Genomic DNA, 56,412 nt, shown 5'->3' on the forward strand with positions numbered 1-56,412 from the left:
CCCCCGCGGGCCCCCCCCCCCCCGGGGGGGGGGGGGGGGGGGGGGGGGGGCGCCCCCCCCCCCCCCCCCCCCCCCCCCCCCGGCGTGACATCCATCGAGAGACGTGAACGACATGACCGACGACATCCTGCGGATGCGTGGAATCACCAAGACGTTCCCCGGGGTCAAGGCGCTCCAGAACGTGAACCTGTCCGTACGCCGGGGCGAGATCCACGCCATCTGCGGCGAGAACGGCGCGGGCAAGTCGACCCTGATGAAGGTGCTGTCGGGCGTGTACCCCCACGGCTCCTACGACGGCGAGATCTTCTTCGACGGCGATCCGTGCCACTTCTCCGACATCCGGGACAGTGAGCAGCGCGGGATCGTCATCATCCACCAGGAGCTGGCGCTCTGCGCGCACCTGTCGATCGCCGAGAACATCTTCCTCGGCAACGAGCGGGCCGCCCGCGGCATGATCGACTGGAACCGCACCAACCACGAGGCCTCCGCGCTCCTGGCCCGCGTGGGGCTGCGGGAGAATCCGGTGACCCCGGTCGCCGACATCGGCGTGGGCAAGCAGCAGCTCGTGGAGATCGCCAAGGCGTTGTCCAAGGAGGTGCGGCTGCTCATCCTGGACGAGCCGACGGCCGCGCTCAACGACGAGGACTCCGCCCACCTGCTGGACCTGCTGCGCGGCCTGCGCGACCAGGGCATCACCTGCGTGATCATCTCGCACAAGCTTAACGAGATCGCGGCCATCGCCGACTCCATCAGCATCGTGCGCGACGGCCGCATGATCGAGACGCTGGACATGAAGTCCGGCGAGGTGACCGAGGACCGCATCATCGCGGGCATGGTCGGCCGCGACCTGGAGCACCGTTTCCCGCCGCACGAGCCGAACATCGGCGAGGAGGCGCTGCGCATCGAGGACTGGACCGTGCACAGCCCGACCCAGCGCGGCCGGGTGGTGGTCTCGGGGGCCAACCTTTCGGTGCGCCGCGGCGAGATCGTCGGGCTCGCCGGCCTGATGGGCGCCGGGCGCACGGAGCTGGCCATGAGCGTCTTCGGCCGCGCCTACGGCACCGGCATCAGCGGGCGCGTGTACCGGGACGGCCGCCAGGTCGAGATCCGCACGGTGGGCGACGCCATCAAGCACGGCATCGCCTACGCCACCGAGGACCGCAAGCGCTACGGCCTGAACCTGATCGAGGACATCAAGCGCAACGTCTCGGCCGCCAACCTCTTCAAGCTCGCCCGCCGCGGCTGGGTCAACGAGAACGAGGAGTACCGGGTCGCCGAGGATTTCCGGAAGAGCATGAACATCAAGGCCCCCAGCGTGCTGAGCGTCACGGGTAAGCTCAGCGGCGGCAACCAGCAGAAGGTCGTCCTGTCCAAGTGGATCTTCTCGGACGCCGACGTGCTCATCCTGGACGAGCCGACCCGCGGCATCGACGTGGGTGCCAAATACGAGATCTACACGATCATCAACCGGTTGGCCGACGAGGGTAAGGCGGTCCTGGTCATCTCCTCGGAGCTGCCCGAGCTGCTCGGCCTGTGCGACCGGATCTACGCCCTGTCCGCCGGTCGCGTCACGGGTGAGGTCCGCCGCGAGGACGCCACCCAGGAACGGTTGATGCAGTACATGACGAAGGTGCAGGAGTAGACCCGATGAGCAGTATCTCCCCGGCCAACGCCGACGTCGTCCCGGGCGGGCAGGACACGGGCCCCGCCCAGCCTCCCGGCCGCGCCTCGCTGCTCGGCATCTCCCTCAACCTGCGGCAGAGCGGCATCTACATCGCCTTCGCGCTGATCGTCGTGCTGTTCTCGGTGCTGACCGACGGTGCTCTGCTGCAGCCGCAGAACATCTCCAACGTCATCGTCCAGAACTCCTACATCCTGATCCTGTCCATCGGCATGATCCTGATCATCATCGCCGGGCACATCGACCTGTCGGTGGGCTCGGTGCTCGCGGCCACCGGCGCCATCGCCGCCGTGCTGATGGTGAACTACCACATGCCCTGGCCCCTCGCGCTGCTGCTCACGCTGATCGCGGGCGGCCTCATCGGCGCCTGGCAGGGATTCTGGATCGCCTACTTCGGCATCCCGGCGTTCATCGTCACCCTGGCCGGCATGCTGCTGTTCCGCGCGCTCACCCTCACCGTGCTGGGCAACCAGGGCATCGGCCCGTTCCCCGACGCGGTGCGCACGCTGTCCAACGGCTTCACCGACGGCTACCTGGGCAACATCGGCCTCGGCCCGCTCGGCGGCGCCGACCTGTTCAGCATCCTGCTGGGCGTCGTGGCGGTCGCCGGCATGGCCACGGCCCAGTGGCGCACCCGCGCCGCCCGGGTGCGCTACAACCAGAGCGTCGACCCGCTGGCGCTGTTCCTGCTCAAGATCGTCGTCGCCGCCGCCGTGGTCATGGCCATCGTGGTGCAGCTCGCGCGGTTCAAGAACCTCCCCTGGGTGCTGGTGCTGCTGGCCGTGCTGGTGCTCGCGTACTCCGTGATCACCACCCGTGCGGTGTTCGGCCGGCGGATCTACGCCATCGGCGGCAACCTGCAGGCGGCGGTCCTGTCCGGCGTCAAGGTCAAGTCGGTCATCTTCTGGATCTTCGTCAACATGGGGGTGCTGTCGGCCCTGGCGGGTGTCATCTTCGCGGGACGGCTCAACCAGGCCGGTCCCACGGCGGGCGGCTCGTTCGAGCTCGACGCGATCGCCGCGGCGTTCATCGGCGGCGCGGCCGTCCAGGGCGGCGTCGGCAAGGTGGTCGGCGCGATCACCGGCGGCCTCATCATGGGTGTGATCAACAACGGCATGTCCCTGATCGGGGCGCCCAGCGAGCGGGTCATGCTGGTCAAGGGCATCGTCCTGCTGGCCGCCGTCGCCTTCGACGTGTGGACCAAGCGGCGCGCCGGCAGCGCGAGCCAGTAGCGCGGCCGGGGGTCACCCCCGCGCCCGTCCGCGCGACCCCTGCGCCCGTCCGCGCGACCCCTGCGCCCGTTCGCGTGACCCCGGGGGCGTCCCGGGGTCACCACGGTAACGAGGCCGGGCGCCAGGGGGGTCCCGCATCCGACGTAGGCTGGCGGTTCGACCGGGTATGCCGTGTACGCAACCAACCAGGGGGCCCTCGTGCTCGTTGACTCCTTCGGGCGGGTGGCGACCGACCTGAGGGTCTCGCTGACCGACAAATGCAACCTCCGCTGCACCTACTGCATGCCGCCGGAGGGGCTCGACTGGCTCCCCAAGCCCGACCTGCTCACGGCCGGGGAGATCGCCCGCCTGGTGGCGATCGGCGTGGAGCGTCTGGGCGTCACCGAGGTCCGCTTCACCGGCGGCGAGCCCCTCCTGCGCCGGGAGATCGTCGAGATCGTCGCCGGCGCCGCGGCGCTGCGGCCCCGGCCCCAGGTGTCGATCACCTCCAACGGCATCGGCCTGGCCCGGGTGGCCGGGCCGCTGGCCGACGCTGGCCTGGACCGGGTCAACATCTCCCTCGACACCCTCGACCGCGAGATCTTCCTGCGCCTGGCCCACCGCGACCGGCTCCCCGACGTCCTGGCCGGCCTCGCCGCCGCCGAGGAGGCGGGGCTGCGCCCGGTGAAGGTCAACGCGGTGCTCATGCGGGGCGTCAACGACCACGAGGCCGGGCGCCTGCTGCGCTACTGCCTGGAGCACGGCTACGAGCTGCGGTTCATCGAGCAGATGCCGCTGGACGCCCAGCACGGCTGGCGCCGGGAGGACATGGTCACCGCCGACGAGATCCTCGGCCTGCTCGCCCCCGAGTTCACGCTCACCCCCGACGACCCGGGTGAGCGGGGCAGCGCCCCCGCCGAGATCTTCCTGGTGGACGGCGGCCCGGCCAGGGTCGGGGTCATCGGCTCGGTGACCCGCCCGTTCTGCGGCGCCTGCGACCGGGTGCGGCTGACCGCCGACGGCCAGGTGCGCAACTGCCTGTTCGCGACCGAGGAGTCCGACCTGCGCGGCGCCATGCGCGCGGGGGCCACCGACGACGACCTCGCCGCGCGCTGGGTCGCCGCCGTGCGCGGCAAGCGCGCCGGGCACGGCATCGACGACCCGAGCTTCCTGCAACCGGTCCGCCCCATGTCGGCCATCGGCGGCTGAGGTGCCGCCCGGAGGTCCTCCTCCCTCCCCGCGGGGCCGCCAGGCCGCCACGGGGCCGCACAGCGCCGCGCAGACCCCACCCGCCGAACGGCCCGTCGTCTTCGACGCGGTGCTGCTGGCGGGGGGCGGCGCGCGCAGGCTCGGCGGGCGGGACAAGCCCGGGGTGAGCGTGGGCGGGCTGACCCTGGTCGAGCGGGTGGCGGCGGCGGTGCCGGACGCGGTGCGCCTGGTGGTGGTCGGCCCGGCGCGCCCCGGCCTGCCCCGCGCCACGTTCGCGCGCGAGGACCCCCCGGGCGGCGGCCCGGTCCCCGCGCTTCGCGCTGGGCTTTCGCGCGTCGCCTCGCCGTGGGTGGCGCTGCTGGCCGCCGACCTGCCGTTCCTGCTCCCCGGGCACGTCACGGCGCTGTTCGGGGCCGCGGGGCCGCGCGCGGGCGCGGTGCTGGTCGACGACGGCGGGCGCGAGCAGTGGCTCACCGGCGTCTGGCGCACGGCCGCGCTGGCCGGCGCGCTCGCCGCGTACCAGGGGCGGTCCCTGCACGGGCTGCTGGCGCCGCTCGACCCGGTGCGGCTCGGCCTGCCGGTGGGCGACGACGGCCGGGTTCCGTGGTTCGATTGCGACACGATCGAGGACGTGCGGGACGCCAGGAGCCGGGTCCCGGGCGCGTCCGGCGACCGCTGACATCAGCGGGCGAGCGGTGACCCGGCCTTCCCGCTCGCCGACGACGCAGGACGAGAGGGACGCGATGAACGTGCTGGCGGAGTGGACGGCGCTGGTCTGCAAGGAACTGGGCATCGACCCCGGGCGGGTCGACCGCGACGCGGTGCTCGATCTGACCAGGGACGTCGCCCACGGGGTGGCCCGGCCGGCGGCGCCGCTGACCGCCTACCTGCTCGGGCTGGCGCAGGGCGCCGGCACCGCGCCGCCCGAGGCGCTGGACCGGCTGTCGACGCTGGCGCGCAACTGGGGTGAAGCCACGGCGGAGACGCTGGGGGACCGCTGATCCACCCGGAGCATGCGAGCCGTCCGGAGCGTGGATTCGGGGAAGACCGGCATCACGCGGATCCGGGGAAAAGGTTTTGAGATGGGCGACGCCGGGTGGTTACGGGGGCAAACCACCCGGCGTCGCTTCATCGGCGTTCCGACGGGGGCCCGGAACGCCGGCACGAGCGCTCCGACGGGGGACCAGAGCGCTTGTCTAAAGCGTACACCTACAACCCATGGGGTGCGTCAAGACTTTGTCACGACCCGATCTCGCGTCGGTGCCTTGGTATCCCGGTTTGGTTAGGTCGTTCCTCGTCGGAGGGCGGGCTCACGTCACGATTGGGCTGGTTGGCCCCAAGTACGGCAACGTACGGCAAAAAGATCGCACCGGCGACGAAGAGCGCCCTGACGGGCCACGGAACGGTGGCCACCACGGCGAGCACCAGGCACAGGGTGCGGATGCCCATCTGGATGAAGTAGCGCTTCTCCCGGCGTCCGATGTCGGCCGTCAGGGAGGGTCGCGCGTCCGTGACCTGATGTACGACCTTGCGGCCGTGCCATACCTTCACAAGTTCCACGTTAGACCCCCTATTCCAAGGTCCCGACAGCGGCCACGGAGCGCGGATCGACATACGATCAAGGCCGACGTTAGGAGAGTGGGATGAGTGATCGCACGTACCGCGTGACCGAGATCGTCGGCACGTCGTCCGAGAGCCTCGACGCGGCCGTCCGCAACGGGGTGCGCCGCGCTTCGGAGACCCTGCGCCACCTCGACTGGTTCGAGATCACCGAGGTCAGGGGTCACATCCAGGACGGCGAGGTCGGGCACTACCAGGTGGGGATGAAGGTCGGCTTCCGCCTGGAGGACTCCTGAGGCGCCCGGCGTCCCGCAGGGGCCCCTGAGGGACCGGACGCCGCCGGGGTCACTTGACACCGGGGAGTCATGAGGGACGGGCGTGACGGGCCGCCGCCGGCGCCGGGGAGGCCCCCGGCGCCGGCGGCGGGCTCAGCTCGCCTGGCTGACCGTCGACATGTTGAAGTCGGGCACCCGCAGGGCCGGCATGATCGTGCGGGTGAAGTAGTCGTTCCACTCGCGGGGGAGCGTCTGCCCCTCCCGGCCGATCTCGGTGAACCGGCCCAGCAGGTCGACCGGGCTCTCGTTGAAGCGGAAGTTGTTCACCTCCCCGACCACCTCGCCGTTCTCGACCAGGTAGACCCCGTCACGGGTCAGGCCGGTCAGCAGCAGCGACTGGGGGTCGACCTCCCGGATGTACCACAGGCAGGTGAGCAGCAGGCCGCGCTCGGTCGAGGCGACCATGTCCTCCAGCGACCGCCCGCCCTCGGGACCCGACATGATCAGGTTGTCGATCACCGGGGTCGCCGGGAGGCCGGTCAGCTCGGCGGAGTACCGGGTCTGCAGCAGGGCCGACAGCGACCCGTCGCGGACCCAGTCGGTCGGCGGCAGCGGCAGCCCGTTGTCGAACACCGACCGCTCGCGCCCGCTCGCGTGGGAGATGACGAACGGCGCGCACTCGATGCCCGCCGCCCCCGGGTCGCTGCGCAGCCGCACCGGGGAGGTGGTGAGCGACTCGCCGACGCGGGTGCCGCCGCCCGGCTTGGAGAACACCGTGCGGCCGTCGGCGGCGTCCCTGGCGCCCGCCGACCAGTAGAGGTAGATCATCAGGTCGGCCACCGCGGAGGGCGGGATCAGCGTCTCGTACCGGCCCGCGGGCAGGGCGACGCGGCGCTTGGCCCAGTCGAGGCGGCGCGAAAGAGTGGCGTTCAGCGCCGACACGTCGACGTCGGTGAAGTCCTTGGTGGCCACGCCGGTCCAGGCCGAGCGGCTCATGTCGGGCGACTTGGCGTTCAGCTCCAGGCGGCCGGTCGGCTGGTCGTGCCGCAGCCGCAGGCCGGTGGAGGACCCGACGAACGTCGAGGTGACGATGTGCTCGGCGAACCCGTACAGCTTGCGGTTGGCCGTCTCGGCCACCGCGAACGCCTCGCCGAGCGCGGGCGCGAACTCGCCGAACACCCCGATCGAGGTGGACTCGGGCGGCAGGTCCCAGCCGGGCGACTGCGCGGCGGCGACCAGCGGGCGGGCGTCCTCCGACGGCGGCGCGGTGTGCGAGGCCAGGTCGGCGGCGGTGACCACGTCGGCGAGCTGGTCGGGGCGCACCGCCGAGCGCGACACCACCCCGACGCCGCGGCCGGTCACCGAGATGACGGTGAGCTGGGACGAGCGCGCGACGCCGTTGGTGGTGAGCGTGTTGCCGGCGAAACGGAGGTTCGCGGTGGACCCCTCGTCGACGATCACGACGCAGTCGTCGGCCTTGCTGAGCGCAAGGGCACGCTCGACGGTCTCCTGAGGAGTCACTTTCCACCTTCCTGGACGGTGTTGAGGATCTTGACCCCGCGGAACAGCGCCGACGGGCACCCGTGGCTGACCGGGGCCACCTGGCCCGGCTGGCCCTTGCCGCAGTTGAACGCGCCGCCCAGGACGTAGGTGCCCGGCCCGCCGACCGCCTCCATCGACCGCCAGAACTCGGTCGTGGTGGCCTGGTAGGCGACGTCGCGCACCTGGCCGGTGAGCCGGCCGTCCTGGATGCGGTAGAACCGCTGGCCGGTGAACTGGAAGTTGTACCGCTGCATGTCGATGGACCAGCTCTTGTCGCCCATGACGTACAGGCCGCGCTCGACGCGGGAGATCAGCTCGTCGGTCGAGGGGCCGTCGATCGCGGGCTGGAGCGAGACGTTGGCCATCCGCTGGATCGCGACGTGCCCCGGCGAGTCGGCGTACCCGCACCCGTTGGAGGGCCCGAGGCCCTTGAGCAGCGCCATGCGCCGGTCGAGCTGGTAGCCCACCAGCGTGCCCTGGCGGATGATGTCGAACTGGCGCGTCGCCACGCCCTCGTCGTCGTAGCCGATCGAGGCCAGGCCGTGCTCGGCCGTGCGGTCGCCGGTGACGTTCATGATCGGGGACCCGTACGCGAGGGTGCCGAGCTTGTCGAACGTGGCGAAGCTCGTGCCGGCGTAGGCGGCCTCGTAGCCGAGCGCCCGGTCGAGCTCGGTGGCGTGCCCGATCGACTCGTGGATGGTCAGCCACAGGTTGGAGGGGTGGACCACCAGGTCGTAGGCGCCGGCCTCGACCGAGGGGGCCTTGAGCTTCTCCTCCAGCAGCTCGGGCAGGGTGGCCAGCTCGGCGGGGAAGTCCCAGCCGGTGCCGGAGAGGTACTCGTAGCCGCGGCCGGACGGCGGGGCCAGCGTGCGCATGTCGTCGAAGCGCCCGTCGGCCGCCCGCATCACCGTCAGGACGGGATGGGTCCTGACCCGCTGCTGGGTGGCGTCGGTGCCGGCGGTGTCGGCGTAGAACTTCTGCTCCTTGACCTGCATGAGCGAGGCCGAGACGTGGTCGACCCTCGGGTCCTTCAGCAGGCCGGCCGACCAGTCGCCCATGAGGTCGACCTTGTCCTTGAGCGCGACGGTGAAGGGGTCGACGTCGTAGGGCGACACCCACGTGACGCCCGCGTGGACCGGCTCGGGGGCCAGCTCGACCGGCTCGCGGTTCACCGCGGCGGCGACCTTGGCCACCTCGACGGCCTGCTCGGCGACGGCGGCCGCGGCCTCGGGGGTCAGCTCGATGCCCGCCGCGAAACCCCAGGTGCCGTCGCGGATGACCCGCACGGCGTACCCGAGGTCGTCGGCGTCGGAGGCGCCCTCGAGGCGGGCGTCGAACAGGCTCAGGGTCTCGCCGCGCACCCGTTCCAGGCGGAAGTCGGCGTGCTCGGCGCCCAGGTCACGGGCTCGTTGCAGGGCCGCGTCCGCCAGCCGCCGCAGTGGCAGGGCGAGAAAGTCGGGATCGATCTGGCGCATGTCCACGATCCTAGCCGTGTGATCTTGTACGGGGCGGATAAGGGTTTACCCCTGAGTAGGCGATAGCGTCGTGCGCATGGCTCGCTCAGTACTCGTAACCGGTGGAAACCGCGGGATCGGCCTGTCGATAGCCCGCGAGCTGGCCGCCTCAGGGGACGCCGTCGCCGTGACCTACCGCTCCGGAGAGCCCCCCGAAGGGCTGTTCGGCGTGAAGTGCGACGTGACCAGCTCCGAGGAGGTGGACCTCGCCTTCTCCAAGGCCGAGGCCGAGCACGGGCCCGTCGAGGTCGTGGTGGCCAACGCCGGCATCACCAGGGACACGCTGCTGCCGCTGATGAAGGAGGAGACCTTCACCGACGTCATCGACGCGAACCTGACGGGCTCCTACCGCGTCGCCAAGCGCGCGTGCCGCGGCATGCTGCGCATGCGCAGGGGCCGCATCATCCTGGTCTCCTCCGTGGTCGCCATGCTCGGCTCGGCCGGGCAGTCCAACTACGCCGCCTCCAAGGCGGGCATGATCGGCTTCGCCAGGTCGCTGGCCCGCGAGCTCGGGTCGCGGGGCATCACCGTCAACGTGGTCGCGCCGGGCTTCGTCGCGACCGACATGACCGCCGCGCTGGACGCGGGCCAGCAGGAGGCCATACTCAAGAACATCCCGCTGGGCCGTGCCGCGACCGCGGCCGACGTCGCGCGGGCTGTCAAGTTCCTGGCGAGCGACGACGCCGCCTACATCACCGGGGCGGTCGTCCCGGTCGACGGCGGCCTGGGAATGGGGCACTGACATGGGAATTCTCGACGGCAAACGGCTACTGGTCAGCGGCGTGCTGACCGACGCCTCGATCGCCTTCTCGGTGGCCAGGCTGGCCCAGCAGGAGGGCGCCCAGATCGTGCTCACCGGCTTCGGCCGGCTCAGCCTGGTCGAGCGCATCGCCAAGCGGCTCCCCGAGCCGCCGCCGGTGGTCGAGCTCGACGTGCAGAACACCGAGCACCTCGACACCCTCGCCGACCGCGTCGGCGAGCACATCGGCGGCCTCGACGGCGTGGTCCACTCGATCGGCTTCGCGCCGCAGACCGCGCTCGGCGGCAACTTCCTCAACACCAGCTGGGAGGACGTGGCGACGGCCGTGCACGTCTCCACGTTCTCGTTCAAGTCGCTGGCGGTCGCCTGCCTGCCGCTGATGAAGGACGGCGGCGCCGTCGTCGGCCTCGACTTCGACGCCACCAAGGCCTGGCCCGTGTACGACTGGATGGGCGTGGCCAAGGCCGGCCTGGAGTCCTGCTCGCGCTACCTCGCCCGCGACCTCGGCAAGCACGGCATCCGGGTGAACCTCGTGGCGGCGGGCCCACTGCGCACCATGGCCGCCAGGAGCATCCCCGGGTTCACCGACTTCGAGGAGAGCTGGCCGGCCAAGGCCCCCCTCGGGTGGAACCTCGCCGACCCGCTGCCCGCCGCCAAGGCGTGCGTGGCGCTGCTGTCGGACTGGTTCCCCGCCACGACGGGCGAGATCGTGCACGTCGACGGCGGCGTCCACGCCATGGGCACCTGACGCCGGAACCTCCCGGGCGTCCCGCACGGGGACGCCCGGCGCGCGCACGCGGGTACGCGACCGCGGACGGGTAGGCGGGCACGCGGCCGGGTACGCGGGCCGGGTGCCTCAGGCCAGCCGGTGGCGGCCGGTGTCGGGGCGGCGCAGGCCGTCGAAGGGCATCGACTGGGGCCCGCTGTCGTCGCGGCGCGCCTGCACGATGCGGGTCACCAGGATGGCCGAGGCCAGCAGCACCGCCGTCAGCGCGGTGCCCACGACGTCGTAGGGCCGCGTCGGCACCACCTTGTGCGCGTCGAGGCGGCCCGCCAGCACCGGAAGGGGCTGCCCCGGCCACAGCGGGATCAGCGGCGGCGCCTCCACGTCGGCCGAGGGCCGCCTCACCGGCGGGGACGAAGGCGCGGCGCGCCCTCCCGCGTCACGACCGGAGCCGCCCGCGGCCGTGCCGGTCCTCGGCGTCGGGCGGGCCTCACCCGACGGCCGCGAGGGCGCCGTCTCCCGGGCGGGGGGCGAGGCGGGCTCGGTGGCCGTCCTGGAACGGTCCCGGGGGGCCGGGGCCTGCGGGGACGGCGAGGGCCGGGCGTCCTGCGCGCAGTCGGGAGGCGTGACCACCGGCAGGCACGCGGTGTCGACGGGCACGCCGAGCACGCTCGCCCCCGCGGCCTCGCTCGGCTCCGGCGACGGGGTCGCCGAGGCCGACGGCGAAGGCGCGGGCGTCGGCTCGCCGGTGACCTGCGGTGTCTGCTCCTCCACGGTGTCGGCGAGCGGCGACGGCGCCTCCTCGGGCGGCTCGGTGGCTTCGGTGGAATCGGTGACCGGCGAGGAACCGTCGCCGGCGAGCTCGGGGACGGTGTCGGCGACCTGGCCCGCCAGATCGCACACCTCCCCGGCCAGGCTGGACACGGGGTTCCCGCCCCTGTCGCAGTCGGTCACCCGCTGCGACGCCGCCAGGACGGGGCTCGCCGCCATCAGCACCGTGCCCCCGCTCAGCGCCAACGCCAGCGCTCCCGCCGAAATGGCGGTCGTGCCCTTACGCATGGTTCCCCTCCATCGTCTTCCACACGCGCAACGGAGGCGCGGGCTCCCCTCCCGCCACCTCCAAGACCATCGTGTTGCACCACGCCGGTCTTTCCCCGAAAAGATGCGATTCGGTATCGAGTAGTGATACGCGAACGCGATTCCCGTTCCGCGGCTCGCGAGGCCGCGCCCCGGGCCGCGCGCACACCGCCTCAGTCGACGGCCGACACGTCGTCCAGCGCCTCGCGGATCTCCATCGGCAACGTCAGCTCCTCCGCTTGCAGCACGCCCTTGAGCTGGGCGTGGGTGCGCGCCCCGACGATGGCCGCGGCCACCCCCGGCTGGTCGCGCACCCAGGACAGGGCCACCGCCAGCGGGGACACCCCGAGCCCCTCGGCGGCGGTGGTGACCGACTCCACGACGCGGCGGCACCGCTCGTCCAGATAGGGCTGGACGAAGTCGGCGAAGTGCGGCGTCGCCGCCCGCGAGTCGGCGGGGATGCCCACGCGGTACTTGCCGGTCAGCACGCCCCGCCCGAGCGGCGACCAGGCCAGCACCCCGGCCCCGACGTGCTCGGCGGCGGCCAGGACCTCGCGCTCGGCGTCCCTGGCGAGCAGGGAGTACTCCACCTGGGCGGACACGATCGGCGCGCGCCCGGCCGCGGTGCGCTGCCACACCCCCGCCGCGGCGAGCTGCCACCCCGCGTAGTTGCACACCCCGGCGTACATCGTGCGCCCCGAGGAGACGGCGGTGTCCACGGCCGCCAGGGTCTCCTCCAGGGGCACCTCGGGGTCGAAGGCGTGGAGCTGCCACAGGTCGACCTCGTCGACCCCGAGCCGGCCGAGGGAGGCGTCCAGCGCCGAGATGAGGCCCCTGCGGGAGGCGTCCCTGGACCGTGGGCCCCGCGGCGTCAGGACGGACTTGGTCGCGACGACCATCTCCGAGCGCGGCACCGAGTCGCGCAGCAGGCGGCCGAGCAGCAGCTCGGCGTCACCGCCGGCGTAGACGTCGGCGGTGTCGACGAGGGTTCCGCCGGCCTCGGCGAAGGCGACGAGCTGCGCGGCGGCCTCCTCGGCGCCGGTGTCACGTCCCCAGGTCATGGTGCCCAGCCCCACCCGTGACACCGTCAGACCGCTACGACCGACCAATCGCTGATCCATGATCCGGCCAGGCTACCGCGTCGGACGTCTCACTTCCCTCGATGGCCCGGGGACGCGCCCTGGGCGCCCCACCTGCCCTAGGCTGGCCCGCACTATGGACGCACTGCAAGCGATCGTGCTCGGGATCGTTCAGGGGCTGACCGAGTTCCTGCCGATCTCCAGCTCCGCCCATCTGCTCATCGTTCCCCGGCTCTTCGGCTGGGCCGACCCGGGCGCCGCGTTCACCGCGGTGATCCAGCTCGGCACCATGCTGGCCGTCGTCATCTACTTCTGGCGCGACATCGTGCGCATCGTGTGGACCTGGCTGCGCAGCCTGTGGACCCCCGAGCTGCGCGGCGAGCTGGACGCGCGCATGGGCTGGTACATCGGCCTAGGGACGGTGCCGCTAGGCGTGCTCGGGCTGGTGTTCAAGCACCAGATCGAGGGGCCGGCGCGCAACCTGTGGCTCAACGCGAGCATCCTGATCGTCTTCGGCCTGCTCCTGCTGCTGGCCGAGCAGGTGGGGCGGCGGCGCCTGCCCATCGAGTCCCTGACCCTGAAGGACGGCCTCATCATCGGCGGGTTCCAGGCGCTCGCCCTGGTGCCGGGCGCCTCGCGGTCGGGGTCGACCATCACCGGCGGGCTGTTCCTCGGCTTCACCCGCGAGGCCGCCGCCCGCTACTCCTTCCTGCTGTCCATCCCGGCCGTGGTGCTGTCGGGGCTGTTCGAGCTGAAGGACGTCGGCGCGGGCGCCGGGCCCGACCTCGTGCCGACCCTGATCGCCACCGCCGTGTCGTTCGTCGTCGGGTACGCCTCGATCGCCTGGCTGCTCCGCTACATCACCAAGCATTCCATGATGGTTTTTGTCACCTATCGGGTCTTCATCGGCGCCTTCTTGTTGACACTGTTGTCTCTAGGGGTGATCACAGCCCAATAGGCTTTGCTTTGTGACCACTTTGCTTCTGGTGCGACACGGGCTCACGGACCTGACCGGGCCGGTGCTCGCCGGGTGGACCCCCGGGGTCCACCTGAGCGAGCGCGGGCGGGCCCAGGCCGCCGCACTCGCGGCCCGGCTGACCCCGCTGAGCCTCGACGCGATCGTGTCCAGCCCTCTCGAACGCTGCCAGGAGACGGCCCTGGCCGTCCTGCACGGGCGCGAGGGCCTCAAGCTCGAAAGCGACGACCGCTTCGGCGAGTGCGGGTACGGCGAGTGGACCGGCCGCCCGCTGAAGGAGCTGGCCGAGGACCCGCTGTGGCGGGTCGTGCAGCAGCACCCGAGCGCGGTGGTCTTCCCCGGCGGGGAGTCGCTGGCGGGCGTGCAGCGCCGCGCCGTCGCCGGGGTGCGGCACTGGAACGCCAAGCTCGGCGAGAACGCGACCTACATGGTGTGCAGCCACGGCGACGTCATCAAGGCGATCGTGGCGGACGCCATGGGGCTGCATCTGGACCAGTTCCAGCGCATCACCGCCGATCCCGCGTCGCTCACGGTGATCCGGTACACCGCGCTGCGGCCTTTCATCCTCAGAGTCAACGACATAGGCGGCGGGGTGGAGAACATCCTCCCCCCGGCTCCCCCGCCTGAGGGTTCGGAGCACCAAGACGGGGGAGAAAAATTCACCGAGAGCGACGCCGCTGTCGGCGGCGGAGCCGGGACCACGTAAGGTCGGGCTATGCCGGTCTTCGACTACGATCCGCCAGACAGGTTCGTGGCCGGTGCCGTTGGGCAACCGGGATCACGCGCCTTCTTTTTGCAAGCCCGCGGCCAGGGGCGTGTGACGACGGTGGGCTTGGAGAAGTTCCAGGTCGCGGTACTGGCCGATCGGCTCGACGAGCTGCTCGACGAGGTGCTGCGCCGGAGCGGGGGCACCGCCCCGGTGCCCGCGATGGCACCGGTGGAGCTCGCCGACCAGGCTCCGCTCGACCTGCCCCTGGACGAGGACTTCCGGGTGGGCACCATGGCGCTGGCATGGGACCCCGACACCTCGCAGGTCGTGATCGAGGCGCAGGAGGCCGGGGAGGACGACGAGGAGCCCCCGGAGGTGGATCCCGACCGGCCGGAATCGGCCGTCCTGCGGGTCCACATCAGCGCCGCCGCCGCCCGCGCGTTCACCCAGCGGGCTCTGGAGATCGTCGCGGCCGGACGGCCGCCGTGCCCGCTGTGCGGGCAGCCACTCGACGCGGAGGGACACATCTGCGTTCGCCTGAACGGCCACCGGGGGGACAGTACGTGAGTGCAGAGAGCGACCCCCGGCTCAGTAGCATCCCCGGATCGTCCGGGCTCGACGACGTCTCCGCCCTGCGCCTGCTGCGCGAGGGCACCATCGAGGTGGCCGGGCGCCTGGTCGAGGCGACCAACATGACGCTCTACTGCTCCATACGCCTGGACGGCCTCATCGCCGAGTGCGTGTACAAACCGGTCAGGGGCGAGCGGCCCCTGTGGGACTTCCCCGACGGCACCCTGGCCGCGCGCGAGGTCGCCGCCTTCGAGGTCTCGGCGGCCACCGGCTGGCGCATCGTGCCGCCGAGCGTCTACCGCGACGGCCCGTTCGGCCCGGGAATGTGCCAGCTGTGGATCGACACCGACCCCGACGCCGACCTGATGGCCCTGATCCGCAGCCGCGACCCCGTGCTGCGCCGCATGGCGATCTTCGACGCGGTGGTCAACAACGCCGACCGCAAGGGCGGCCACCTCCTGCCCCTGCCCGACGGGCACATCTACGGCGTGGACCACGGGGTCTGCTTCTCCTCGGAGGACAAGCTGCGCACCGTGCTGTGGCAGTGGCGCGGCAAGCCGCTTCCCCGCGAGGCGGTGAACGTCCTGGCCCGGCTGGAGCGCGAGATCGAGCGCGGCAGGCTCGGGCGGCGGCTGCGCGAGCTGCTGACGCTCGCGGAGGTGGAGGCGACGTGGGAACGCGTCCGCCGCCTGCTCAGCACCGGCATCCACCCCTTCCCCTCCGAGGACTGGCCCGCGATCCCCTGGCCGCCCATCTGACCGTCCGCCCCTCCGGCCCCCGTCCGTCCTCTTTCGGCCGCTGATCCTCTCCGGCCGCTGATCCCGGTCGTCCGCGCGTGCCCCGCGGCCCTCGGGGGCGTAGGGTTTCGGGGGAGTCCATCTCTACCCACCCCGGAGGGAACGGACATGTGCACGGTGATCGTCGGCTTCGAGCCCGGCGCGCGTACCCCCCTGGTGATCGCCGGTGTGCGCGACGAGATCCTGTCGCGGCCCTGGGAGCCTCCCGCGGCGCACTGGCCCGGGTTCCCCGGCCTGGTCGGCGGGCGCGACCTGTCGGGCGGCGGCACCTGGCTGGCCGTCGACCCCGGCGCCCCGAGGGTCGCGGCGCTGCTGAACGGGCGCGGGCGCGAGGCACCTGAGGACGTCCGCAGGTCCAGGGGCGACCTGCCGCTGCGCGCGGTGACGGCCGGCGAGCTCCCCGAGGGCGACCTGTCGTGCTACGACCCCTTCCATCTCATCGTCGCCGACCCCGGCGGGGTGCGGCTGTGGAGCTGGGACGGGGAGCGGGTGAGCGACGGCAAGCTCCCCGCCGGCGTGCACGTCGTGGTCAACAGCGGGTGGGAGCGCGGCAGGGACGATCCCCGGGTGGCCTGGTTCCGGCCGCGCTTCGCCTCGGCCGCGTGGCCCTCCGCCCGCGACGGCGAGAGCGCGTGGGCGCCGTGGCGGGAGCTGGCGTCCGGAGCGGGCCTGGACACCTCCGACCCGAGGGCGCTGGTGGTCCGCAGCGAGCTGCCGGACGGGAGCGTGTGGGGCACGTCCTCGATCACGCTGGTCGCCCTCGGCGAGGACGCGCTGCGCTACGACTTCTGCCCCGACCCGGCCGACCCGTCGTCGTGGTACGGCGTCCTGCGGTCGGAGGTCCCCGGGTAGCGTCCCGGCGCCGCCCCGCGTGGTCAGCACAGCACCCCGCCCCACATGATGGTCACGGTCCTGTCGCCCCCGTTGGAGCGGATCCGGACCTTGGAGGTGCTGCAGAAGGTCGTCCCGTACGCGGTGATGGTCGTGGCGCCCCCGGCGGCGATCCGGCCCTTGGTCGAGCTCAGCACGCTGCCCTCGGTGATGGACGCGCGCCACTTCACGGCCGCGCCCTTCGCCCGGAGCTTGATGTTCACGTAGAAGATGTAGTCGGAGCGGACCCGCACCTTGACGGGGCTGACCGACAGCACCGGCTTGTAGATCCGGGTGGTCGAGGACTCCCAGTTCGGCGCCACGTCCTTGGTCGCCTTGGGCGTGCTCTCGGCGGGGGAGGGCACCGGCGTCGGCTCGGGGTCGGCGCTCGGGGAGGCCGACGGCAGCGCGGTGATCCGGCCGCCGGAACCCAGCGGGGGCGCCAGGGCGGCGCCGGGTATCGTCCTGCCGGACGGGCCGCCGGGCGCGGCCACGACCGCGATCGCGATGACGGCGACCACCAGGGCCCCGGCGGCGGCGATGACGCGGTTGCGCCGCCGCAGGCGCCTGAGCCGCGCCAGGGCCTGCCGGTCCGGCGCGGCCTCCGCCGGGCCCTCCGGGTACCGGGACGGCCCCTCAGGGCCGGGTCGCGGCCCCGGATCGGGCACGGCGTCGCGGGGGGCGCCCTGCGGGGGCCTCGGCCACAGCGGCATCGAGCTCAGCGGGATCGGCCCGGCGTACGGGGGAGGCGGTCCCTGCGGGCCCTGCGGCCCCGACGGCAGGGGAGCGGCCGAGGACGGCCGCGGCGGCGGCAGGGGAGAGCCCGAGGACGGCGGCCGAGGGGGCGGTGGCAGGGGCCTCGCCGGAGGCGGCGGCAGGGCCGGTTGGGGCGGTGCCATGGCCGGCGGCACGGGCGGCGGAGGCGGGGACGCGGGCATGGTCCACGCCGGGCGCCGTGGCGCCGGGGAGGGGGAGGGGCCCGGGGCGCCGTACGGCAGGCCGGCCAGCACCTCGCGGGCGGAGGGCCGGCCGGCGGGGTTGGTGTCCAGGCAGGCGGCGACGGCGGCGAGCAGCGGGCCCGCGAGCGCCGAGAGCTCGGGCACGCCCTTCAGGACGCGGTCGGCCACGGCGGGGACCGGGTCCTGGCCGAACGGCGCGCGCCCGGTCGCGGCGTGGACCAGCGTGCCGGCCCACGCGAACATGTCGCTCTCGGGGCCGGCGGCCGTCCCCGTCAGGCGTTCGGGCGCGATGTACGGCGAGGTGCTCGCGGGGCCGGCGCCCGGGCGGGAGCCCTCCAGCGCGCGGCCGACGCCGAAGTCGATCACCCGGGGACCGTCCGGGCCCAGCAGCACGCATCCGGGCTGGAAGTCGCCGTGGGTCACGCCCGCCTCGTGGATGGCCACCAGGGCCGCCAGGGTGGAGACGGCCAGCCCGGCGAGCTCGCTGCCCGGGTAGGGGCCGTGCTTGACCACCGCGTCCGCCAGCGAGGGGCCCTCGATGTACTCGCTCGCGTAGTACAGGCGGCTGTCGTGGATGCCGTAGGCCAGGACGCGGGCGGCGTAGGGGCCGGTCACCCGCTGCGCCTGCCGCAGCTCGGTGCCGAACGACCGCCGCACGCGGGCGTCGTCGGAGAACCGGCGGTGCAGCAGTTTCACCGCCACCGGCTCACCCGACTCGGTCTCCGCGGCGTAGACGACCCCCTGGCCGCCCTCGCCGATCCGTCCTGTCACCCGGTAGGAGGCGATCTGGGTGGGATCAGCGGGTCCTAGGGGCTTGAAAGCCGGCAAATGTGCTCCCTTGGCATGAAGTGCTCCGTGCCGATCCCCCATAGCAGCGGCGGCAAGATTCTGCCACGTAGGACATCACTTAAGTATGGTTTTATGTCATTAGCCACGAGGGTCACTCATGTATCAAAACGGACACCCCGGGGTGATCGCACCACCCGGACACCTGGATAGGCTCTTGGGCATGCGATCGTGGTCCGCTCCGAACATCTCCCCTCTGCCCGGCGCCGGCCTTCCTCTCCGGCTGCACGACACCTCGGCCCGGGAGATCAGGGAGACCTCCCCGGGGCCCGCGGCGCGGATGTACGTGTGCGGCATCACCCCCTACGACGCCACCCACCTCGGGCACGCCAGCACCTACCTGGCGTTCGACCTGGTGAACCGGATGTGGCGGGACGCCGGGCACACCGTCCACTTCACGCAGAACGCCACCGACGTCGACGACCCCCTGCTGGAGCGCGCCGAGCAGACCGGCGTGCGCTGGCAGGACCTGGCCGAGAGGGAGATCGAGCTCTTCCGCACCGACATGGAGGCGCTGCGCGTCCTGCCGCCGGACGAGTACGTCGGCGTCACCGAGGTCGTCGGCCGGGTCGCCGCGCTGATCGAGCGGCTGAAGGACAAGGGCGCCACCTACGAGGTCGACGGCGACGTCTACTTCTCGGTCGCCGCCGCCCCGAAGTTCGGCGCCGTGTCGGGGTTCTCCGAGCAGCGAATGCTGGAGCTGTTCGCCGAGCGCGGCGGCGACCCCGCGCGCGAGGGCAAGCGCCACCCGCTCGACTGGCTGCTGTGGCGCGCCGAGCGCCCCGGCGAGCCGTCCTGGCCCTCGGCCTTCGGCCCTGGCCGGCCCGGCTGGCACATCGAGTGCACGACGATCGCCCTGGACTGCCTGGGCAGCGGGTTCGACGTCTCGGGCGGCGGCTCCGACCTGATCTTCCCGCACCACGAGATGGGCGCCAGCGAGGGGCACGTCGCCACGGGGGAGTGGCCGTTCGCCAAGGCGTACGTGCACTCCGGCATGGTCGGGCTCGACGGCGAGAAGATGTCGAAGTCCCGGGGGAACCTCGTGTTCGTCTCCCGCCTGCGGGCCGAGCACGACCCGATGGCGGTACGGCTGGCGCTGCTCGCCCACCACTACCGCTCCGACTGGGAGTGGACCGGCGACCAGATCGGCACCGCGGCCGAGCGGCTGGCACGCTGGCGCACGGCCACCGGCCTGCCCGCCGGGCCCGACGGGCGCGCGGTGCTCCAGGAGGTCAGGGAGCACATGGCCGGCGACCTGGACGCGCCCGCCGCCCTCGCGGCCATCGACACCTGGGCGGCCCGCGCCCTCGCCGGCGAGGCCACCGACACCGAGGCCCCCGCCCTGATCCACGCCACCGCCGACACCCTCCTCGGCATCGCCCTGTAGCCCACCCCGGCAGGTCAAGGGCGGGCGGTCAGTGCCCTGGCGGGTCGGGGGCGGGCGGTCAGTGCCCCGGCAGGTCGAGGGTGGGCGGTCGGCGGGTCGAGGGCGGGGGCGGTGCCCTGGCGGGTCGAGGGTGGGTGGTCAGTCGCCTGGCAGGAGGGTGCCGAGGGGGCCGAGGTCGAGGTTCAGGTCGGCGGGGGTCAGGTCGAAGCGCTCGCACAGCTCCGTCATCGCCTCCTCCAGCCGCATCAGCGTCAGCCCGAGCGTCTCGACCTGGGCGTCGGACAGGTCGCCCTGGTCCATCCGGTGGACGCACTGGCGCTCCACGAGCTGGCGTACCAGCTCCACCAGCGTGAGGACCAGCCGGGTCAGGTCGCGCTCGACCGTCTCGGGATCGGTCTCCAGATGCCACCGCCCCGACCGCGACTCCAGACCCCCCTCGCTCGCCCGTGGACGCCCTTCCGCGCGGTCGCCCGCTCGCGAGCGTCCTTCCGCACGGTCGCCTGTCCGTGGACGCCTCTCCGCGCGGTCGCCTGCTCGCGAACGCCCTTCCTCGCGGCCGTTCGCCCGTGGGCGTCCTTCCCCGCGATCGGTTGTCCGTGGGCGCCCTTCGGCGCGATCGCTTGTCCGTGGGCGCCCTTCGGCGCGGTCGCCGATGTGGGGGCGGTGCGGGGTGGGGTCAGAGGGGGGTGCCGCCATGGCGGACTCCCGTCTCCAGCGGCTCCGACGCCCGGACCGACATGATCAGCGCCCGCAGGGAGATGCGCACCAGGTCGATGTCGGCGATGGACAGCACCAGGTCACCGGTGATCACGACGCCGCCGGCCAGCAGCCGGTCGAGCAGGTCCACCAGCGCGACGCGCTCGGCGGGCAGCCGCCCCTCGGCCGCCAGCCCCGCCCCCCTCGGCGCGACCTCACGCCCCATCGCGACCCTCCCGGCCCTGACGGTCCTCGGGACCCCGGTGGTCCTCCTGGTCCTGGTGGGTCTCCCGGCCCTGACGATCGTCCGGACCCCGGTGGTCCTCCTGGTCCTGGTGGGTCTCCCGGCTCCGGCGGTCGTCCGGGCCCCGGTGGTCCTCCTGGTCAGGGTGGTCCTCCTCGTCAGGGTGGGTCTCCCGGCTCTGGGGGGCCTCGCGGGGGCGGCCGTCGGGTTCCAGGTCGGTGAAGGAGTACGGTGCCCAGGGGCCGGTCAGTTCGATCTCGATGCCGGGCTCGCGTAGCAGGTCGAGCAGGGCGGCGAACTCGTCGCGGCGGTCCTCCTCGACCAGGTAGGCGCCGTTCAGCAGCATCTGGTCGTCGCGGCCGGACAGTTGCGGGTCCTGCGGCCGGTGACGCCTGGTCGCGACCGAGACGTCCGCCAGGGTGCCGTGGACGCGCTCGGCGTGCTCGGCCGACCGCCGCCAGGCGTCGTCCCGGTCGCGCAGGCTCGCCTTGCGGCGCTTGAGGTAGTCGGTGCCCGGGCTGGCGCTCGCCGCAGGTTGGGGGGCGGCGGCGGGCCCGGCGGGCGGCGCGGCGGGGCGCTCGGCGTAGGCCTTGACGCCCCACTCCTGGCAGCCGGTCACCCGGGCCAGGACGGCGGCGAAGTCGTCGTGCCGCCGGTCGAGCATCTCGCGGACCTGGGCCTCGCCGCTGTACACCGTCACCAGCCGCACCGGGGCGGTCGGGGCGGTCCCGGCGACGGTCTCCACGACGTGGTGGTGGGCGCGGGCCGTCTCGCCGACCCAGTCCAGGTCCTCGAGCGACCGGCGCAGCGGTCCTTCCCCGAACTCGCCCAGGGGCACGGTGCTCACGTAGGCGAGCAGCCCGGCGTGCTCCACGGCGTGGACCGGGGCGCCCGCCACACCCGCCAGGCCGTCCAGCCCCGGCCCGGGGCCCGCGCGGGTGACCGCGTACAGGTAGGTGCCGGTGTCAGCCACCACGGTCCTCCCGACCGCCGGCACGGTACACGCCGCCCCGCCCACGCGCCCCGTTACCGCGCGCCTCGTCATCGCGGCCCCTGTCGAGCGCCTCGTCATCCCGGGCTCCGGTGCCTCCCGCCTCGTCCTCGCGGGACCTGCGGCGTGTCTCGTCCTCGCGGAACCTGCCGCGCGCCCCGTCATCGCGGGACCCGCGGCGCGTTTCGTCGCGGGCTCTGACGCGGGTTTCGTCGTCGTGGCCTCTGGCGTACGCGCCGTTGGCGCGGGCGGCCTCGATGGAGCGGGAGTCGCCGGACGTCAGGGCCTCAGGGCCCTCCTCCACGGCGGCGAGGCGGTGGCGCAGGCGCCGGTTCTCCTCGACCAGGTCGCGGTCCTTGGAGCTGAGCCACGGGTCGTGCTCCCACCAGTCGATGCCGAGCTCGCGCGCGGTGTCGACCGAGGCGATCAGCAGCCGCAGCTTGATGGTGAGCAGCTCGATGTCCAGGAGGTTCACCCGGATGTCGCCGACGATCACCACACCCCTGTCGAGGACCCGCTCCAGGATGTCGCCGAGGTTGCCCCCCGAGTCGCGCGCGGCGGGCGCACGCGACCCGTAGGACTGCGAGATGTTGGCCGGGCGCGTCGGGTCGGACATGTCAGTACGCTCCGCCCGAGTCGCCCTTGGCGCGCTTGAAGCACCGCACCCTGCGGTACGACACCAGGTCGCCGCCGGCGTCCAGGTCCACCGCGTAGATCGCCAGGGTGTCACCCGAGGACGGGACGCGGTGGTCCTCGACCACCTCGACCTCGACGGTCCAGCCGCCGTCCCCCGGCCGCACCATCGTGACCCCCTCGATGTCCTTGCCGGTCAGCTCGCCCATGTACCGCAGCCCCGACCGGCCGGCGGTGGCCGCCGTCAGGCGCGGAGGCGCCTCCCTGCGCGCCACCCGGCGCATCCTCGGCCGCTCCGGCTCCTCGCCGGCGAGCTCCTCGTCCGGCTCCTCGTCCAGCGACTCCCCGTCAGGAGACTCCTCGTCCAGGAGTTCGTCCCCGGGTTCCCCGTCGTCGAAGGGCTCCTCGTCCACGCCGTCGTCGTACTGGACGGAGTCGCCGGGGACGTATCCGCCGGCGCCCCGCTCACCGTGGGTTCTGCGACTCGCGGGCACGACATCACTTCCTTCCGCCGCCTCCCGGCTCCGGGCGGCGGCGCGCGGCTAGGAGATCATCCGCTGGAGGATCTCCTCCATGGCGGTGGCCGCCTCCTCCTCGGAGATGCGGCCGGCGGCCAGGGCCTCCTCCACCTCGTCGAGCTGCCGCCGCACGGCCGCCGGGTCGTGAAGCTGCTGGTCCACCTGTTCCTGTATCAGCTCACCGAGCCGGATCAGCACCTGGACGGGCGCGAGCGGCCAGCCGAAGAGCACACCGAACAACCCCATGACCTGGAACGACCTCCTACATTCGCGTCGAGACGAAGTCGTAGGGCGCCTGGGGGCCGAGCAGCCGCAACGTGACACGCCCCGCCCACCTGCGGCCGAACTCGTCCAGGGCCTTCTCGAACTCCTCCTGCCCGGCGGTCTCGACCAGGGCGGCCAGATGCGCCGCGTCCTCCTCGTGGGTCGGCTCGCGGATCACGATCGACACGGCGTGCGGGGCCAGCCCCTCGGCCAGCGCCTGGGTGTCGGCGTCGCGCTTGGCCTCGATCGCCTCGTTGATGATCTCCCCGAGCCGGATCCGCGCGTCCCACGTCGCGTCCTCGGGCATGCCGCGGACGCGGTCGCGCAGCTCGGCGGCCTCCGGGCTCTCCTGGAGCACCTCCCTGAGCACCGTCCCCTCCTCGTAGCGCGCCTTGACCACGTACTGGGCCCGGCCCTCCAGGCTTTCCAGCGCGGCGCGGAACTCGTCGTGGTGCGGCACCAGGAACTCCCTGACGATCGCCTCCGGGCTCTCCATGACCGCCCCGAAGCGCAGCGGGAGCACCGGCACCTCGGCGGCCACGTCGTCCAGCAGGTGCTGGTGGGCCATCAGGTCCTGGGGCTTGCCGAGCGGGCGGTTCAGGTGGAGGTCGCTGACCAGCGCCGCGATGTCCTGGTGGCGCACCAGCCTGATCTCCCCTGGCGGGTCCCCGACGCCGCGCGCCTCCGGCGTCAGCTCGATGTCCCCGGGCAGCACGCCGTAGATGTACGAGGCGACCGCCAGCCCGTCCCCGGACGCGCCCTCGGCCTCGCCGGTCCTGCGCGCGGCGCCGTCGCGCCGGGCCTCGCCGTTCGCGGGGGCCCGCTCCGGGGGCCGGGCCTTGCGGCCGTTCCCGCCGGGAACCCTCTCCCCGGCCTGACCGGTCTCGGGTGCGGACGGATCCCGCTTCGGCCGGCCGGTGCCGGGAACGGACGGGTCCTGCCCCGGCCGGCCGGTCTCCGGGACGGACGGGTCCTGTCGCGGACGGCCGGTGCCGGGGGCGGACGGGCCGCGCCTCGGTTCGGCGGTCTCGCGGGTGGCGGCGCCCTGGCGGGACCTCTCCGCCGAGGGCCCTGGGGTGGAGCGGGTCATCTCAGTCCTCCTCTCGCCTGCGCCTGCGGCGCGGCGCGGGTTCCTCGGCGGGCTCCATGAAGTCGCGGAGCTTGTCGCCCGCCGCCTCCAGGGCGCCCTGCGCGATGCCCTTGGTCTTGGACGAGGCGACGCCCTGCGTCATGTCCTGCATCACCTCGGGAAGGCCCTTCGACCCCTCCGCGAGGTCCAGCCGGTTCACCGCCTGGGCGAACCGCAGGTAGGTGTCGACGCTGGCCACCACGATGCGGGCGTTGATGGTCAGCAGCTCGATGCCCACCAGGGCCACGCTGACGTACACGTCGATGACCAGGCCCTTGTCCAGGATCGTGTCGATGACGTCGGCCAGCCCGCTGCCGCCGCCCGACGGCTTGCCCGCCGCCCCGCCCCCTGAGGGCTGCACGATGGTCATCGGCCCCACTCCTCGCTGTCGATCCGCGCGATGCCTCGGTGACCCGCTGTGCCGGCCATCTCAGCGTTCCTCGTCCTCGCCCCGCGCACGGCGGCGCGGCGGCGGGGTCTCCCCGGTCTCGGCGCGGCGGCGCCGGCGCGGGGGGGTCTCCTCGTCCCGGGCCTTGGCCCGCCGGCGCGGCGGCGGCGCGTCGTCCTCGTCGGAGGGCTCGGGCCTGCGGCGCGGTCGCTCGGCGGCGCCGTTCCCCGGCGCCTCCGCCTTGCCGTTGCCCGAGTGGCCCGCCGAGCCGTTGCCGGAGTGCCCCTTCGCGCCGTTCCCGGACGAGCCGTTCCCCGCCGAGCCGTTCCCGGCCGGCCGGTCCCCGCCCTCGCCGCCCCCTGCGGTGGCCCCGGCCTTCTCCTCGGACCCGCGCGACCGGCCGCGCCTGGCCCAGGGACGGCGCCGGCGCTTCTCGCCGGTGTCCGCCGCGGCCTCCTCCTCGTCCTTAGGTTCGCCCTCTTCGCCCTCTTCGCCCTCTTCGTCTCCGGGCTCGCCCTCGTCCTCCTCCTCGCCGCCGGTGGCCTCGTCCTCCTCGCCCTCGGGGGCCTGGTCCTCGGCGCCGCCCTCTTCTTCCCGCTCGCTCTCCTCGCGCTCGCGCTCCTCTTCCTCCTCGCGGACGGCGGTCTCGTGGTCCTTGACGACCTCGCCCTCGTGGATCACGCCGCGCCAGCCCTCGACCTCGTCGGGGTTCAGCAGCGATTGGGTCATCACGTACCGCCGGAAGTGCTTGAACTCCAGGCGGGCACGGCGGCCCTGCACGCGCCAGATGAGGCCGATGTGCTCCATCAGCCCCTTGGGGTGGTATTCGAGCACCATCAGGATCCGGGTCAGGTCCGGGGTGACGGAATGGAAGGTCAGCGCCCCGTCGACGTACCCCTTGGCCCCGCTGGACCGCCAGATGATCTTGTCGTCGGGCACCTGCTCGGAGATGGTGGACTGCCAGGTCCGCCGCGACCAGATGATCTTCGCCTGCCAGGTGAGCTTCTGGTCCTCGTCCTGGACGACCTTCTCGACCTTCTTCATGAAGCTCGGGAAGTCCTGGAACTGGGTCCACTGGTCGTAGACGATCCGGATCGGGGCGCCGACGTCCATCGTCTCGACGATGTTGAGGAACTTGAACTGCTTGCCCTTGGCGCCCCGCCCGCCGAACCCGAGCTTCTTCTTCAGGCCGCCCCACGCCATCTTGGCGAAGCCCTTGATCTTTCCCGTGCCGCCCTCGGACCCGGCGAGCTGGCCCAGCGTGTGGACCCCGTCGCCCTCGGCGATGCCGGTCAGCCGGTGGGTGGTCTGCTCGACCCGGCGCTTGACCGCCGACATCGCCAGCTTGCCCGCCATCCCGGCCAGGCCCCTGAGCTGCTGCTTGATCGGGTTCACCACCGAGGTGGCGCCGCCCTTGCCCTCGTCGGCCATCGGTCAGCCCCGTGTCCTGCGCACCGGCCGGGAGCGCGGCGTCGCCTGGTCGCGGACCACCCGGCCGCGCGGGGCGGGCTCGTCGTCCTCGTCATCGGGCTCGTCGTCGTCCTCGTCCTCCTCCACCGGGGCGCGCTTGGACGAGGCCCGGCCCCTGGCCGCGGGCGCGCGGCGCGCGGGCGGCTCCTCCTCTTCCTCCTCCTCCTCCTCTTCGTACTCGTCGTACGGCTCTTCCTCGTCTTCGTCTTCGTCCTCGTCCTCGGCGGGACGGATCCGGGACTTGGCGCCCCGCACCCCGCCGGCCGCCTTGTCCCGCACGCCCTTCACGCCGCCTCGCGCCGTCTTCGTCACGCCCTCGGCCGCGTCCTCGACGGCGTCCTCCAGGCCCGCGGCGACGTCGGCCGCGTGCTGCAGGGCCTCGGCCCGCGCCTGGAGCTTGTCGCTCAGCGAGCTGACCTGCCTGGTCGCGGCGGCCTTCGCGGCGGCCTTGCCGGCCTGGAACAGCTCGCCCCGGACGCTGGTCACGATCTTCTCAAGCTCGGGGGAGGAGCTGATCAGCTTCATCCCCTGTCCCAGCAGGTGCCCGCCGGCCCCGCCGAGGCGGCCGGTCGCCCCGGCCGTGGCCAGCGCGATGGCGAGCTTGAACTTCCGGTGCCGGCCGAGGAGGTAGCCCAGGGCAACGGCTACGGCCACTTTCAGTCCGCCTGTCACGACTGCCTCCTTCATCGGCCATCCCAATCGTTGGTGGCCCTACCCCCCCCATCTGTGCATACAACGCTCGTTGCCGGAAAAAGGAGACATAGCACGCACAGAACGTAAGGTTCGGTGCGAATGCCGGAAAACGCCGTCCACGCGGACGGAGACGAAGGGCCTACGCCATCGCGGCGAAGAAGCGCTCCCGCTCCTCGGCGGGGAGCCGGTCGCTGAACAGGACGCCGTCGAGGTGGTCCACCTCGTGCTGGAGCACCCTGGCCAGCATCCCGAGCGCCCGTACGGTCACCGGCTTGCCGTGCATGTCGCGGCCCCGGGCCACCACCGAGTAGGAACGCTCCAGCGGCCACCACATGTCCGGGGCCGACAGGCACGCCTCGTCGGCCACGATGGCGCGCTCGGACAGTTCGAGCCGGGGGTTCACCAGGTGCCCCGACCTGCCGTCCAGCTCGAAGACCAGCACGCGGAGCGACACGCCGAGCTGGGGGGCCGCGAGTCCCGCCCGGCCCGAGCCCGCGCGGGTGGTGGCCAGCAGCGACTTGACCAGCTCCCGGAGGGGACGGTCGAAGGCCGTCACCGGGGCGGCCACGGCCCGGAGCACGGGGTCGGAGAAGAGCCTGATCGGCTGGACGCTGGTCATGCCCGCTCCCAGGGGTGACGTCGACCGGTGGAAGGTTCCCCAGGGGAATTCCCGGTCTGGCCCGAGCGCAATCTCTGTTAAAAGCGTGTTGCCTCCGTGATGCCTGTGGATCACATGTTTCAGCGGTGCGTCAGAAGTAACCCCGATATCCGACGGCCGTCGCGAGGGGGTGTGATCTCCCGAAATACCGTCTGAAATGCCCGTTCCCTAGCCATGCAGGAGGAACAGTGACGGTGACGGAGGCGGCGCGTAAGGCGCCCGCGAGAGGCCGCTGGATAGCCGACTGGCACCCCGACGACCCCGGATTCTGGGCGAGCCGGGGCAAAAGCGTGGCCCGCAGGAACCTCGTGTTCTCGATCCTCGCCGAGCACCTCGGCTTCACGCTGTGGACCGTATGGAGCATCGTCGCCGTGAAACTCGGCGCCTACCGGTTCTCCACCGACCAGCTCTTCTGGCTGGTGTCGCTGCCCAACCTGGTCGGGTCGGCCCTGCGGCTGCCCTACACGTTCGCCCCCGCCCGGTTCGGCGGCCGGAACTGGACCGTGGTCAGCGCCCTGCTGCTGCTCGTGCCCGCCGTCCTGCTGGCCGTCGCGGTGAACGACCCGGGCACGCCGTACTGGGCGTTCCTGCTCATCGCCGCCACCGCCGGCCTCGGCGGCGGCAACTTCGCCTCCAGCATGGCCAACATCACCTACTTCTACCCCGAGCGGGAGCAGGGCTGGGCGCTCGGCCTGAACGCCGCAGGAGGCAACATCGGCGTCAGCTCCGTCCAGCTCCTCATGCCGCTGGTGATCGCCGGGTTCGGGCTGGCGGCGGCCGGGCTGTTCTGGGTGCCGTTCATCGCGGTCGCCGCGGCCGGCGCGTTCTTCTTCATGGACAACCTCACCTCCGCTAAGGCGAGCGCGCGGGAACAGCTCAAGATTGCCGGTCGGGCGCAGACCTGGATCATGTCCCTGCTGTACATCGGCACCTTCGGCTCGTTCATCGGCTACACCACCGCCTTCCCGCTGCTCATCAAGAGCCAGTTCCCCGAGCACCCCTCCGCGGTCACCTGGGCCTTCCTCGGGGCGCTGGTCGGCTCGCTGGTCAGGCCGCTCGGCGGCAGGCTGTCGGACCGGCTCGGCGGCTCGCGGGTCACCCTCGGGAACTTCGCCGCCATGGGGGTGGCGATCGCCCTGGTCGGGACCGGCCTGAGCACCCACGGCTTCGCCCTGTTCTTCGGCGCCTACCTGCTGCTGGTGGCGCTGACCGGCGTCGGCAACGGCTCCACCTACCGGATGATCCCCGCGATCTTCCGTGCCAAGGCGCTCGAAGGCGTCCCCGCGGGCGACGAGGCGGCGCGCGCGGCGGCCCTGGTGACCGGCAGGCGGAACAGCTCGGCGGCCATCGGGATCATCTCGGCCGTCGGCGCCTTCGGCGGGTTCTTCATCAACCGGGGCTTCGGCACCTCGATCGCGGCCACCGGGGGTGCCGGGGCCGCCCTGGTGGCGTTCGCCTGCTTCTACGCCGTCTGTGCCGCGCTCACCTGGTTCTGCTACGTGCGCACGGCCGGCTCGCGGCTCGCGCCCGGCCTGGCCGCCGCCCGCGTCTGACCCTCCGCACGTGGCGTCCGGGGCGATGTGCGCACATCGGGCCAGCCCCGGATGTGAACACGGTTGGCGGCTTGTAGCACAGAGGTAACAGGAGAGACCCAACGGTGAAACGGCCTGAAAGCACCATCGGATCCATGTCGGTCTCACTTTCCCCTCCCGCGCCTGTGATGGCGCCGGTCCATCAGGGGGAGGCGACCCACTGCCCGTACTGCGCCCTGCAGTGCGGAATGTACGTGAGCGAGGACGCGGGCGGCGCGATCACCATCACCCCCAGGCACGACGTCCCGGCCAACGACGGGGCGCTCTGCCAGAAGGGGTGGACGGCGGCCGCCCTGCTGACCGGCGGCGCCCGCCTCACCACGCCGCTCGCACGCGCGAGCCGCGCCGGCCCGCTCGTCCCGGTGAGCTGGGACGACGCCCTGGACCGCGTCGCGGCGGGACTGCGGGCCGTCCAGGACGAGCACGGGCCCGACGCCGCGGCGGTGTTCGGCGGCGGGGGGCTCACCAACGAGAAGGCGTACCTGCTCGGCAAGTTCGCCCGCGTGGCGCTGCGGACCGGCCAGATCGACTACAACGGCCGGTTCTGCATGTCCTCGGCCGCCGCCGCCGCCAATCGCGCGTTCGGGATGGACCGTGGCCTGCCGTTCCCGATCACCGACATCGCCGGAGCGGACACGGTCATGATGGCCGGCGGCAACGTCGCCGAGACCATGCCGCCGTTCCTGCGCCACCTGCGCGGCGCCCTGGTCGTCATCGACCCGAGGCGGACCCGCACCGCCGGCCGCGCCACCCTGCACCTGCAGCCCGCCCCCGGCACCGACCTGGCGCTGGCCCTCGGCATGCTGCACATCGCCGTCACCGAGGGGTACGCCGACCAGGACTACATCGCCGCGCGCACCAGCGGGTTCGCCGAGGCGCGCGCGTCGGTGGCGACGTGGTGGCCCGAACGCGCCGAACGCGTCACCGGCGTGCCGGTGGCCCGGATGCGCGAGGCCGTCCACCTGCTCGGCGACGCGGGCAAGGCCATGATCATCACCGGCCGGGGCGCCGAGCAGCACGCCAAGGGCGCCGACACGGTGACCGCGTACATCAACCTGGCGCTCGCGCTCGGCCTGCCGGGGCGGCCGGGCTCGGGCTACGGCTGCCTGACCGGCCAGGGCAACGGCCAGGGCGGCCGCGAGCACGGCCAGAAGGCCGACCAGCTCCCCGGCTACCGCCGCATCGACGACCCCGCGGCGCGCGCGCACGTCGCCGCCGTCTGGGGGGTCGACCCCGCCGACCTGCCCGGTCCCGGCCGCTCGGCCTACGAGCTGCTGGACGCCCTCGGCACCGAAGGCGGGCCGAAGGCGCTGCTGGTGTTCGGCTCCAACCCGGCGGTGTCGGCGCCCCGCGCCGGCCACGTCGCCGGGCGGCTCGCCGCGCTGGACCTGCTGGTGGTCTGCGACTTCGTGCTCTCGGAGACCGCCGCGATGGCCGACGTCGTGCTGCCCACCACCCAGTGGGCCGAGGAGCACGGCACGATGACCAACCTGGAAGGCAGGGTCCTGCTGCGCCGCCAGGCCGTCGCTCCGCCCTCGGGGGTGCGGAGCGACCTGGCGGTCATCAACGGCCTGGCCGCGCGCCTCGGCCACGCCGACGGCTTCTCCGCCGACCCCGGGACGGTGTTCGACGAGCTGCGCCGGGCCAGCGCAGGAGGGGTGGCCGACTACTCGGGCATCACCTACGAGCGGATCGCCGCCGGCCCCGGCCTGTTCTGGCCCGTCCCCGCCGAGGACCACCCCGGCACGCCGCGCCCGTTCCTCGACCGGTTCCCCACCCCCGACGGGCGCGCCCGGTTCGTCCCCGTCGACCACCGGCCGCCCGCCGAGGACGTCGACGAGGACTACCCGTACTACCTGACCACCGGCCGCGTCCTCGCGCACTACCAGAGCGGCGCGCAGACCCGCAGGATCGCCGCGCTGAACGAGGCGTCCCCGGGCCCCTACGTCGAGCTCCACCCCGACCTGGCCGAACGCCTGGAGGTCGTCTCCGGCGACCTGGTCAGGGTGTCCAGCCGCCGGGGGACCACCGAGGCCCCCGCCAGGGTCGGCCCCGCGATCCGCCGCGACACGGTGTTCATGCCCTTCCACTGGGCGGGCGCCAACCTGCTCACCAACCCGGCGCTGGACCCGCTGTCGCGGATGCCGGAGTTCAAGGTCTGCGCCGTGCGCGTCGAGCGCGCCGTCCCGGACGCCGCGCGCGCGGCGGACGCGCGGGCCGATCGGGGGCGGGCGTGAGGATCGTCATCGTCGGCAACGGCATGGCCGGCTCCCGGCTGGCCGCCGAGATACGCGCGCGGGACAAGGACGCCAGGGTCACGGTGTTCGGCGCCGAGACCCGCGCCCCCTACAACAGGGTGCTGCTGTCCAACGTGCTCGCCGGCACCGCGGGCCCCGAACAGGTGTGCCTGCCCACCCCGGCCGAGGGCGTCGACACCCGGCTCGGCGTCACGGTCACCGAAATCGACAGGGCCGCGCGCACGGTCCGCACCGCCGACGGCGGCGGCGAACCGTACGACGTCCTGGTGCTGGCCACCGGCAGCGAACCGGTCGTGCCCCCGATCCCCGGCGCCACCCGGGCCATCGCCTTCCGCACCATGGACGACTGCGACCGCATCCTCGGCGCGGCGGCGACCGCCACCACGGCGGTCGTGATCGGCGGCGGCCTGCTCGGCGTCGAGGCGGCCCGTGGCCTTTCCGGGCGCGGCATGCCGGTCACCCTGCTGCACGTGGCCGGGCACCTGATGGACCGCCAGCTCGACGCCGAGGCCGGCCTGGTGCTCGGCGAGGCGCTCGCCGGGCTCGGCGTGACCGTCAGGACCGGCGCGCGCGCCGCCGCCGTCCACCCCCACGGGGTGGAGCTGAGCACCGGCGAGGTGCTCGCCTCGGAACTGGTGGTGCTCGCCTGCGGGGTGCGCCCGGTGACCGGCCTGGCCAGGGACGCCGGCCTCCCGGTCGGCCGCGGGATCATCGTGGACGACCGGCTGCGCACCGCCGACCCGGCGATCTACGCCATCGGCGAGTGCGCCCAGCACGACGGCACCGTCTACGGCCTGGTGGCGCCCGCGTGGGAGCAGGCCGCCGTGGTGGCCGACCTGGTCACCGGCGCCGGCCCCGCCGCCAGATACCGGGGCTCGCGCCTGGTCACCCGGCTCAAGGCCAGGAGCGTCGAGCTGGCCGCGATGGGGGAGACCCACCTGACCGAGGAGTCCGCGGGCACCGTCGAGGTCGTCCGCTTCACCCACCGGGCCCGTGGCATCTACCGCAAGCTCGTGATCAGGGACGACCGCCTGGTCGGCGCGATCCTGCTCGGCGAGACCCCGGCGGTGGGGACGCTCACCCACCTCTACGACCGGGGCGGCCCGCTCCCCGTCGACCCGGCCGGGCTGCTGTTCCCCGGCCAGGACGCCGCGCCGCGCGCCGACAGCCCCGTCCGCATGCCGGACGCCGCCCGGGTGTGCGAGTGCAACAACGTGACCAAAGGAAGGATCCGCGCCTGCTGGGAGGCGGGCGCCCGCGACACCGAGGCCGTCGTCGCGGCCACCAGGGCCACGACCGGCTGCGGAAGCTGCCGCGACGCGGTCGAAGGGATCATCGGCTGGCTGTGCCGGCAGGAGGAGGTCCGCGCGTGAGGATCGTCGTGGCAGGATACGGGCCGGCGGCCCACCGGTTCGCCGAGACGCTGGCCGCGCGGGGGTTCACCGGCGGGCTCACCCTCATCGGGGAGGAACCGAGGAGCGCCTACGACCGGGTGGCCCTGACCTCCTATCTGTCCGGGCGGCCGGGCACCGGCGCCGAGGACCTCACCTACCCCGTCCCGCCCGCGGTGACCGCCGTGCGGCTGGCCGACCGGGTGACCGCGATCGACAGGGCCCGCCGCGCGGTGACCACCGCGAGCGGGCACGAGGAGCCGTACGACGTCCTGGTCCTCGCCACCGGGTCGGCGCCGTTCGTCCCCCCGGTGCCCGGCGCGGAGCGGGCCTTCGTCTACCGCACCATCGAGGACCTGCGGGCCATCCGCGCCGCCTCCGAGCACGCCACGACGGGCGTGGTCGTCGGCGGCGGGCTGCTCGGCCTGGAGGCCGCCGACGCGCTGCGCGGGCTCGGCCTGGCGACGCACGTCGTCGAGATGGGCGGCTGGCTCATGCCCCGCCAGGTCGACGAGGGCGGCGGCGCGGTGCTCCGGGGGCACATCGAGCGGCTCGGCCTCACGGTGCACACCGGCACCGGCCTGGACCGGATCGAACCCGGCCGGGTGGTGCTCGCCGACGGCACCGTCATCGACGCCGGCGTCGTGGTGCTGTCGGCCGGCGTCCGGCCGAGGGACGAGCTGGCCCGCGCGGCCGGCCTCGACGTCGGCCCGCGCGGCGGCGTCGTCGTGGACGAGGGGATGCGCACCTCCGACCCGGCCGTCTACGCCGTGGGGGAGTGCGCCCTGGCGGGCGGCATGGTCTACGGGCTCGTCGGGCCCTGCAACACCATGGCCGAGGTGGCCGCCGACCGCGTGCTCGGCGGCGCCGCCGCGTTCACCGGCGCCGACCTGTCGGCCAAGCTCAAACTGCTCGGCGTGGACGTGGCCAGCTTCGGGCAACTGTCCGGCGCGCTGGACGTGACCTACATGGACCCGGTGGCCGGCGTCTACAAGAAGCTGTTCATCAGCGACGACGCCCGCACCCTGCTGGGCGGCGTCTGCGTCGGCGACGCCGCGCCGTACGCGCTGCTGCGCCCGATGGTCGGCAGCGAGCTGACCGCCCAGCCGAGCGACCTGCTGTTCGCCGGGGCACAGGGCGCCGGCCCCGACGGCGCGGGCTACCCCGACGACGCGCAGGTGTGCTCCTGCAACAACGTCACCAAGGGAGAGATCCGCTCGGCCATCGCCGAGCAGGGGCTGACCGACGTCGCGGGCGTGAAGAAGTGCACCCGCGCGGGCGCGAGCTGCGGCAGCTGCGTGCCCGCCCTGGTGTCGATCCTCGCCGCCGAGGGGGTGGCCACCGGCAAGGCGCTGTGCGAGCACTTCCCCTACAGCAGGCCGGAGCTGTTCGAGATCGTGCGGGTGCGCGGCATCGGGACGTTCTCCCAGCTCATCGCCGAGCACGGCCAGGGGCGCGGGTGCGAGGTGTGCAAGCCCGCCGTGGCCTCGATCCTGGCCTCGCTGAACGGCGGGCACGTCCTTGAGGGCGAGCGGGCGGCGCTGCAGGACACCAACGACCACTTCCTCGCCAACATCCAGAAGAACGGCACCTACTCGGTGGTGCCGCGCATCCCCGGCGGCGAGATCACCCCCGAGAAGCTCATCGTGATCGGGGAGGTCGCCCGCGACTTCGGCCTCTACACCAAGATCACCGGCGGCCAGCGGATCGACCTGTTCGGGGCGCGGGTCGAGGAGCTACCGAAGATCTGGAAGCGGCTGGTCGACGCCGGGTTCGAGTCCGGGCACGCCTACGGCAAGGCGCTGCGCACGGTGAAGTCCTGCGTGGGCTCCACCTGGTGCCGCTACGGCGTCCAGGACTCGGTCGGCATGGCCATCGCCCTGGAACTGCGGTACCGGGGCCTGCGCTCCCCCCACAAGATCAAGTCCGCGGTGTCGGGGTGCGCCCGCGAGTGCGCCGAGGCCCGCAGCAAGGACTTCGGCATCATCGCCACCGAGAACGGCTGGAACCTGTACGTCGGCGGCAACGGCGGGTTCAAGCCGCGCCACGCCGACCTGCTGGCCCAGGACCTGTCCGACGACGAGCTGATCCGCGTCATCGACCGGTTCCTGATGTTCTACATCCGCACCGCCGACCGGCTCCAGCGCACCGCCGCCTGGATCGAGGCCATCGGCCTCGGCCACCTCCGCGAAGTGATCATCGAGGACTCCCTCGGCATCTGCGCCGACCTCGACGCGGGAATGGAACGACACGTCAACGACTACTTCGACGAGTGGAGCGCCACAATCGCCGACCCCGAGAAACTGCGCCGGTTCGTCAGCTTCGTCAACGCGCCGGGCACCCCCGACCCCTCGATCGTCTTCGAGACCGAACGCGACCAGATCAAACCCGTCCTGCTGGAGGTGACCCGCCGATGACCACGGTACAGAGCGTTGAGGCGCCCACCGGAGCCGCGCGGAACTGGATCCCGATCTGCGCCCACGCGGACCTGATCCCCGAGCGCGGCGCCGCCGCCCTGGTGCGCGGCCGCCAGATCGCGGTGTTCCGCGCCTTCGACGGGCACCTGTACGCCGTCGGCAACCGCGACCCCTACAGCGGCGCGTACGTGATCTCGCGCGGCATCGTCGGCACCCGCGGCGAGGAGCCGGTCGTGGCCACGCCCATGCACAAGCAGGTCTTCTCCCTGGTCACCGGTGTCTGCCTGGACGATCCGGCGACGGCGGTACCCATCTATCCGACCCGTGTCACCAACGGCACCGTGGAGGTGAGCGTGGAATGACGGCCGCGCTTCTGGACGATCCCCTGACCAGCCCCGAGACGGCGCCCGACGCCCTGGCGGGGTTCACCATCGGGGTGACCGCGACCCGCAGGCGCGAGGAGTTCGCGGCCCTGCTGGAACGGAGGGGCGCCCGCGTCGTGCGGGCCCCCGCGATCCGCCTGGTGCCGCTCCCCGAGGACGCCGACCTGCTGGCGGCCACCCGCGAGTCCCTGGAGGGCCCGGTCCACGACGTCGTGGTCACCACGGGCGTCGGGTTCCGCGGCTGGATGGCCGCCGCCGAGGGCTGGGGGCTGTCCACCGACCTCGCCGACCACCTCGCGGCGGCGCGGCTGCTCCCCCGGGGACCGAAGGCCCGGGGCGCGGTGCGCGCCGCCGGGCTGAACGACCACTGGACCCCGCTCACCGAGTCCTGCGAGGAGATCAAGCAGTACCTCCTCGGCCAGGACCTGCGCGGGCGGCGCATCGTGGTCCAGCTCCACGGCGAGCCGCTGACCGGGTTCGTGGCCGCCCTGCGCGCGGCCGGCGCCACGGTGATCGAGGTGCCGGTCTACCGCTGGCTGCCCTACCGCGACACCTCGCCACTGCGCCGCCTGATCACCCAGGCCATCTCGGGGTCGGTGGACGCCGTGGCGTTCACCAGCGCCCCCGCCGTGCTGGCGATGCTGAACGCCGCCCGCGCGGAGAGCCTGGAGGACACGCTCATCGCCGCCTTCCGCGGGCCGGTGGTGGCGGCCTGCGTCGGGCCGGTCACCGCGGCGCCGCTGCTGGCCCAGGGGGTGCCGGTGATCCAGCCCGAGCGCTCCCGCCTCGGCGCCCTGGCCCGCACCCTGGCCCGCCACCTGCCCGAGCACAGCGTCACCAGGGTCACCGCAGGCGCCCACGAGCTGGAGATCCGGGGGCACGCGGTCGCCGTCGACGGCGAGCTCAAACCGCTCCCGCCCGCGCCCATGGCGGTGCTCAAGCGCCTCGCGGAGCGGCCCGGCCACGTCGTGCCCCGCTCCGAACTGCGCGTCGTGCTGCCCGGCGGCCCCTCCAGGGACTCCGCCGAGCACGCGGTCGAGATGGCGGTCACCCGCCTGCGCCGCGCGCTCGGGCCCTCGGGCATCGTGGAGACCGTCGTCAAGCGCGGCTACCGGCTGGCCTGCGACCGGGTGGACGCCCGATGACGCGACCGCACGGGCCGGGAGACCGGCAGGCGCGTTCGCGTCGGCCGGTGCGTCTGCATCGGCTGGATCGGCGGGCGCACGCGTATCGGCGGGCGCGCCTGTGAGGGGGAACCGCACGGGCGTCCTGGCGAGGAGGGGTCCCGCCGGGAGGCCCGCCGCCGAGGGGGCCGAGGGGACGCTGGTGCTCGTCGCGCACGGCACGCGCAGCGCGCCCGGCCAGGCCACGCTCGCCACCCTGGCGGACCGGGTGCGCCGCGCCCGCCCCGGCCACCGCGTCGAGCTCGGCTACCTGGAGATCAGCGCGCCCTCGCTCGCCGGCGTCCTGGCCCGCGTGCCGGGGCCGGTCGTCGTGGTCCCGCTGCTGCTGGCGGGCGGCTACCACGTCCACGTCGACCTGCCCGCCGTGGTCGCCGGGACCCGGCCGGACGCCCTGGTCGCCGGCCGGCTGGGCCCGCACCCGCTGATCACCTCGGTGCTGGCGCGGCGGCTGGCGGCGGCCGGCCTGCGCTCCACCGACGCCGTGGTCCTCGGCGCCGCCGGCTCCTCCGACCCCGCGGCCCTGGCCGACGTGCGCGCCGCCGCCCGGCTGCTGTCGGTGCGGCTGGCGCGCCCGGTCACCGCCGCATTCGCCTCGGCCGGGACCCCGTCGGTGCCCGACGCGCTGGAACGGCTCCGCTCGGGGCCGGCGCCCCGCGTGGTGGTCGCGTCCTACCTGCTGGCCCCCGGGTTCTTCCAGGACCGGCTGGAGTCGGCCGGTGCCGACCTGGTGAGCGGCCCGCTGGGCGCCGAGGACGACCTGGCCGCGCTGGCGTGGCACAGGTACGACGAGGCCGCCGCGACGATCGGGCGCGGCGGGCAGGAGGCGGCGCCCCGCCTCGCCAGGGAACCGCTCAGGACAGCGCGGGCGTCCGGGGGGTGACCGACTCCAGCCGCAGCTCGCGGACGATCTCCACGGCGCCGTCGTCCCGCGACAGTCCCGCGCCGGGGCCGGCGAACATCTCGTAGTAGGCGTGCCGGAAGCACCCCGCGAGCAGCAGGCGGGCGCTGGCCTCGGGGGTGACGTCCGGCGCCACCCGCCCAAGGCCCCGCTCGGCCTGGAGGTACTCGGCCAGGGGGGCGATCTCGGAGGCGGGCCCGAGCCGGGTCTCGCGCAGCGCCTCGCGGAAGCGCACCGTGATCGAGGGGGAGATGAACGCGGGCATCGCCGCCGCCTGGACCTCGGCGTAGTAGTCGATGCCGGCCCGCGCCACCGGGAGCAGGTTGTCGTTCACCCGCCCCTTGCCCGCGCGGTTCATCAGCTCGTCGAGCGTGCGCAGCCAGACCGGCAGCCGGTCCTGCAGGAGGGCGAGGAACAACTCGACGGCCTGCGCCGGGGTCGCGCCGCGCAACTGCGGATACGCCTCCGCCGCAGGGGCGGGCGCGGCGGGGCCTTCCTGTTTCATGAAAACGGCCATTTCGAGAACGCGTCGCCGCGTCTCCTGTGCTCTCTTGTGCGGGTCAGGATATGGAGTCGCCATGGGGGTCCCAAGGTGCGCAGTCACATGTGTAGGTTCAGCACGCGGGCGGCGGCGTTCACGATTTTTGCGGAGTCGTGTTTCTCTCCGTTATCGAATCGTTGCCGCGCGTGGGGGTGCCGCCCAGGTGCATTGGTGCGGAGTCGCGCAGCGGACAATTATTACCGGAACTTCCGGAGCCCCGTAGGCCATAACGCGAATTGCGCGCTATGTGGCTTTCGTCGGGTCTGACGGCGGAACGTCAGCCGTCGCCGTCGGTGTCGCGCCGCCGCAGATAGCGCTCGAACTCCGCCGCGATGGCGTCACCGCTGGCCTCGGGCAGCTCGGCGGCGTCCTTGCGCTCCTCCAGCTCGCGGACGTACTCGGCCACCTCGGAGTCCTGGGCGGCCAGCTCGTCCACGCCGTGCTCCCACGCCTGCGCCTCGTCGGGCAGCTCCCCGAGCGGCATGGGGATGTCCAGCAGGTCCTCCATGCGGCGCAGCAGCGCCAGCGTGGCCTTGGGGTTGGGCGGCTGGGCGACGTAGTGCGGCACCGAGGCCCACAGCGAGACCGTCTTGGTGCCCGCCACGCCCAGGGAGTGCTGGAGCACGCCGACGATGCCCGTGGGGCCCTCGTAGCGCGTCATCTCCAGGTTGAGCGAGCGGGCCAGGCCCGGGTCGCTCACCGAGCCGACGATCGGCACCGGGCGGGTGTGCGGGGAGTCGTTGAGCAGGGCGCCGAGCAGCACCGCCGTCTCCACCCCGAGCTCCAGGCAGATGCTCACGATCTCGGCGCAGAAGGTGCGCCAGCGCATGTTGGGCTCGATGCCGCGCAGCAGCACCACGTCGCGCCGGCTGCCCGGCGGGCGCGCCACCAGCAGGCGGGTGGTCGGCCAGATGATGGAACGCGTGAGGCCGTCGCCGAGCTCCACGACCGGGCGGGTCACCTGGAAGTCGTAGTAGTCCTCGGGGTCGAGCTCGACCAGGGGAGTGGCCTTCCACTCCTCCTCGAGATGCGCGAGGGCGCCGCTCGACGCCTCACCCGCGTCGTTCCACCCCTCGAACGCGGCGATCAGCACCGGGTCGACGAGCTCGGGAAGTCCTTCGAGCTCGATCACGCGCCGCCTCCTCCTCGCCTGGCCGAGGCCGCCCGGGTGACCGGGACGTCCTCTCGGCCGCCGGCGGCGGCCTTGTGCCTGTCTAAGCCTATTCGTTGGGAGGCGCTGAGTGGCACGGAGCGGCGATAGCCGGGTGTGAGCGGGCCCATACGGCGTCGGCGGGCGGACGCCACCATGATCCCGCACACGGCGCCGAACGGTCATCGGCGGCCATCCACCCCCCAATCGTGCGGGTGACCATGGCCGAACAGGCGCGTCACGCCTCCCGCTAGGCTGAGAACATGAACAGCGGAGCGTCCTTCAGACAAGCCCTCGCCGAACGCGTGATCGTCGCGGACGGGGCCATGGGGACCATGCTGCAGGCCTACGACATCACGCTCGACGACGTGCTCGGCCACGAAGGCTGCCCCGAGGTGCTCAACGTCACCCGCCCCGACATCGTCCAGGCCGTCCACGACGCCTACTTCGAGGTCGGCGTCGACTGCGTCGAGACCAACACCTTCGGCGCCAACCTCGCCGCCCTCGGGGAGTACGACATCCCCGAGAAGATCTACGAGTTCTCCGAGGCGGGCGCGCGGCTGGCGCGGGAACGCGCCGACCACTGGTCGACGGCGGAGAAGCCGAGGTACGTGCTCGGGTCGATGGGCCCGGGCACCAAGCTTCCGACGCTGGGCCACATGCCGTTCGCGACGTTGCGCGACGCCTACCGGGACAACGCGGCCGGGCTGATCGCGGGCGGCGCCGACGCGCTGATCATCGAGACCTGCCAGGACCTGCTGCAGGTGAAGGCGGCGGTGATCGGCGCCCGGCGGGCGATCGAGGCGGCGGGCCGTGACGTGCCGGTGATCGCGCAGGTGACGATCGAGACCAACGGCGCGATGCTGCTGGGCTCGGAGATCGGCGCCGCCCTCACCGCCATCGAACCCCTCGGCATCGACCTCATCGGGCTCAACTGCGCCACCGGCCCGGCCGAGATGAGCGAGCACCTCCGCTACCTCGCCAAGCACAGCCGGCTCGCCCTGTCGTGCATGCCCAACGCCGGCCTGCCCGAGCTGACCTCCGACGGCGCCCGCTACCCCCTCAGCCCCGGCGAGCTGGCCTCGGCCCACGAGACCTTCACCCGCGACTACGGGCTCTCCCTGGTCGGCGGCTGCTGCGGCACCACCCCCGAGCACATGCGCAAGGTGGTGGAGCAGGTGCGCGGCCAGGCGCCCGCGGTCCGCCGCCCGCGTCCCGAGGCCGGCGCGGCCTCGCTGTACGCGCACGTTCCGTTCCGCCAGGACACCTCCTACCTGGCCATCGGCGAGCGCACCAACGCCAACGGCTCCAGGGCCTTCCGCGACGCCATGCTGGCGGAGAACTGGGAGGAGTGCGTCGACATCGCGCGCGCCCAGTCCCGCGACGGCGCGCACATGCTGGACCTGTGCGTGGACTACGTGGGCCGCGACGGCGTGGCCGACATGAAGGAGCTGGCGTTCCGCTTCGCCACCGCCTCCACGCTGCCGATCGTGCTGGACTCCACCGAGCCCGCGGTGCTGGAGGCCGGGCTGGAGATGCTCGGCGGGCGCGCGGTCCTGAACTCGGTCAACTACGAGGACGGCGACGGCCCCGACTCCCGGTTCCAGAAGATCATGCGTCTGGTGCGGGAGCACGGCGCGGGCGTGGTGGCGCTGACCATCGACGAAGAGGGGCAGGCGCGCACCGCCGAGTGGAAGGTGCGGGTCGCCTCACGCATCATCGACGCCCTGGTGGGCGAGTGGGGCATGCAGGTCGACGACATCCTGGTCGACTGCCTGACCTTCCCGATCGCCACCGGCCAGGAGGAGACCCGGCGCGACGGCATCGAGACCATCGAGGCCATCCGCGAGCTCAAGCGCCGCTACCCCCGGGTGCAGACCACCCTCGGGCTGTCGAACATCTCCTTCGGCCTGAACCCGGCGGCGCGCATCGTGCTGAACTCGGTGTTCCTGAACGAGTGCGTGAACGCGGGCCTGGACTCGGCCATCGTGCACGCCTCCAAGATCCTCCCCATGGCGCGCATCCCCGACGAACAGCGTCAGGTGGCGCTGGACATGGTCTACGACCGGCGTCGTGAGGGATACGACCCGTTGCAGCGGTTCATGGAGCTGTTCGACGGCGTGGACGCCGCCTCGATGCGCCAGGACCGGGCCGCGGAACTGCTGGGCCTGCCGCTGTGGGAGCGCCTCAAGCGGCGCATCGTGGACGGCGAGAAGAAGGGCCTGGAGGCCGACCTGGACGAGGGTCTGGGGCAGCGGCCGGCGCTGGAGATCATCAACGAGGTGCTGCTGGAGGGCATGAAGACCGTCGGCGAGCTGTTCGGCTCGGGGCAGATGCAGCTCCCGTTCGTGCTGCAGTCCGCCGAGGTCATGAAGACCGCCGTCGCCTACCTCGAACCCCACATGGACCGGGTGGAGGGCGACACCAAGGGGCGCATCGTGCTGGCGACCGTCAAGGGCGACGTGCACGACATCGGCAAGAACCTGGTGGACATCATCCTGTCCAACAACGGCTACGAGGTCGTCAACCTCGGCATCAAGCAGCCGGTGTCCACCATCCTGGAGGCCGCGGAGGACAAGAACGCCGACGTGATCGGCATGTCTGGGCTCCTGGTGAAGTCCACGGTCATCATGAAGGAGAACCTCCAGGAGATGAACGCCCGGGGGATCGCCGACCGCTTCCCCGTGCTGCTCGGCGGCGCCGCCCTCACCCGCGCCTACGTCGAGCAGGACCTCGCCGACGTCTTCGGGGGCCACGTCCGGTACGCCAGGGACGCCTTCGAGGGGCTCCGGCTGATGGACGCCTTCATGGCCGTCAAGCGGGGCGTGGCCGGGGCGACCCTGCCGCCGCTGCGCGAACGCCGCGTCAAGACCGGCGCCACCCTGGTCCGCACGCCCGAGGAGGAGCTGCCCGCCCGCTCCGACGTGGCCGCGGGCAACCCCGTCCCCCGCGCGCCCTTCCACGGCGACCGCGTCGTCAAGGGCATCCCGCTGGCGGAGTACGCGGCGTTCCTGGACGAGCGGGCCACGTTCATGGGGCAGTGGGGCCTGAAGGCCGCGCGCGGCGGCGAGGGGCCCTCCTACGAGGAGCTGGTGGAGACCGAGGGCCGGCCCCGGCTGCGCATGTGGCTGGAGCGGATGCAGACCGAGAACCTCCTGGAGGCCGCGGTCTCCTATGGCTACTTCCCCTGCGTCAGCGAGGGCGACGACCTGGTCATCCTCGACGACGCGGGCAACGAGCGCACCCGGTTCACCTTCCCCCGGCAGCGCCGCGACCGGCATCTGTGCCTGTCGGACTTCTTCCGCTCGCGCGACTCCGGCGAGGTCGACGTCGTGGCCTTCCAGGTCGCCACCATGGGCCACCGCATCTCCGAGGCCACGGCCGAGCTGTTCGCCAAGGACGCCTACCGCGACTACCTGGAGCTGCACGGGCTGTCGGTGCAGCTGACCGAGGCGCTGGCGGAGTACTGGCACGCGCGGGTGCGGTCCGAGCTCGGCATCGGCGGCGAGGAGAGCCTCAACGACATGCTGAAGGTGAACATCACCGGCTGCCGGTACTCCTTCGGCTACCCCGCCTGCCCGAACCTGGAGGACCAGACGCAGTTGTTCGAACTGCTCGACCCCTCCCGCATCGGCGTGAGCCTGTCGGAGGAGTTCCAGCTCCACCCCGAGCAGGCCACCTCCGCCATGATCGTCCACCACCCCGAGGCCAGCTACTTCAACGTCTGACCCCGCGCCGCCGGGCCCGAGCGGGGCCCCGGCGTCCAAGGTCACCTCGCCGTCCGGCCACTCCCGGCCGGACGGTACGGTCTTGGTGTACGGCACCGGTCGTCAGGGGGATGTGTGGACGCGGTTCTCTTCGACATGGACGGGCTCCTCGTCGACACCGAAAAGCTGTGGTTCCGGGTCGAGTCAGAGGTGATGCGGCGCCTCGGAGCGGAATGGACCAACGCCGACCAGGAGAACCTGGTCGGCGGCTCGATGCCCGCGACCGTCGCCTACATGATGGCCAGGAGCGGCACCGCCGCCGACCCCGCGCGGCTGGAGGCCTGGCTGCTCGAAGGCGTGCTCACCCTGCTCGCGGACGGGTTCGAGCCGATGCCGGGAGCCGCCGAGCTGCTGGCCGAGGTGCGCGCCTCCGGCGTGGCCACCGGGCTGGTCACCTCCTCCACCCGGCCCATCGCCGAGGCGGTGCTCGCCGGCATCGGGCGCGCGAGCTTCGACATCGTGGTCACCGGCGACGACGTCGGCCGCTTCAAGCCCGACCCTGAGCCGTACCTGCTGGCGGCGCGCACGCTCGGCGTGGACCCGGCGCGGTGCGTCGTCCTTGAGGACTCCCCGAACGGCGTCGCGGCCGCCACGGCGGCGGGCTGCGCGGTCGTGGCGGTCCCCAGCGTCCTCGCCATCCCCCCGGCGCCCCGGCGCCTGGTGGTCGAATCGCTCAAACAGGTCGACCTGGCCGCCCTGCGCGCCCTCTCCCTGGCCCCGTAGCCCCGGTCCCCGGTCCCGGGGGCGGTCTCCCCTAGGGGACGCGCCCTCCCCGGGGTAGGGGACGGGCCATCCTTGGGGAGGAGGGGGTACGCGCGGAGGGCGTGCCAGGATGGAATGGTAATGCCACATCCCAAGGGGGCGAGCCGTTATGACCTTCGACCAGATCGCCTGGTTGCCGCTCTGCGCGGGGCTGACAGCGGCCGGGCTGCTGATCGGCTTCCTGACGTTACGCAGGCGCGGCGCGGGCGCGGGCCTGCGGGTCGCCGCGTGGTCCCTGATCCCGCTCGCCGCGTACCTCACCGGCGCGCTGCCGGCGGTGTGGCAGGCGGGCACGGCCGTGGTGGGTTTCGTCACCGGGCTGGTCTTCTCGCCGACGGTCTGGGCGGGCGTCGGGGTCGCGGCCCTGTCGGCGCTGTTGTTCCTGGTCTCCGGCGTGCTGCGCAGACGGCGCGGGGGCGCCGCGCGCGCGGAACGGCCCGCCAAGCAGGCCGTCCCCGGCGCGGCCCCGGCGGGCGCGCCGGGCGCGACGCCGAGCATCGCCCCGACGGTGCCCAACCGCCGGCCGCTGCCACCGAAGTCCGCGGCCCCGGCCGACGACGACCTCTCCGACATCGAGGAGATCCTCAAGCGCCGGGGCATCAGCTAGCCCCCGCCCCGCCCTCCCCGTGAGCCCAGGCCGGTGACCGCGAGCCGGCCCCCTGCCGGGCGGGGGGGTGCGGGCAGGGCATGGGGGACTCGTGGGCGCGGTGGCGCAGGCAGCGCAGGAACCAGACGGTCTTGGCGAGCGGGTCGGGTCCCGGCCCGACCCCCCACTGGTCGGCCAGGGCCGAGACGATCATCAGCCCCCGGCCGTGGTCGGCCGCGACGCCGGCGTCCAGCCGGCGCGGCCGTCCCGCCCCGTGGTCGCTCACCTCGCCCCGCAGCGCGGACCTCCCTGCGCTCAGCGACAGCCGGACCGGAGCGGCGCCGTGCGTGACGGCGTTGCCGACCAGCTCGCTCACGATCAGCACCACGTCGTCCACCAGGTCGGCCAGCCCCCAGCTCGCGAGCGCCCGTCTCGCCGTGCCCCGCGCCTCGGCGACGATCGCCCGGTCGTCGGTAAGGTCCCATGACATGGTCAGCTGTCCTCTCGGAGTGCCGATCATCGATGCTCCTTGCCTGCGGGCCCAGCACGTGTGGCGTCTTCCAGTACGAGGTACGGTCCCGGGCCTGCCCGCGTTCGGCGGACGGCGCCCCGTTTTCCCCTCGGGCCCCTTCCGCACCGCCGGTCCCGCGTGTCGCGGGCGTGCCGGCCACGCGGTGCGGGACGATGACGCAAAATCTCAGGGGCGGACGCGGCGCCTGGCCGGGGCCCGTTTTTCCCCGTGAAATCCGGCCAAACGGTGCGATCCCCCTTACGTCACAGGACTCAGACACAACCAAGACACGCCTCTGACATTGGCTTCAAGATCAACACGAATGAATTTCGCATGAATCACAGTTGAGCCACATAGCGTGCTCAGGTACTGGTCAGTGCAGCTCAGCACGTAGATTCTGCGTCCGGGGGCCGTACACGCGGCCAGCCACCAGAATGGGGCGACGTCCGCCAGCCACCCTTGGCCGGGCGACGCGCCACACGGACAACGTCGTCTGGGATCCAGGGGGCCGACACTATGACCGCACCGCTCGACGTCTCGGGCGCGGAGTACGAAGCCGCACCAGAGGCCGTGCTGGATGCGTCGCAAGCCAAGGCGATCCAGGGCCGATCACTCGGCCAGATCGCCTGGATGCGCCTGAAACGCGACAAGGTCGCGCTGACGGGCGCGGGCGTGGTGATCTTCCTGATCCTGGTGGCGGTCTTCGCGCCCCTGATCGTCGGCTGGATCGGGCATCCGCCGACCGACTTCAACCAGGACCTCATCAGCTCCGAGACCATGGCTCCGAAGGACGGCACCGGCATCGGCTGGGACCACCTGTTCGGCGTCGAGCCGGTCAACGGCCGCGACATCTTCAGCCGCATCGTCTACGGCGCCCGCATCTCCCTGCTGATCGCCTTCCTGGCGACCCTGCTGTCGGTGGTCATCGGCACCGTGCTCGGCGTCACGGCCGGGTACGTCGGCGGCTGGGTCGACTCGGTCATCAGCAAGGCCATGGACGTCTTCCTCGCCTTCCCGATCCTGGTCTTCGCCATCGCCCTGGCGGGCATCGTGCCCGACTCCGCGTTCGGCCTGTCCGGCGACGCGCTGCGCGTCTCGCTCCTGGTGTTCATCATCGGGTTCTTCAACTGGCCCTACATCGGGCGCATCATGCGCGGTCAGACGCTCTCCCTGCGCGAGCGGGAGTTCGTCGACGCGGCCCGCAGCCTCGGCGCGCGCGGGCCGTACATCATCTTCCGGGAGATGCTGCCCAACCTGGTGGCGCCGATCCTGGTCTACTCCACGCTGCTGATCCCCTCGAACATCCTGTTCGAGGCGGCGTTGTCGTTCCTCGGCGTCGGAGTGCGCCCGCCCACCCCCACCTGGGGCGGCATGCTGTCGGACGCCGTGCGGTTCTACACGATCCCGCACTTCATGTTCTTCCCCGGCATGGCGATCTTCATCACCGTTCTGGCCTTCAACCTCCTCGGAGACGGCCTTCGCGACGCCCTCGACCCGAGGGCCCGCTGAGCTCGACCTGTTCCCCCCATAAGTTCCCTGGCACCGACAACAAGGGGTTTTTTAGATGAAGAGAAAGACCACGCTGGGGGTGACCGCCCTGGGTGCGGTCCTCGCCCTGGCGCTGTCCGCGTGCGGGGGCGGCACCGCCTCCACACCGAGCCAGTCGGGCTCGGCCGCCGCACCGGCGAGCAGCGGCGCGAAGGCGGAGTTCAACGCGGCCCTGGAGAAGGTGCTGAACCCGTCCGACAAAAAGGGCGGCATCATCAAGTTCGCCAACGCCGGCGACTGGGACTCGCTCGACCCGGCCGACACCTACTACGGCTACTCGTGGAACTTCATCCGGCTCTACGGCCGCGCCCTGGTGATGTTCAAGCCGGCTCCGGGCAAGGAGAGCAGCCAGCTCGTCCCCGACCTGGCCGACAGCCTCGGCGTCCCCAGTGACGACGCCAAGACCTGGACCTACAAGCTCAAGCCGGGCGTCAAGTACGAGGACGGCACTCCGATCACGTCCAAGGACGTGAAGTACGGCGTCCTGCGGTCGCTGGACAAGGAGATCTTCCCGGACGGGTACACCTACTTCAACGACACCCTCGCCCTGCCGAAGGACTACAAGGGCCCCTACAAGTCCAAGGGCGTCAACACCGACAAGGCGATCGAGACCCCCGACGACCAGACGATCGTCTTCCACCTGAAGCAGTCGTACAGTGGTTTCGACTACTTCGCCCAGCTCCCCGCGACGATTCCGGTCCCCGAGGCCAAGGACACCGGCGCGAAGTACAAGGAGCACGTGATCTCCTCCGGGCCGTACAAGTTCGACAAGAACGACATCGGCAAGGGCTTCAACCTCGTACGCAACGACCAGTGGGACCCGGCCTCCGACCCGGAGCGCAAGGCGCTGCCCGACGGCTACGAGGTCAGCACCAACGTCAACGCCGACGACATCGACAACCGGATCCTCGCCGGTGACCTGCAGGTCGACATCGCCGGCACCGGCGCGCAGCCCGCGACCCTCGGCCGCGTGCTGACCGACCCGGCGCTGAAGGCCAACACCGACAACCCGACGATCACGCGTCTGTGGTACACGTCGATCAACGGCAACGTGAAGCCGCTGGACAACCTCGACTGCCGCAAGGCCGTGGAGTTCGCCTCGGACAAGGCCGCCTACCAGACCGCCTACGGCGGCGAGTTCTCCGGTGGCCAGATCGCGACCAGCCTGCTGCCCCCGGGCATCCCCGGCCACCAGGACATCAATCCGTACCCGAGCGGCCCGGACAACCACGGTGACGTGGCCAAGGCCAAGGAGGCCCTCACGGCCTGCGGCCAGCCGAACGGTTTCGAGACCAACATCTCCTACCGGGCCGAGCGTCCCAAGGAGAAGGCGGCCGCCGAGGCCCTGCAGCAGTCCCTGGCCAAGGTCGGCATCAAGCTCACGCTGAAGCCGTTCCCGCAGGCGGACTACTTCGCCCTGTACGCCGGCAAGCCCGGTTACGCCAAGGACAACAAGCTGGGCCTGGCCGTCAACGGCTGGGGTGCCGACTGGCCCGACGGCTACGGCTTCCTCCAGCAGGTGGTCGACAGCCGCGTGATCCGTGAGACCGGTGGCTCCTCGAACATCAGCGTCCGCGACCCCGAGGTCGACAAGCTGATCGACCAGGCCTCCCTGGAGACCGACGTCGCCAAGCGTGAGCCGATCTGGGGCCAGATCGACCAGAAGGTCATGGACGGCGCCTACATCCTGCCGGGCCTGTGGGCCAAGAGCCTGCTGCTGCGCGGCAAGGGTCTGACGAACGTCTACGTCAGCGACGCGTTCGGCATGTACGACTACCTCAACATGGGCCTCGAGTAAAAGGTCCGCACCACCCGTTATCCGAAAGATCCGATAGATCCGTGAACGCGGCAGGGGGCCGGCCGGCAGGCCGGCCCCCGGGGCCGGGGGGACTGTGGTCACATACATCATCCGGCGCCTGATCTGGGGTGTCTTCATGCTCGCCATCGTGAGCGTGATCACCTTCGCCATCTTCTTCCTGGTGCCCCGCCTGACGGGCGCCACCTCGGAGAGCCTGGCCTCCCGCTATGTCGGGCGCACGGCGAGCGCCCAGCAGGTGAAGGTCGCCGCTGAGAAACTCGGGTTCAACGACCCGCTGATCGTGCAGTACGGCCGCTTCGCCAAGGGCATCGTGACGGGCGCCGACTACGACTACGGCCCCGGCGTGGAGCGCTGCCCGGCGCCGTGCTTCGGCTACTCCTTCCTCACCCGGCTGCCGGTGTGGCCCGACCTGCTGAACCGGCTCCCGGTCACCCTCTCGCTGGCCCTCGGGGCCGCGGTCCTGTGGCTCATCGCCGGCGTCGCCACCGGCGTGCTCTCCGCGCTGAAACGCGGCAGCGTCTTCGACCGGGCGGCGATGGGCATCGCGCTCGCCGGCGTCTCACTACCGATCTTCTTCACCGGCATCGTCTCGCTGGTGCTGTTCAGCTACGGCCGCCCGCTGGCGATCACCGCCCCCGGCGGCAGCTTCACCCCGTTCTTCGACAACCCCGCCCAATGGGCGTACAACCTGATCCTGCCGTGGATCACCCTGGCCTTCCTGTACGCCGCCGGGTACGCGCGGCTCACGCGGTCGGGCATGCTGGAGACGATGAACGAGGACTACATCCGCACGGCCAGGGCCAAGGGCCTCGCGGAACGCGTGGTGGTCTTCAAACACGGCCTGCGCGGGGCGCTCACCCCCATCCTGACCATCTTCGGCCTCGACCTCGGCCTGCTCATGGGCGGCGCGGTGCTGACCGAGAGCACCTTCTCCCTGCCCGGCATCGGCAAGTACGCCATCGACGCGATCACCAACCAGGACCTGCCGAAGGTCATGGGCGTCACGCTCGTCGCGGCGTTCTTCGTCGTCGTGGCGAACCTGGTCGTCGACCTCCTGTACGCGGTGGTCGACCCGAGAGTGAGGCTCGCGTGAGCTTTCTCGAGCTCAAGGACCTTCGCGTCCACTTCCCGACCGACGACGGCCTGGTCCGCTCGGTCGACGGCCTGTCGTTCCGGCTCGAACGCGGCAAGACCCTGGGCATCGTGGGGGAGTCGGGCTCGGGCAAGAGCGTGACGAGCCTCGCCGTCCTCGGCCTGCACAAGGGCACCCGCGCCAAGATCTCCGGGGAGATCTGGCTCGACGGCGAGGAGCTGGTCTCCGCGAGCGCCGAGCACGTGCGGACGCTGCGCGGCAAGAAGATGGCGATGATCTTCCAGGACCCGCTGTCGGCCATGCACCCGTACTACTCGGTGGGCGCGCAGATCATCGAGGCCTACCGGATCCACAACGACGTCAGCAAGGCCGTCGCGCGCAAGCACGCGATCGACCTGCTCGGCCGGGTGGGCATCCCGCAGCCGGACCGGCGGGTGGACAGTTACCCGCATGAGTTCTCCGGCGGCATGCGCCAGCGCGCGATGATCGCCATGGCGCTGTCGTGCGACCCCGAGCTGCTGATCGCCGACGAGCCGACGACGGCCCTGGACGTGACCGTCCAGGCGCAGATCCTGGACCTGATGCGCGACCTGCAGCAGGAGTTCGACTCCGCGCTGATCATCATCACCCACGACCTCGGCGTGGTCGCCGAGCTGTCGGACGACATCCTGGTGATGTACGGCGGCAAGTGCATCGAGTACGGGAGCGCCGAGGACATCTTCGAGCGGCCCGAACACCCCTACACCTGGGGCCTGCTCGGGTCGATGCCGCGGCTCGATCGCGAGCGCACCGAGCGCCTCATGCCGATCAAGGGCACCCCGCCGTCCCTGATCAACGTGCCCACGGGCTGCGCGTTCCACCCCCGCTGCGCCTTCGAGCCCCGCACCGAAGGCAAGGGCAGGACGGTGGTGCCCGAGCTCCTGGAGACCGAGGGCGGCCACCTCGTGCGCTGCCACCTGTCCCTGGAGGAACGCCGCGCCACCTGGGAGAACGAGATCAAGCCCAAACTGGAGTCCGCGTGAGCGAGTCGCCTGAGCCCCTGCTTTCGGTCCAGGGCCTGGAGAAGCACTTCCCGATCACCAAGGGGCTGATCAAGCGCCAGGTCGCGGCCGTCAAGGCCGTCGACGGGCTCAGCTTCGACGTGGTCAAGGGCGAGACGCTCGGGCTGGTCGGGGAGTCGGGCTGTGGCAAGACCACCACCGGCCGCCTGATCACCCGCCTGCTGGAGCCGACCGGCGGGAAGATCGTCTTCGAGGGCAGGGACATCAGTCACATGTCCCAGAGCGCCCTGCGCCCGCTCCGCCGCGACATGCAGATGATCTTCCAGGACCCCTACAGCTCGCTGAACCCGCGCCACACCGTGGGCGCGATCGTCGGGGCCCCGTTCCGCATCCAGGGCGTGCGCACCGAGCACGGCACCAAGAAGGCCGTCCAGGACATCCTGGAGCTGGTCGGGCTGAACCCCGAGCACTACAACCGCTACCCGCACGAGTTCTCCGGCGGCCAGCGGCAGCGCATCGGCATCGCCCGCACCCTGGCGCTCAAGCCCAAGCTCATCATCGCCGACGAGCCGGTGTCGGCGCTCGACGTGTCCATCCAGGCGCAGGTGGTCAACCTGCTGGAGGACCTGCAGAACGAGCTCGACCTCACCTACGTCGTCATCGCGCACGACCTGTCGGTGGTCCGGCACATCAGCGACCGGGTCGCGGTGATGTACCTCGGCAAGATCGTCGAGATCGCCGACCGCAAGGACCTGTACGAGTCCCCGATGCACCCCTACACCACCGCGCTGCTGTCGGCGGTGCCCGTCCCCGACGTCAAGCGGCGCAGCGAGCGGGAGCGCATCCGCCTGCAGGGCGACGTGCCGAGCCCGATCAACCCGCCGGCGGCGTGCAGGTTCCACACCCGCTGCTGGAAGGCGCAGGAGATCTGCAGGACCGTGGAGCCGCCCCTGGCGCAGCTCGACGTCCGTCACCAGGTGGCCTGCCACTTCCCGGAGAACGTCCCCTCCGACGCCGTGCCCGAGGACGCCGGGACGCCCGTCCCCGGCTGACCCGGGCGCACGTCCCCGCACGTCCCCGTCCGGCCCCGGTGGCCGGGCGGGCCGGTCAGGGGATGGCGCCGGGCGTGATCAGGCCGGTCTCGTAGGCCAGCACCACGGCCTGCACGCGGTCGCGCAGCGCCAGCTTGGTCAGCACGTTGCCGACGTGCGTCTTCACCGTCGTCTCGCTGACCACCAGCTCGGCGGCGATCTCGGCGTTGGACATGCCCCGGGCGATCAGGCGCAGCACCTCCAGCTCGCGCTCGGTCAGCCGGTGGACGCGCGCCGGGGTGGCCTGCTGGTGGGCCGAGGGCAGGTGGGTGGCGAACTTGTCCAGCAGCCGCCGGGTCACGCTCGGCGCCACGATCGCGTCGCCGGCGGCCACCACCCGGATGGCCTGCACCAGCTCGTCGGGCGGCACGTCCTTGAGCAGGAAGCCGCTGGCGCCGGCCCGCAGGGCCTCCACGATGTACTCGTCCAGGTCGAAGGTGGTCAGCACCAGGACGCGGGGCACGTGGGCGCCGGGGGCGGCGTCGCGCACGATGCGGCGGGTCGCGTCGATGCCGTCGACGCCGGGCATGCGGATGTCCATGAGCACCACGTCGGGCAGCAGGGCGCGTGACTGGTCCTGCGCCGTCGCCCCGTTCCCCGCCTCTCCCACCACCGTGATGTCGGTCTCGGCCTCCAGGATGAGCCGGAAGCCGGTGCGCAGAAGGGGCTGGTCGTCGACCAGCAGCACACGGATAGTCATTTGTCAGTCCTTGAGGGGGAATCGGGCTCTTACCTCGAATCCGCCACCCTGTCGTGGGCCGATCCGCAGATTTCCACCATAAAGGGCAACTCGCTCGCGTATGCCCACCAAGCCGTGGCCGGGACGGTCGTCGGGACCCCGGGAGAACTCGCCCGTCCTGCCGCGCCCGTCGTCCTCCACCTGGACCACGAGCTCGCCCGTCGCGTGCCGCACCGTCACCCAGGCCCGCGCGGCCGGCCCCGCGTGCCGCAGGCTGTTCGTCAGGGCCTCCTGGACCAGCCGGTAGGCGGCCAGGTCGATGCCCGGGGGCAGCGTCCGCCGCTCGCCCTCGATCCAGAGCTGGGCGCGCAGCCCCGCCTCGCGCATCTGGTCGACCAGCCCCGGCAGGTCGACCATGCCCGGCTGTGGCGAGAGCTCGCCGGTCTCCCCGTCGGTGCGCAGCACCCCGACGATGCCCCGCATCTCCCGCATGGCGGTCCTGCCCATCTCCTCGATGGCCACCAGGGCGTCCTTGGCGGCCTCCGGGCGGGTGTCCAGCACCTTGCGGGCGGCGGCGGCCTGGACGGTCATCACGCTCACGTGGTGGGCCACCACGTCGTGCAGCTCGCGGGCGATGCGCGACCGCTCCTCGGCGCGCGCGGCCCGGGTGTCGGCGTCCCTGGCCCGCTCCAGCCGCTCGGCCCGGTCCACCAGCTCGGCGAGGTAGGCCCGGCGCAGCCGCACCGAGCGGCCGACCACCCAGATGGCCGAGGCGACCACGAAGACGAACGTGTGCCGGGTCCAGCCGCCGGGATCGCTGGCCAGCGCCGCCACCACGGCGTACCCCAGCAGGCCCACCGCGGCGGCGACCAGGCTGAGCGCGAGGCCCCGGTAGGCGGCGACGGTGTACAGCAGGATGAGCGTCACCAGCCCGGTGAGCCCGTCGGCGTAGCCCAGCGCGACCATGACCACGTCGGGCAGCACGCTCGCGCACAGCAATACGAACGGCCAGCGCCTGCGGAGCACCAGCGGCGCGCAGCCCAGCACGAGCAGGGCCCCGCCGGGGACGCCGGGCTCCCACGGCGGGCCGGGCGCGGAGGAGCCGACCACCACGGCCGTGGCGACCGAGAACGCCGCCACGACCACCGCCATGACCGAGTCGCCGAACAGGGCATGGGCTCTCAGCCATGATCGCAGAATGCCGGTGGTGCGCACCCTCTCAATTTAGGACGTCATGGCTGCTCGCCACCCTGCTGAGGGATGACCATCGGACTCATCCCCACGAAGGACATGCCGAGGGGCGCGTACGGCGGCCGGTGCGGGCCGCCCGGGGATCAGACGGCGAACAGGCCGTCCTTCACGCATCTGCTGAAGCCGGTCCACCCGCCGGCCGTGACGACCAGCGCCGGGCCGGCCGGGTCCTTGCTGTCGCGGACGCCGACCCGCCCGCCCGGCAGGACGGCGACCTCGACGCAGTCGCCGCCGCTGCTACCGGAGTAAGAGGATTTGCACCACGCGGCCTGCCGGAACTCGTCGTTCAGGTCCATCGCTCCATCGTCTCCCTGATCAAGTCGAGCGACGCGCGCTGAGGGAGCGCCTCAGCGCGGATGACTTCGTATCTGGTGGCGAGGTCCTCGACCACTTCGGCCCGGTCGACGACCTGGCCGTGCCCGGCCGACTCCAGGTAGACCGTGTCGGGGACGCCCCGCGTCTGCGCGATGATGAATCCCCCTTCCAGGCCCGTGGTGGAGTACGTGCTCAGCGGCAGGACCTGGACGGTGATGTACGGCAGGGTGCCCGCCTCGATCAGGCGGGTGAGCTGGGCCGCCATCACCTGGGCGTCGCCGACCGGGCGGTGGAGCACGCCCTCGTCCAGCACCGCCCAGAACATCGGCGGCTCGGGGCGGGCGAAGACGCGTTGCCGCTCCATGCGCGCCGCGACGTGGTCCTCCACCTCCTCGGGGGACACCCTCGGCTCCCCGAGCAGGATCGCCCGGGCGTAGTCCTCGGTCTGCAGCAGGCCGGGGACGATCAGCGGCTGCCAGGTGTGCAGCGTGCCGGCCTCGCGCTCGACGTCGAGCCAGGGGCGGAACCAGGCCGGAGTGGAGGCGCGGTTGATGAAGGGCCAGAGCCGGAGCAGGGCGCCGTCGAGCCGCAGGGCCTCGTCGCAGCGCTCGGCGAAGTCGCGCGAGGGGGTGCGCCTGGCGGTCTCCACCATGCCCACCAGGGCCAGCGAGAAGCAGATCTTCTGGGCGAGCTGCTCCATCGTCCAGCCCGCCGCCGTGCGGTGGCGCCTCAGCTCGTAGCCGAAGAGCGCCTGGGGGGAGGCGCTCGGGTCCAGTTCGCGAGGGGCGGGCATCGTCGCTCCTTCCGCTCGGGTCCGCCGGCCGGCCGGCCGCCTCCCACAGGCCGTTTCACATGAGGTGTCGAATACTCGATGGAGATGGCCGGGTACCGAGAGTAGTCGCCGGGCGGCAGTCTTGGAAGGGTGAACGGTCAACGGGCGGGTGAATGACGGAGGCGATGCCGTACATGCCACAGCATCATCGTGAACGTGTGGAATCACCGCGTCCAGTGCGAAACGGCAGTGATTCGCGCTGGACGGAGGAAACCTGGGCGATCGGGGCGCCGGCCGGAGCGGAGCGCGGTGGCCCCTGGCGGAAGGAGTGTCGATGATCTTTCCCGGTCACGGGAACGGCGAGATCCCCGAGGAGCAGCGGCACGCCAACCTGGAGACGGTGCGGCGGGTGCGGCGGGTGGTCGCGGACCTGGTGGAGGCCGAGCGGCGGCGCGGGCGGGCCGAACGGCTCATGACCTCATGGGGCCTCGACCGGGACGAGCTGGACGAGGCGGCCGGCGCGCTCGGCATCCCCGCCCTGCGCGACGACGAATGGGAGTCCATCGGCGGCCGCGCGTACGAGGGCGCGGCGTACGAGGGCGGCGGGCATGAGGCTCGCCCGTACGAGGGAGGCGGGCATGAGGCCCACCCGTACGAGGGTCACGTGCCCGCCGGTCACGCGCGTGAGGGCCATGCGGACGACGGGCGCGCGTACGAGGCACTCGGGTGTGAAGGGCGGGCGGAGGCGAGCGGGCGGCCGGCGTGCGGGGGGCGGTGAGGCGCGGCACGCGGGGCCCACCGGCCGGGAGGGAGCGGGGGCGGCGGGGGTCAGAGCTCGTCGGTGGCGGCCCGGCGGGCGCCCCGGGTGGTGTCGCCGGGCCGGCGGTCGGGGACCGGCGGCGGGGTGCCGCCCCACTCGGGGCAGATCGCCTGGTAGTCGCACCAGTCGCACAACCGGCTGCGCCGGGCCCGCCACTCGCGGGTGGTCAGCGACCGCTCGATGGCCTCCCACAGCGCCTGCACCTTGCGCTCGGTCGCCAGCAGGTCGGCCTCGTCGGGGGAGTACCGCAGGACCTCGCCGTTGCCGAGGTACATGAGCTGGAGCAGCCGGGGCACCGTGCCGCGCAGGCGCCACAGCACCAGCGCGTAGAACTTCATCTGGAACAGCGCCTTGGCCTCGAAGTCGGGGCCGGGCGCGCTCCCGGTCTTGTAGTCGACCACGCGCAGGTCGCCGCTCGGCGCGACGTCGAGCCGGTCGATGTAGCCGCGCAGCATGAGCCCGCTGTCGAGGACGGCCTCCACGTAGAGCTCGCGCTGGGCGGGCTCCAGGCGGCTCGGATCCTCCAGGGCGAAGTACCGCTCCAGCATCTTGCGGGCCTGGCCGACCCACGCCTCGCGCTCGGACTCGTCGGCGAACAGCTTGGAGTACTCGGGGGCGTGCTCGAGCAGGCGCGACCACTGCGGGTCGAGCAGGGCCTGCGCCGCCATGACGGTGCGCTCGGCGGCCGGCAGGTCGTACAGCCGCTCCAGGACGGCGTGGACCAGGGTGCCGCGCACGGCCGCCGCGGAGGGCCGCTCGGGAAGCTGGTCGATCACGCGGAAGCGGTAGAGCAGCGGACATGTCATGAAGTCGCCCGCGCGGGAGGGGGAGAGACTGCCGACGATCGCGGGCGACTCCGAAATGCTCATGCCGGAACTGTAAGTCAGCCGGCCGACACTTTCGGCCCAGGGCGTGCCTCTGATCGGCCGATCCCCTTCCGGAGGCGCGTAGCATCGAGGCACAAGGAGGGAAGACGACAAACATGAGCACCCAGACCCCGCAACGGCCTGAGTCTCCGGGGCTGCGCATGGGGCGGCCTTTCGGCATCCCCGTCTACGTCTCGCCGACCTGGTTGATCGTCGCGGCGTTCATCACCTACACCTTCCAGCCCTCGGTGGCCGACGACCTGCCCGGCAGGGGCACCGTCGTCACC

General features: G+C 72.5%; 56 protein-coding genes (1 of these 56 cut by a window edge). 31 read left to right on the top strand and 25 right to left on the bottom strand.

Annotation, left to right across the window (positions count from 1 at the left end; genetic code table 11):
• The first annotated feature begins 112 nt into the window (after positions 1-112).
• From mmsA to NYZ98_RS23040, 5 genes are all read left to right on the top strand, one after another.
• Positions 113-1,642: a multiple monosaccharide ABC transporter ATP-binding protein gene (gene mmsA, locus NYZ98_RS23020; protein ID WP_262844943.1), complete on the top strand. Its 1,530-nt coding sequence runs from the start codon at positions 113-115 to the stop codon at positions 1,640-1,642.
• Positions 1,643-1,647: 5 nt separating this feature from the next.
• Entirely contained in the window at positions 1,648-2,913 is a 1,266-nt protein-coding gene (gene mmsB / locus NYZ98_RS23025) for a multiple monosaccharide ABC transporter permease (protein ID WP_262844944.1), read from the top strand.
• 198 nt (positions 2,914-3,111) lie between these two features.
• A complete protein-coding gene (gene moaA, locus NYZ98_RS23030) occupies positions 3,112-4,101 on the top strand; it encodes a GTP 3',8-cyclase MoaA (protein WP_262844945.1) in 990 nt (329 codons plus the stop codon).
• A gap of 109 nt (positions 4,102-4,210) precedes the next feature.
• The gene (gene mobA / locus NYZ98_RS23035) at positions 4,211-4,780 is read left to right on the top strand and encodes a molybdenum cofactor guanylyltransferase (RefSeq protein WP_262845025.1); all 570 of its coding nucleotides are present in this window, start codon (positions 4,211-4,213) and stop codon (positions 4,778-4,780) included.
• A 16-nt stretch (positions 4,781-4,796) separates the two neighbouring features.
• A complete protein-coding gene (locus NYZ98_RS23040) occupies positions 4,797-5,102 on the top strand; it encodes a DUF6457 domain-containing protein (protein WP_316249597.1) in 306 nt (101 codons plus the stop codon).
• 238 nt (positions 5,103-5,340) lie between these two features.
• Here the strand turns inward: NYZ98_RS23040 and NYZ98_RS23045 are convergent, their stop codons facing one another.
• On the bottom strand, positions 5,341-5,661 hold the full coding sequence (locus NYZ98_RS23045; protein ID WP_262844947.1) for a DUF3099 domain-containing protein: 321 nt from the start codon (positions 5,659-5,661) through the stop codon (positions 5,341-5,343).
• 83 nt (positions 5,662-5,744) lie between these two features.
• Between NYZ98_RS23045 and NYZ98_RS23050 the strand changes: the two genes are divergently transcribed.
• Positions 5,745-5,957, top strand: a complete 213-nt coding sequence (locus tag NYZ98_RS23050; protein ID WP_262844948.1) for a dodecin — start codon at positions 5,745-5,747, stop codon at positions 5,955-5,957.
• Between the two features lie 132 nt (positions 5,958-6,089).
• Here NYZ98_RS23050 and NYZ98_RS23055 read toward each other — a convergent pair whose 3' ends face one another.
• Positions 6,090-7,457 (bottom strand): metallopeptidase TldD-related protein, encoded by a 1,368-nt coding sequence (locus NYZ98_RS23055; RefSeq protein WP_262844949.1) that lies wholly within the window; start codon positions 7,455-7,457, stop codon positions 6,090-6,092.
• Positions 7,454-8,953, bottom strand: coding sequence for a TldD/PmbA family protein (locus NYZ98_RS23060; protein ID WP_262844950.1), 1,500 nt, complete (start codon positions 8,951-8,953; stop codon positions 7,454-7,456). Before NYZ98_RS23060 ends, NYZ98_RS23055 begins: the two co-directional genes overlap by 4 nt.
• A 76-nt stretch (positions 8,954-9,029) precedes the next feature.
• On the opposite strand from NYZ98_RS23060, the gene fabG reads away from it, so the two are divergent.
• Together fabG and fabI are read left to right on the top strand one after the other, a co-directional pair.
• A complete protein-coding gene (gene fabG, locus NYZ98_RS23065; protein WP_262844952.1) occupies positions 9,030-9,734 on the top strand; it encodes a 3-oxoacyl-ACP reductase FabG in 705 nt (234 codons plus the stop codon).
• 1 nt (position 9,735) lies between these two features.
• Entirely contained in the window at positions 9,736-10,500 is a 765-nt protein-coding gene (gene fabI, locus NYZ98_RS23070; RefSeq protein WP_262844954.1) for an enoyl-ACP reductase FabI, read from the top strand.
• A gap of 108 nt (positions 10,501-10,608) precedes the next feature.
• Here fabI and NYZ98_RS23075 read toward each other — a convergent pair whose 3' ends face one another.
• Positions 10,609-11,535, bottom strand: a complete 927-nt coding sequence (locus NYZ98_RS23075) for a hypothetical protein (RefSeq protein WP_262844955.1) — start codon at positions 11,533-11,535, stop codon at positions 10,609-10,611.
• Positions 11,536-11,726: 191 nt separating this feature from the next.
• Positions 11,727-12,674 carry an aldo/keto reductase gene (locus tag NYZ98_RS23080; protein WP_262844956.1) on the bottom strand — a complete coding sequence of 316 codons (948 nt, stop codon included), beginning with the start codon at positions 12,672-12,674 and terminating at the stop codon, positions 11,727-11,729.
• A gap of 94 nt (positions 12,675-12,768) precedes the next feature.
• Here NYZ98_RS23080 and NYZ98_RS23085 point away from each other — a divergent pair, with 94 nt between their 5' ends.
• From NYZ98_RS23085 to NYZ98_RS23105, 5 genes are all read left to right on the top strand, one after another.
• The gene (locus NYZ98_RS23085; RefSeq protein WP_262844957.1) at positions 12,769-13,590 is read left to right on the top strand and encodes an undecaprenyl-diphosphate phosphatase; all 822 of its coding nucleotides are present in this window, start codon (positions 12,769-12,771) and stop codon (positions 13,588-13,590) included.
• 10 nt (positions 13,591-13,600) lie between these two features.
• Positions 13,601-14,314, top strand: coding sequence for an MSMEG_4193 family putative phosphomutase (locus tag NYZ98_RS23090; protein ID WP_262844958.1), 714 nt, complete (start codon positions 13,601-13,603; stop codon positions 14,312-14,314).
• 9 nt (positions 14,315-14,323) lie between these two features.
• On the top strand, positions 14,324-14,884 hold the full coding sequence (locus NYZ98_RS23095; RefSeq protein ID WP_262844959.1) for a DUF3090 domain-containing protein: 561 nt from the start codon (positions 14,324-14,326) through the stop codon (positions 14,882-14,884).
• A complete protein-coding gene (locus tag NYZ98_RS23100; RefSeq protein ID WP_262844960.1) occupies positions 14,881-15,645 on the top strand; it encodes an SCO1664 family protein in 765 nt (254 codons plus the stop codon). The genes NYZ98_RS23095 and NYZ98_RS23100 overlap by 4 nt, the downstream gene beginning before the upstream one ends.
• A 147-nt stretch (positions 15,646-15,792) precedes the next feature.
• Positions 15,793-16,536, top strand: coding sequence for an NRDE family protein (locus NYZ98_RS23105; RefSeq protein WP_262844961.1), 744 nt, complete (start codon positions 15,793-15,795; stop codon positions 16,534-16,536).
• A 23-nt stretch (positions 16,537-16,559) separates the two neighbouring features.
• Here the strand turns inward: NYZ98_RS23105 and NYZ98_RS23110 are convergent, their stop codons facing one another.
• Positions 16,560-18,341: a serine/threonine-protein kinase gene (locus NYZ98_RS23110; RefSeq protein ID WP_262844962.1), complete on the bottom strand. Its 1,782-nt coding sequence runs from the start codon at positions 18,339-18,341 to the stop codon at positions 16,560-16,562.
• Between the two features lie 175 nt (positions 18,342-18,516).
• Between NYZ98_RS23110 and mshC the strand changes: the two genes are divergently transcribed.
• On the top strand, positions 18,517-19,746 hold the full coding sequence (mshC, locus tag NYZ98_RS23115) for a cysteine--1-D-myo-inosityl 2-amino-2-deoxy-alpha-D-glucopyranoside ligase (RefSeq protein WP_262844963.1): 1,230 nt from the start codon (positions 18,517-18,519) through the stop codon (positions 19,744-19,746).
• 138 nt (positions 19,747-19,884) lie between these two features.
• Here the strand turns inward: mshC and gvpK are convergent, their stop codons facing one another.
• The 11 genes from gvpK to NYZ98_RS23170 form a co-directional block, all read right to left on the bottom strand.
• Complete coding sequence (gene gvpK, locus NYZ98_RS23120) at positions 19,885-20,442, bottom strand: gas vesicle protein K (protein WP_262844964.1); 558 nt, start codon at positions 20,440-20,442, stop codon at positions 19,885-19,887.
• Entirely contained in the window at positions 20,423-20,668 is a 246-nt protein-coding gene (locus NYZ98_RS23125; RefSeq protein ID WP_262844965.1) for a gas vesicle protein, read from the bottom strand. Before NYZ98_RS23125 ends, gvpK begins: the two co-directional genes overlap by 20 nt.
• On the bottom strand, positions 20,658-21,659 hold the full coding sequence (locus NYZ98_RS23130; RefSeq protein ID WP_262844966.1) for a GvpL/GvpF family gas vesicle protein: 1,002 nt from the start codon (positions 21,657-21,659) through the stop codon (positions 20,658-20,660). Before NYZ98_RS23130 ends, NYZ98_RS23125 begins: the two co-directional genes overlap by 11 nt.
• On the bottom strand, positions 21,652-22,293 hold the full coding sequence (gene gvpJ / locus NYZ98_RS23135; RefSeq protein WP_262844967.1) for a gas vesicle protein: 642 nt from the start codon (positions 22,291-22,293) through the stop codon (positions 21,652-21,654). The genes NYZ98_RS23130 and gvpJ (NYZ98_RS23135) overlap by 8 nt, the downstream gene beginning before the upstream one ends.
• 1 nt (position 22,294) lies before the next feature.
• Positions 22,295-22,804, bottom strand: a complete 510-nt coding sequence (gene gvpO / locus NYZ98_RS23140) for a gas vesicle protein (protein WP_262844971.1) — start codon at positions 22,802-22,804, stop codon at positions 22,295-22,297.
• A 48-nt stretch (positions 22,805-22,852) separates the two neighbouring features.
• A complete protein-coding gene (locus NYZ98_RS23145; RefSeq protein ID WP_262844972.1) occupies positions 22,853-23,074 on the bottom strand; it encodes a gas vesicle protein GvpG in 222 nt (73 codons plus the stop codon).
• A 16-nt stretch (positions 23,075-23,090) separates the two neighbouring features.
• Positions 23,091-24,182, bottom strand: coding sequence for a GvpL/GvpF family gas vesicle protein (locus tag NYZ98_RS23150; RefSeq protein ID WP_262844973.1), 1,092 nt, complete (start codon positions 24,180-24,182; stop codon positions 23,091-23,093).
• Between the two features lies 1 nt (position 24,183).
• The gene (gene gvpJ / locus NYZ98_RS23155; RefSeq protein ID WP_262844974.1) at positions 24,184-24,591 is read right to left on the bottom strand and encodes a gas vesicle protein GvpJ; all 408 of its coding nucleotides are present in this window, start codon (positions 24,589-24,591) and stop codon (positions 24,184-24,186) included.
• Between the two features lie 60 nt (positions 24,592-24,651).
• Positions 24,652-26,040, bottom strand: a complete 1,389-nt coding sequence (locus tag NYZ98_RS23160) for an SRPBCC family protein (RefSeq protein WP_262844975.1) — start codon at positions 26,038-26,040, stop codon at positions 24,652-24,654.
• Positions 26,041-26,043: 3 nt separating this feature from the next.
• Positions 26,044-26,751, bottom strand: a complete 708-nt coding sequence (locus tag NYZ98_RS23165; protein WP_262844976.1) for a hypothetical protein — start codon at positions 26,749-26,751, stop codon at positions 26,044-26,046.
• A 160-nt stretch (positions 26,752-26,911) separates the two neighbouring features.
• Complete coding sequence (locus tag NYZ98_RS23170) at positions 26,912-27,391, bottom strand: peptide deformylase (protein ID WP_262844977.1); 480 nt, start codon at positions 27,389-27,391, stop codon at positions 26,912-26,914.
• A gap of 227 nt (positions 27,392-27,618) precedes the next feature.
• Here NYZ98_RS23170 and NYZ98_RS23175 point away from each other — a divergent pair, with 227 nt between their 5' ends.
• From NYZ98_RS23175 to NYZ98_RS23205, 7 genes are all read left to right on the top strand, one after another.
• Entirely contained in the window at positions 27,619-28,983 is a 1,365-nt protein-coding gene (locus tag NYZ98_RS23175; RefSeq protein WP_262844978.1) for an MFS transporter, read from the top strand.
• 134 nt (positions 28,984-29,117) lie between these two features.
• The gene (locus tag NYZ98_RS23180) at positions 29,118-31,259 is read left to right on the top strand and encodes a molybdopterin oxidoreductase family protein (protein ID WP_262844979.1); all 2,142 of its coding nucleotides are present in this window, start codon (positions 29,118-29,120) and stop codon (positions 31,257-31,259) included.
• Positions 31,256-32,653 (top strand): FAD-dependent oxidoreductase, encoded by a 1,398-nt coding sequence (locus tag NYZ98_RS23185; RefSeq protein ID WP_262844980.1) that lies wholly within the window; start codon positions 31,256-31,258, stop codon positions 32,651-32,653. The genes NYZ98_RS23180 and NYZ98_RS23185 overlap by 4 nt, the downstream gene beginning before the upstream one ends.
• Positions 32,650-35,088 carry a nitrite reductase large subunit NirB gene (gene nirB, locus NYZ98_RS23190; RefSeq protein ID WP_262844981.1) on the top strand — a complete coding sequence of 813 codons (2,439 nt, stop codon included), beginning with the start codon at positions 32,650-32,652 and terminating at the stop codon, positions 35,086-35,088. The genes NYZ98_RS23185 and nirB overlap by 4 nt, the downstream gene beginning before the upstream one ends.
• Complete coding sequence (gene nirD / locus NYZ98_RS23195; protein ID WP_262844982.1) at positions 35,085-35,450, top strand: nitrite reductase small subunit NirD; 366 nt, start codon at positions 35,085-35,087, stop codon at positions 35,448-35,450. Before nirB ends, nirD begins: the two co-directional genes overlap by 4 nt.
• Complete coding sequence (locus NYZ98_RS23200) at positions 35,447-36,616, top strand: uroporphyrinogen-III synthase (RefSeq protein ID WP_262844983.1); 1,170 nt, start codon at positions 35,447-35,449, stop codon at positions 36,614-36,616. Before nirD ends, NYZ98_RS23200 begins: the two co-directional genes overlap by 4 nt.
• A gap of 100 nt (positions 36,617-36,716) precedes the next feature.
• On the top strand, positions 36,717-37,535 hold the full coding sequence (locus NYZ98_RS23205) for a sirohydrochlorin chelatase (protein ID WP_262844984.1): 819 nt from the start codon (positions 36,717-36,719) through the stop codon (positions 37,533-37,535).
• Here the strand turns inward: NYZ98_RS23205 and NYZ98_RS23210 are convergent.
• Together NYZ98_RS23210 and NYZ98_RS23215 are read right to left on the bottom strand one after the other, a co-directional pair.
• A complete protein-coding gene (locus NYZ98_RS23210; protein ID WP_262844985.1) occupies positions 37,507-38,058 on the bottom strand; it encodes a hypothetical protein in 552 nt (183 codons plus the stop codon). The genes NYZ98_RS23205 and NYZ98_RS23210 overlap by 29 nt on opposite strands.
• 313 nt (positions 38,059-38,371) lie before the next feature.
• Positions 38,372-39,226, bottom strand: a complete 855-nt coding sequence (locus NYZ98_RS23215) for a PAC2 family protein (protein ID WP_262844987.1) — start codon at positions 39,224-39,226, stop codon at positions 38,372-38,374.
• A gap of 281 nt (positions 39,227-39,507) precedes the next feature.
• Between NYZ98_RS23215 and metH the strand changes: the two genes are divergently transcribed.
• From metH to NYZ98_RS23230, 3 genes are all read left to right on the top strand, one after another.
• Positions 39,508-42,972 carry a methionine synthase gene (gene metH / locus NYZ98_RS23220; RefSeq protein WP_262844988.1) on the top strand — a complete coding sequence of 1,155 codons (3,465 nt, stop codon included), beginning with the start codon at positions 39,508-39,510 and terminating at the stop codon, positions 42,970-42,972.
• A 114-nt stretch (positions 42,973-43,086) separates the two neighbouring features.
• Positions 43,087-43,734 (top strand): HAD family hydrolase, encoded by a 648-nt coding sequence (locus NYZ98_RS23225; RefSeq protein ID WP_262844989.1) that lies wholly within the window; start codon positions 43,087-43,089, stop codon positions 43,732-43,734.
• A 148-nt stretch (positions 43,735-43,882) separates the two neighbouring features.
• Positions 43,883-44,380, top strand: a complete 498-nt coding sequence (locus NYZ98_RS23230) for a cellulose synthase (RefSeq protein ID WP_262844991.1) — start codon at positions 43,883-43,885, stop codon at positions 44,378-44,380.
• Here NYZ98_RS23230 and NYZ98_RS23235 read toward each other — a convergent pair.
• Positions 44,373-44,849, bottom strand: coding sequence for an ATP-binding protein (locus tag NYZ98_RS23235; protein WP_262844992.1), 477 nt, complete (start codon positions 44,847-44,849; stop codon positions 44,373-44,375). The genes NYZ98_RS23230 and NYZ98_RS23235 overlap by 8 nt on opposite strands.
• Before the next feature lie 537 nt (positions 44,850-45,386).
• On the opposite strand from NYZ98_RS23235, the gene NYZ98_RS23240 reads away from it, so the two are divergent.
• The 5 genes from NYZ98_RS23240 (at position 45,387) to NYZ98_RS23260 (ending at position 51,383) form a co-directional block, all read left to right on the top strand.
• Positions 45,387-46,379, top strand: a complete 993-nt coding sequence (locus NYZ98_RS23240; protein WP_262844993.1) for an ABC transporter permease — start codon at positions 45,387-45,389, stop codon at positions 46,377-46,379.
• Between the two features lie 55 nt (positions 46,380-46,434).
• Complete coding sequence (locus tag NYZ98_RS23245) at positions 46,435-48,216, top strand: ABC transporter substrate-binding protein (protein WP_262844994.1); 1,782 nt, start codon at positions 46,435-46,437, stop codon at positions 48,214-48,216.
• Positions 48,217-48,310: 94 nt separating this feature from the next.
• Entirely contained in the window at positions 48,311-49,330 is a 1,020-nt protein-coding gene (locus NYZ98_RS23250; RefSeq protein WP_262844995.1) for an ABC transporter permease, read from the top strand.
• Positions 49,327-50,352: an ABC transporter ATP-binding protein gene (locus NYZ98_RS23255; protein ID WP_262844996.1), complete on the top strand. Its 1,026-nt coding sequence runs from the start codon at positions 49,327-49,329 to the stop codon at positions 50,350-50,352. Before NYZ98_RS23250 ends, NYZ98_RS23255 begins: the two co-directional genes overlap by 4 nt.
• Complete coding sequence (locus NYZ98_RS23260) at positions 50,349-51,383, top strand: ABC transporter ATP-binding protein (protein ID WP_316249598.1); 1,035 nt, start codon at positions 50,349-50,351, stop codon at positions 51,381-51,383. Before NYZ98_RS23255 ends, NYZ98_RS23260 begins: the two co-directional genes overlap by 4 nt.
• A gap of 55 nt (positions 51,384-51,438) precedes the next feature.
• Here the strand turns inward: NYZ98_RS23260 and NYZ98_RS23265 are convergent, their stop codons facing one another.
• From NYZ98_RS23265 to NYZ98_RS23280, 4 genes are all read right to left on the bottom strand, one after another.
• Positions 51,439-52,122, bottom strand: a complete 684-nt coding sequence (locus NYZ98_RS23265; RefSeq protein ID WP_262844997.1) for a response regulator — start codon at positions 52,120-52,122, stop codon at positions 51,439-51,441.
• Positions 52,123-52,125: 3 nt separating this feature from the next.
• On the bottom strand, positions 52,126-53,316 hold the full coding sequence (locus NYZ98_RS23270) for a sensor histidine kinase (RefSeq protein WP_262844999.1): 1,191 nt from the start codon (positions 53,314-53,316) through the stop codon (positions 52,126-52,128).
• 119 nt (positions 53,317-53,435) lie between these two features.
• The gene (locus NYZ98_RS23275; protein ID WP_262845000.1) at positions 53,436-53,648 is read right to left on the bottom strand and encodes a DUF397 domain-containing protein; all 213 of its coding nucleotides are present in this window, start codon (positions 53,646-53,648) and stop codon (positions 53,436-53,438) included.
• Positions 53,639-54,460: a helix-turn-helix domain-containing protein gene (locus NYZ98_RS23280; protein WP_262845002.1), complete on the bottom strand. Its 822-nt coding sequence runs from the start codon at positions 54,458-54,460 to the stop codon at positions 53,639-53,641. Before NYZ98_RS23280 ends, NYZ98_RS23275 begins: the two co-directional genes overlap by 10 nt.
• A gap of 313 nt (positions 54,461-54,773) precedes the next feature.
• On the opposite strand from NYZ98_RS23280, the gene NYZ98_RS23285 reads away from it, so the two are divergent.
• Positions 54,774-55,217 (top strand): hypothetical protein, encoded by a 444-nt coding sequence (locus NYZ98_RS23285; RefSeq protein ID WP_262845003.1) that lies wholly within the window; start codon positions 54,774-54,776, stop codon positions 55,215-55,217.
• 50 nt (positions 55,218-55,267) lie between these two features.
• On the opposite strand, the gene NYZ98_RS23290 is transcribed toward NYZ98_RS23285, so the two are convergent.
• On the bottom strand, positions 55,268-56,128 hold the full coding sequence (locus NYZ98_RS23290) for a RecB family exonuclease (RefSeq protein WP_262845004.1): 861 nt from the start codon (positions 56,126-56,128) through the stop codon (positions 55,268-55,270).
• Positions 56,129-56,241: 113 nt separating this feature from the next.
• On the opposite strand from NYZ98_RS23290, the gene NYZ98_RS23295 reads away from it, so the two are divergent.
• Positions 56,242-56,412: the 5' portion of a site-2 protease family protein gene (locus tag NYZ98_RS23295; RefSeq protein ID WP_262845005.1), read on the top strand. The gene runs 966 nt beyond the window's last position; 171 of the gene's 1,137 nt are visible here — the first part of the coding sequence; its start codon is at positions 56,242-56,244; the stop codon falls past the right edge of the window.

The sequence above is a fragment of the Sphaerisporangium corydalis genome (genome assembly GCF_025506355.1).
Lineage (GTDB): Bacteria > Actinomycetota > Actinomycetes > Streptosporangiales > Streptosporangiaceae > Sphaerisporangium > Sphaerisporangium corydalis.

Excerpts from the sequence above, each read along its gene's own strand:
- mmsA (WP_262844943.1), top strand. The coding sequence starts at position 113 with ATGACCGACGACATCCTGCGGATGCGTGGAATCACCAAGACGTTCCCC.
- mmsB (WP_262844944.1), top strand. The coding sequence starts at position 1,648 with ATGAGCAGTATCTCCCCGGCCAACGCCGACGTCGTCCCGGGCGGGCAG.
- NYZ98_RS23050 (WP_262844948.1), top strand. The coding sequence starts at position 5,745 with ATGAGTGATCGCACGTACCGCGTGACCGAGATCGTCGGCACGTCGTCC.
- NYZ98_RS23060 (WP_262844950.1), bottom strand. The coding sequence starts at position 8,953 with ATGCGCCAGATCGATCCCGACTTTCTCGCCCTGCCACTGCGGCGGCTG.
- fabG (WP_262844952.1), top strand. The coding sequence starts at position 9,030 with ATGGCTCGCTCAGTACTCGTAACCGGTGGAAACCGCGGGATCGGCCTG.
- fabI (WP_262844954.1), top strand. The coding sequence starts at position 9,736 with ATGGGAATTCTCGACGGCAAACGGCTACTGGTCAGCGGCGTGCTGACC.
- NYZ98_RS23075 (WP_262844955.1), bottom strand. The coding sequence starts at position 11,535 with ATGCGTAAGGGCACGACCGCCATTTCGGCGGGAGCGCTGGCGTTGGCG.
- NYZ98_RS23080 (WP_262844956.1), bottom strand. The coding sequence starts at position 12,674 with ATGGATCAGCGATTGGTCGGTCGTAGCGGTCTGACGGTGTCACGGGTG.
- NYZ98_RS23085 (WP_262844957.1), top strand. The coding sequence starts at position 12,769 with ATGGACGCACTGCAAGCGATCGTGCTCGGGATCGTTCAGGGGCTGACC.
- NYZ98_RS23095 (WP_262844959.1), top strand. The coding sequence starts at position 14,324 with ATGCCGGTCTTCGACTACGATCCGCCAGACAGGTTCGTGGCCGGTGCC.
- NYZ98_RS23105 (WP_262844961.1), top strand. The coding sequence starts at position 15,793 with ATGTGCACGGTGATCGTCGGCTTCGAGCCCGGCGCGCGTACCCCCCTG.
- gvpK (WP_262844964.1), bottom strand. The coding sequence starts at position 20,442 with ATGGCGGCACCCCCCTCTGACCCCACCCCGCACCGCCCCCACATCGGC.
- NYZ98_RS23125 (WP_262844965.1), bottom strand. The coding sequence starts at position 20,668 with ATGGGGCGTGAGGTCGCGCCGAGGGGGGCGGGGCTGGCGGCCGAGGGG.
- gvpJ (WP_262844967.1), bottom strand. The coding sequence starts at position 22,293 with ATGTCCGACCCGACGCGCCCGGCCAACATCTCGCAGTCCTACGGGTCG.
- NYZ98_RS23145 (WP_262844972.1), bottom strand. The coding sequence starts at position 23,074 with ATGGGGTTGTTCGGTGTGCTCTTCGGCTGGCCGCTCGCGCCCGTCCAG.
- NYZ98_RS23150 (WP_262844973.1), bottom strand. The coding sequence starts at position 24,182 with ATGACCCGCTCCACCCCAGGGCCCTCGGCGGAGAGGTCCCGCCAGGGC.
- gvpJ (WP_262844974.1), bottom strand. The coding sequence starts at position 24,591 with ATGACCATCGTGCAGCCCTCAGGGGGCGGGGCGGCGGGCAAGCCGTCG.
- NYZ98_RS23160 (WP_262844975.1), bottom strand. The coding sequence starts at position 26,040 with ATGGCCGACGAGGGCAAGGGCGGCGCCACCTCGGTGGTGAACCCGATC.
- NYZ98_RS23170 (WP_262844977.1), bottom strand. The coding sequence starts at position 27,391 with ATGACCAGCGTCCAGCCGATCAGGCTCTTCTCCGACCCCGTGCTCCGG.
- NYZ98_RS23180 (WP_262844979.1), top strand. The coding sequence starts at position 29,118 with ATGTCGGTCTCACTTTCCCCTCCCGCGCCTGTGATGGCGCCGGTCCAT.
- nirD (WP_262844982.1), top strand. The coding sequence starts at position 35,085 with ATGACCACGGTACAGAGCGTTGAGGCGCCCACCGGAGCCGCGCGGAAC.
- NYZ98_RS23200 (WP_262844983.1), top strand. The coding sequence starts at position 35,447 with ATGACGGCCGCGCTTCTGGACGATCCCCTGACCAGCCCCGAGACGGCG.
- NYZ98_RS23210 (WP_262844985.1), bottom strand. The coding sequence starts at position 38,058 with ATGAAACAGGAAGGCCCCGCCGCGCCCGCCCCTGCGGCGGAGGCGTAT.
- metH (WP_262844988.1), top strand. The coding sequence starts at position 39,508 with ATGAACAGCGGAGCGTCCTTCAGACAAGCCCTCGCCGAACGCGTGATC.
- NYZ98_RS23230 (WP_262844991.1), top strand. The coding sequence starts at position 43,883 with ATGACCTTCGACCAGATCGCCTGGTTGCCGCTCTGCGCGGGGCTGACA.
- NYZ98_RS23235 (WP_262844992.1), bottom strand. The coding sequence starts at position 44,849 with ATGTCATGGGACCTTACCGACGACCGGGCGATCGTCGCCGAGGCGCGG.
- NYZ98_RS23240 (WP_262844993.1), top strand. The coding sequence starts at position 45,387 with ATGACCGCACCGCTCGACGTCTCGGGCGCGGAGTACGAAGCCGCACCA.
- NYZ98_RS23245 (WP_262844994.1), top strand. The coding sequence starts at position 46,435 with ATGAAGAGAAAGACCACGCTGGGGGTGACCGCCCTGGGTGCGGTCCTC.
- NYZ98_RS23265 (WP_262844997.1), bottom strand. The coding sequence starts at position 52,122 with ATGACTATCCGTGTGCTGCTGGTCGACGACCAGCCCCTTCTGCGCACC.
- NYZ98_RS23275 (WP_262845000.1), bottom strand. The coding sequence starts at position 53,648 with ATGGACCTGAACGACGAGTTCCGGCAGGCCGCGTGGTGCAAATCCTCT.
- NYZ98_RS23280 (WP_262845002.1), bottom strand. The coding sequence starts at position 54,460 with ATGCCCGCCCCTCGCGAACTGGACCCGAGCGCCTCCCCCCAGGCGCTC.
- NYZ98_RS23285 (WP_262845003.1), top strand. The coding sequence starts at position 54,774 with ATGATCTTTCCCGGTCACGGGAACGGCGAGATCCCCGAGGAGCAGCGG.
- NYZ98_RS23290 (WP_262845004.1), bottom strand. The coding sequence starts at position 56,128 with ATGAGCATTTCGGAGTCGCCCGCGATCGTCGGCAGTCTCTCCCCCTCC.